Below are 57,671 nucleotides of genomic sequence, written 5' to 3' on the forward strand. Positions count from 1 at the left end.
TCGGTCGCGAAGGCCAGCGTGATCAGCGCGGAGACGGAGCTCGCCTCGTCGCGGGAGGCGGAACGGACGGCAATGGACGTCATGGCATGGTCCGGATGTTTGCGGTCGGCCCCAGCCGATATGGGATCGCCGGCCCGCTTGTGCCATGACGGCGCGCCCGCAAGCGTCAGGATGCGGACGGGTGCCGGCAGTCCGGCACCCGCGCGACAGGTCGCCTCGACCGGCTCAGTAGATCGTCAGAGCCGGCACATAGCTCACCAGCAGCAGCACGATCATCGCGACGCCGAAGAACGGCCAGAGCTCGCGCGTCGTCTCACCGAGCGTGGTCCGGGCAATCGAGGTCGAGATGAACAATGTCGTGCCGATCGGCGGCGTGTAGAGGCCGATGCCGAGGTTCAGCACCATGATGATGCCGAGCTGGACCGGGTCGAGCCCGATCGAGGCCGCGAGCGGCACGAAGATCGGCCCCAGCAGCAGGATCGCCGGCGGCAGGTCGATCGGCATGCCGACGAGCAACAGCAGGACGTTCATCGCCAGGATGACGAAATAGGGGTTCGAGATCGTCGCCGAGACCCATTCGGCGAAGCGCTGCGGCACCTGGTCGAAGGTCAGGATCCACCCGACGATGGCGCTGCCCATGATGACGAGCATGACCACGCCGGTCGCGACGCCGGCCTCGACCATGCTGGTGCGGAACCGGCTCCAGCTCATGTCGCGGTAGAGCACGACGCTGAGGACCATCGCATAGAGCACGGCGAGAACCGCGATCTCCGTCGGCGTCGCGATGCCGAAGCGCAGGCCGAGCAGGATGAAGACAGGCATCAGCAGCGCCGGCATGCTGCGCCAGGCCAGCCGCGCCAGCTCCGCCTTGGAGACCGGCGCCTCCGGCGAGACATAGCCGCGGCGCCGCGCGATCCAGCTGCAGAGCACGATGAAGCCACCGGCCATCAGCAGCCCGGGCAGGATGCCGGCGGTGAAGAGGTCGGCGATCGAGACGTTCGAGACCAGGGAATAGAGGATCAGCGGGATCGAGGGCGGGATCAGGATGTCGATGATCGCCGAGGTCGCATTGTTGGCGGCACAGAGCGGAGCCGGATAGCCCTGCCGCTTCTGCCAGGGGATCAGCACCGAGCCGAGCGCGCTGGCATTGGCGACGGCGCTGCCGGAGACGCCGCCGAACACCACCGAAGCGACCACCGTCGTCGAGAGCGGCCCGCCGCGCCAGCGCTGCATCGCCTTGGAGGCGAAGGCGAGAAGCTCGTTGCCCAAAGCCCCGCCGAGCATGAGCGAGCCCGCCAGCATGAAGAAGGGCAGCGCCAGCATCGGGAAGGACTGGGTCTGCTGGTACATCTGCTGGGCGATGATCGTCAGCGGGATCTGGCCCTGCACCAGCAGGGCCGTGCCCGCCGCGACGATCAGCGCATGGCCGACCGGGATGGCGAGCAACATCAGGACGGTGAAGGAGACGATGAGGGTGATGCTCATGCGACCTGCTCCTCTGGCGCCGGGACAGGCATGGCTTCGGGGCCCATCAGGGCGACGCGCACGGCCTGCGTCGTCGTGACGACGATGACGAGCGCGAGCCCGATGGCGAGCGTGTAGTAGCCATAGCTCGCCGGGATCCCCATCACCGGGGAACGGTCGATCCAAAGCATGTCCGCGAGGAGCAGGATGTCCCTGCTGAGCAGGATGTAGCTGCCGATCACGATCGCATGCCCGACCAGCAGCATGATCCGCGCGCCTTGCCGGCCGAGCATGGCGAGCACGGTCTCGACCGCCATGTGCCCGCCCTTCTGCACGCCGAGCACGACGCCCGCCATGATGAAGACCGGGAAGAGCCGCTCCGGCAGCTCCTGCGCGAAGCGGAAGCCGCCGGACTCGAGCGCATAGCGGGCGCCGACATTGGCGGTGAGCATGGCGAGCAGCGCCGAGCCGACAGCGATGACGACCGCCTCGCAGAACCTGGCGGCGACGCGATCCACGCCGTCCACCAGGGCGATGGCGCCTGCGCGCCACCCCGTCCCGGGCTGCTGTGCCATAGCCTTCAGCCCCTCGCCGCTTTGGCGAGCCGGTCGACGAAATCGCCGAACGGCTTGGTCTTCCAGGCGTCATAGACCTTGGCGGAGGCCTCGCGGAAGGCGGCCATGTCGGCATCGTTGACCTGCAACTTCGCATTCGCCTTGAACTCGGCCGCGAACCTGGTCTCGGCGTCGAGGAAGAGCTTGCGCTGCAACTCGCCCGCCTCCTTGGCAGTCGCCTTGACCACCTCGCGATCGGCTGGCGACAGCCGCATCCAGGTGATCTGCGACATCAGGAAGGGCGAGCACTCCCATTTATGGGCCGAGAGCGAGATGAAGCGATTGACCTCGAAGAGCTTTGACGAGGCGATGTTGACGAGCGGGTTTTCCTGGCCGTCGACGACGCCCTGCTGGAGCGCGACATAGAGCTCGCCGAAGGAGATCTGCTCGGTGCCGGCGCCAAGCGCCTGGAAGATGTCGATCGTCATCGGATCCGGCGGCGTGCGGATCTTCAGCCCCTTGAGGTCGGCCGGCTTCACGATCGGGCGCTTGCTGTTGGTTATGTGGCGGATGCCATTGTCCCACCAGCCGAGCGGCACCATCCCGATCTTGGCGAAGCGCTGGTCGAACTCGGCACCGATCGGGCCTTCGAGGACCTTGAAGGCGGCTGCGGAATTCGGGAACAGGAAGGGCAGGCCGAGCGCCGCGAGCTCCGGCAGCAGCGCCGAGGTCGAGCCCTGGCTGTTGACGGTCATGTCGACCGCACCAGTGCGCAGGCTGGTCAGGAGCGACTGCTCGTTGCCGAGCTGCTCGGCGCCGGCGACGCGCACGGCGAGCCGTCCATTGCTGCGCTCCTTGATCAGCTCGCCGAACTTGTCGGCCGCGACCCAGCGCGGATTGCCGGCAGCGGCGTTATGGCCGAGCGTCATGGTGACCTGAGCCTGCGCACCGCGCGGGAAGCTCAGCACGGCCGGCATCGCCAGCCCCGCGGTGAGCAGGCTCCGGCGGCTGAGGCCGCCGGTCGGCAGATCGGTCTTCGTCATGTCATCCTCCCATTGTCGCCGTTTTGACGGCTCTTGCTGCTTGTTCCGGATCAGGTCGCGTCACGCCCCTGCAAGGCGCGGTAGGCCGCGATCACCTGGCTGTCGTCGTGGGCGCCAAGGCCGCGCCCCGAGACCGACAGGAAGAGCTGATGGGCCAGCGCGGCCATCGGCAGCGCCGCCTTCGCGTCGCGCCCCGCTTCGAGGACGATGCCGAGATCCTTGACGAAGATGTCGACCGCGCTGGTCACGCGCGGCTCGCGCTCCAGCATGCGGGCGCCGCGATCCCTCAGCATCCAGCTCGACGCGGCCGAGCCCGAGACGATGTCGAGCATGGCCTGCGTATCGACGCCGAGCTTTTCGGCCAGCGACAGCGCCTCCGCCGCGATGGCGAGATGAGCGCCGCAGAGCAACTGGTTGACCGCCTTCGCCGTCGCCCCCTGCCCCGGCTCCTCGCCCATGAAGACGACCTTCGAGCCCATGGCGTCGAGCACCGGCTTCACCGCGTCGAAGACGGGCCGGCGCGCCGCCGCCATGATGGTCAGGCTGCCAGCCTCGGCGCCGACGACGCCGCCGGAGACCGGCGCATCGACCAGCATATGCCCGGCAGCCTCGACACGGGCGGCGAGCGCCGCGACGGCGGCCGGCGGGCAGGTCGCCATCAGGATGGCGATGCCGCCGGGAGCAAGCTGCGCCAGCGCGGCCTGACCGAACAGGATGTCCTCGGCCTGCCCGGCGTTCACGACCATGAGAACGACAGCGTCGCGGCCGGAGAATGCCTCGGCGAGCGAACCGGCCGCTTCACCGCCGGCGGCCTGCAAGGCGCCGCGGGCCTCGGCGCGCAGGTCGAAGCCCGTCACGGCAAAGCCGGCCTTGCCCAGGTTGATCGCCATGGGCAGGCCCATCGAGCCGAGCCCCACGAAACCGATCGTCTTCATCATCCCTATCCGATCCCCTGCCCGTCCCGCGCTCCCCTTGGCGGAAGCTGCAGCGTGCTCAGGCTATTTCAGCCAGTCCTTGACCTTGCCGCAGAGGGCGGTGGTCGAGATGCCGTAGCGGTCATGCAGCGTCGGCAGCGCCCCGGCTGCGAGGAACTCGTCAGGCAGGCCGATCATACGGAAAGCGGGATGCACGCCCTCGCGCATCAGCAGGCCGGCGACGGCCTCGCCCAGCCCGCCATTGACCGTGTGGTTTTCGGCCACGACGACGAGCCGTCCCGGCTTGGCGCAGGCTTCGAGAATCGTCGCGGTGTCGAGCGGCTTGATCGTCGGCACGTGCAGCACGCCGACATCGATGCGGTCCTTCTCCAGCGCCTTGGCCGCTTCGAGCGCACGCATCGTCATGATGCCGGAGGAGATGAACAGGACCTCGTAGCCGTCGCGCAGGAGCTTGGCCTTGCCGAGCTCGAAGGAATATCCGTACTCGTCGAGCACGAGCGGTACCTGCCCGCGCAGCAGGCGCATGTAGACCGGCCCCTTGTGCCGCGCCATCGCGGGCACGACCTGCTCGATCTCGTGCGCGTCGCAGGGGTCGATCACCACCATGTTCGGCATGGCGCGGAACAGCGCCAGGTCCTCGGTCGCCTGGTGCGACGGCCCATAGCCCGAGGTCAGGCCCGGCAGCGCGCAGGCGATCTTCACATTGCGGTCTTCCTCCGCGATCGTCTGGTGGATGAAGTCATAGGCGCGGCGCGAGGCGAAGACGGCATAGGTCGTCGCAAACGGCGTGAAGCCTTCTGATGCAAGCCCCGAGGCGGCGCCGAACAATAGCTGCTCGGCCATGCCCATCTGGTAATGCCGGTCGGGAAAGGCCTGCGCGAAGATGTGCAGGTCGGTGTATTTGCCAAGATCGGCGGTCATGCCGACGACCGAGGGATCCTGCTTCGCCAATTCGACCAGCGCATGGCCGAAGGGCGCGGGCTTGGTGCGCTGTCCGTCGCCGGCGATCGAGGCGATCATCGCCGAGGTGGTCAGGCGCGGCTTGCCGGAGCCGGTTTTGGCGGCGGCGGGCTTCATGACGGCTTCCTCTCGTCGAGCGCCTGGAGCGCGAGCTGCCACTCATGCGCTTCCACCCGGATGAAATGGTTCTTCTCGCGCGCCTCGAGGAAGGGCACGCCCTTGCCCATCAGCGTGTCGGCGATGATCATGCTGGGCCTGCCCACCTGAGCCTTGGCGGCATCGAAGGCGGCGCGGACGGCGGCCAGATCGTTGCCGTCGACGCGCTGGGTGAACCAGCCGAAGGCGTCGAGCTTCTCCGTCAGCGGCTCGAAGCCCATGACCTTGGTCGAGGGCCCGTCGGCCTGCTGGTTATTGACGTCGACGACGGCGATCAGGTTGTCGAGACTGTAATGGGCGGCGGACATGATCGCCTCCCAGACCGAGCCCTCGTCGAGCTCGCCATCGGAGAACAGGGTGTAGACGCTGGCGTCGGAGCCCTTGCGCTTCAGCCCGAGGCATTTGCCGACCGCGATCGAGAGGCCGAGGCCGAGCGAGCCGCCGGACATCTCCATGCCGGGGGTGTAGCTCGCCATGCCGGACATCGGCAGGCGGCTTTCATCCGAGCCATAGGTTTCGAGCTCGTCCTCGGGGATGATCCCGGCCTCGATCAGCGCCGCGTAGAGCGCGATCGCATAATGGCCGTTCGAGAGCAGGAAGCGGTCGCGCCCCTCCCAGTCCGGATCATCCGGCCGGTAACGCATCGCGTGGAAATAGGCGACGGCGAGAACATCGGCGATGTCGAGCGCCTGCGCGATATAGCCCTGGCCCTGCACCTCGCCCATCAGGATGGCGTGGCGGCGGATGTTCCAGGCGCGGCGTTCGAGCGAGACGTTATGGCCGAGTGGCGCAGTGCTCATGGCGATGCTCTTGGCTCAACCGTGGATCAGCATGCCGCCATTGACGTCGATGACGGCGCCGGTGACGTAGGCCGAGAGATCGGAGGCGAGAAACAGGTAGATGCCCGCGACATCGCTGGCGTCGCCGAGCCGGCCGAGCGGGATGCCCTTGATGATGTCCTTGCGCATCTCGTCGGTCAGCTTGCCGCCGGTGATATCGGTCTGGATCAGGCCGGGGGTGACGCAGTTGACGCGGATGCCATCCGGGCCGAATTCGCGCGCCATCGCCTTGGCGAGGCCGAGCACGCCCGCTTTGGCCGAGGAATAGTGCGGGCCGCCGAAGATGCCGCCGCCGCGCTGGGCCGAGACGGAGGACATGCAGGCGATCGCGCCCTGCTTCCTCGCCTGCATATGCGGGATGAAGACCTGGCTCAGGAACAGCACGCCCTTGCAGTTGATGTCCTGGACCCGGTCCCAGCTCGCCTCGTCGATCTCCAGAGTCTTCACCGGCTGGGTGACGCCGGCATTGTTGATCAGGATGTCGAGATGGCCGAAGGCGGCGATGACCTCATCCGCCGCCTTCTGGCAGGAGGCCTTGTCGGCAACGTCGCAACCGAGGCCGATATGCTGCGGGCCGAGCGCGGCCGCAGCCTGCTTCGCGGCGGTTTCGTCGATGTCGAGGATGGCGATGCGGGCGCCATGGGCGGCGAACAGCTTGGCGGTGGCGAGGCCGATGCCGCGCGCGCTGGCCGCACCCGAAATCGCGGCGGTCTTGTTCTGCAGGAGCATTCCATCCCTCGATCGGCAAGTTCTTGTTGCCTGAGGGTGGCTCATGCTTCCGCGCATGAAAAACGCAAAGATTGCGCTATGACATGAACTGCATTCACCTGTCCGAGATCCGGCCCAGGTGCATCCGAGGGAAAGAACCATGCGACGCTTGCCGCTTTCCGCGCTCCAGGCTTTCGAGGCCGCGGCCCGGACAGGCTCGTTTCGCGCAGCCGGCGAGGAACTCAGCATTTCCCCGAGCGCGATCAGCCACGCAGTCCGCAAGCTCGAAATCCTGATGGGCGCCGCGCTGTTCGAGCGACAGAGCCGGGCCGTCCATCTCAACGTCGCGGGCGAGGCGCTGCTGCGCCATGTCGCGGCCGGCTTCGACGAGATGCGGCAGGGCATCGAGACCGTCGGCGCCCGCTCTGGCAACCTGCTGCGGCTGCATTGCGCTCCGTCGATGGCGGCGCAATGGCTGCTGCCGCGCCTGCGCGATCTCCTCGCCAAGCAGCCCGGGCTCGAAGTGCGGCTGGCGGCGGGGGTCGACTATCCGCAATTCGAGCATGACGAGTTCGACGCCGATATCTGCTACGGGCCACCGCGGCAGGAAGGTCTGATCGTCATCCCGCTCGGCGAGGAGACCGTGACCCCGCTCTGCGCGCCGGAGCTCGCCGCCGGGATCAACTCACCCAAGGACCTCCTCGGCGCGAAGCTGATCGAGAGCGACAACAAGCGGGTGCGCTGGACCAGCTGGTTCGGCGCCAACGACATCAGCCCGCCGGCTCCGCGCGGCTCGCGTTTCGATCGCTCGTTCATGGCGATCGCTGCAGCGGTTGACGGCCTCGGTGTCGCACTTGAGTCGACGCGACTCGCCGAGCGCGAGATCGCCGACGGCCGGCTGGTGATGCCTCTCGCAGGACGGGCGCAGGACGTCCGCTATGTCGGCCACTATCTGGTCTTTCCGCGCGCGGCGAAGGCGCGCCGCTCGGTGCGCATGTTCACGCAATGGCTGACACAGGAATTGAACCTGCCGCCACCGAAGCTCTGATGCATGCTTCCGGCGTGCCGTTAGCAGTAAATGATCGCTCCACGCGCGATCACCACGTTCGGGACCTGGCGTTCGACGACGACTTGCGGAAGATGCGTCGCCTCGAAGGCGATCAGATCGGCGCGCGCGCCTTCCCTGATCGCGCCGTCGCCGAGCCCTGCGAGCCGTGCCGGGATCGTCGTCACATGATCGAGCAGGGCCGCGATGTCCTCGTCGCGCCGCAGCCCGAAGCGATAGGTCGCGAGCATGGCCCGGTCGATCATGCCGATGACGGATGACGGGTTCCAGCAGTCGCGAATATTGTCGGAGCCGAAGAACACATCCACACCCAACTCACGCAGCTTGGGGATGGGCGGGCAGCGGTCGCCACCCGGAATGCTCGACAGGATCGAGACTTTTGCCTCGCGCAAGGCTGTCGCGGTGGCATCCAGCCGGGCGGGGGCGGCATCGGCAAGGGCAAAGGCGTGGCTGATCGTCGTGCGCCCCTCAAGGCCGGCAGCGCTGGTCCGGGCCACGATATCGTCGATCTCGGCCAGGCCGATCTCTCCGCCATCGTGCAGATGGATGTCGAGGCCGCGGCCATAGCGCTCCGCCAGGCCGAAGATGATGTCCAGCTGGCCCTTCTGGTCGCCATCGATGCCGACCGGATCGAGCCCGCCGATGAAATCCGCGCCCATGCGCAGAGCTTCCTGCAGGTACTCGGCGGCGACCGGGCAGGTCACGACACCGCTCTGTGGAAAGGCGACGATCTGGATCTGAACCCTGTCGGCCCAACGCTCGCGCAGCTCCAGCAGCTCCTTCAGCGTATCGAGCTTGGTCACCTCGTCGATGTCGACATGGGTCCGAAGACTGGTCGTGCCGAGGCGGAGCGCGGTTTCGAGCAGCATCTGTGCGCCTCGCTCCTCCAGCGAAGCGGGGTTGTCGCGGCGATGTTTCTTCTCGTCATCGATGCGCGCCCGGATCGATGGGGCCGAGCGATGCGGGCGCCAGGGCATGGCCATCAGGGTCTTGTCGAGATGGACATGCCCGTCAGTCAGGCCCGGCAGCACGAGCTGGCCGTTCAGGTCCAATTCCCGGCCGCGCTGCACCGGATCGCCCGCGGGCCGCACTGCGGCGATCCGGCCGCCAAAGATATCGATGGACACCAGACGGCCATCGGCAAGCCTGGCCCGGTTGAGGGTCAGATCGGCGGTCGCGGTCATCACCGTCTCGCATTGAAGCTGCGGAAGCCCGCTTCGGGCTCGGGCATCGGCCAGTCCTGGTAGAAGGCCCGCAGATAGGGGTGGAGGGCCTTCGCGAGGAGGCGCCGTGCGGTTTCCGCCTCGGTCGGCGGACGCTGCAGTGACGTCTCGAGTTCGGCGAGCACGGCCTCCTTGTCGATGGAGGTCATCCTGCCGCTGCGAAGCACCGGCCGGCCATCGATCAGCACATCGCGGATCATGCCGCACTTGGCTCTCTGGACGAGGGCGGAGACGATGTCGGTGTCGCCGTCGAGATAGGGCCGCGTCAGCAAGGCGCCGTCGACGACGACGATGTCGGCTGCCCTGCCGAGCTCGAGACGGCCGATCAGCTGGCCGAACCCGGTCGTGGCCGCGCCGTTCTCGGTCGCCATCCTGAAGATCTGGCGCTCGGAGAGCGGTTCGAAATCATGCCCGGGCGAGCGCTGGAGGTTCCAGGCGACACGCATCTCCTGCAGCATGTCGCGGTCATCGTTGATGCCCGCCTGGTCGATCCCCAGCGCGACCCTGATACCGGCCTGATGGAACTCCTTCACCGGCGCCACGCCGCTGCGAAGGCGCAGGCCCGAACTGGCATTGTGGCAGACGCAGGTTCCCGTGCTCGCGAGCAGATCGATGTCGGATTCGGTGCACCAGATGCCGTGGCCGATCGTCATGTTCGGCCCGAGCAGGCCGAGATCGGACAGATGCCGGACCGCGGTGCCCCCGGTGTCCTTCTGGGCGAAATGCCGCTGATAGGGCGTCTCCAGCAGATGCATGTGGAGGCCGACGCCGTAGCGCTCGGCCAGCTTTCGCTGCGCGACGAGACTCTCGACCGTGCACCATTGCAGGTTCGCCGGCGCCAGCTGCACGCAGTTCAGTCCGTCTTTGGCCGCGCCGAAGCTGTCATGCAGGGCCTCGAAATGCGCGGTGAGCTCCCCGATAGAGCTGGGCGATCCGGAGATCATGCCTTCGAGAGGCTCGCGAAGCTCGGAAGGTAGCGACGCCAGAAAAGCCTCCTGCGCGCCGTAGACGAACCTGTTCCGGTCGCGCCACATGAAGGAGTAGGAGGCGCGCATGCCGATGTCGCGATAGGCGCGCATGATCGCCTCGGGCGCGGCGAGCCAGCCCTCACGCGGCCCTGTCGGTCCGCCATGGATGTGCTGGACGGTGGTGACGCCCGATTCTACCATCTCGATGGCCGAGTAGAGCGTGTCGAGATACGGGTCGACCGTCCGCCAGCCGATGAAGCGCGGCAGCCAGAGTTCGAGCGGCAGGAAAGGCGTGCCGTGCTGGAGCGGGGTGAGCCCGGTGTGGTGATGGGCGTTCACCAGCCCGGGCATGATGATGTCGCCAGCCGATCCGAAGACCTGCGCGCCGGGATGCGCCAGCGAGAGCTGCTCGAAGGAGCCGAATTCGGCAATGCGGCCGCCCGAGACCAGCAGCGCGCCGCCTGCATGCAGCTCTGCCCGATCGTCGCTGTCGACACCGCACAGGATGTGCCGCCCACGCACGATCACCGGGCTGGCGCGATCCGCCAATTCTCGCGACGGCACCGTCGTCATTCCTTCCGAAAGGCGCGGCAGTCCGCGGTTCGCCATCCCACGGTCACCGAAGCGCCACGGGCGATGCTGACCGGCACCTTCATCGGGTCGCCCTTCGCGATCAGTTCCTGGCCGCCGAGGCTGAAGACGACGCGCGTGGCTTCGCCGAGATAGACCAGCCGCTCAACCTCGAGCGTGAAGGCATTTTCCGCCGCCCCGGGAGCAAGGCTGATGCGCTCGGGCCGCAGGCAGAGTACCGCCTGATCGCCGACCGCGAGCGGGTCGATGGCTGTCGCCGTCACGGCGATGTCCGGGGCCAGGCGAACGGTGACTGCATGCGGCGCGCTCGCGACGACCTCGCCTTCGAGCGTGTTGTTCTCGCCGATGAAACCCGCCACGAAGGCGTTCGCGGGGCTTTCGTACAGCTCCTCGGGAGGCGCAAGCTGCTGGATCCGGCCCTGATCGAACACCGCGATCCTGTCGGACATGGTCAGGGCCTCTTCCTGATCATGCGTCACATAGACCATGGTGACGCCGAGACGCTCATGGATCTGCTTGAGCTCGTACTGCATGCGCTCGCGCAATTGCTTGTCGAGCGCGCCCAGAGGCTCGTCGAGCAGGATCAGCTCCGGCTCGAAGACGAGCGCGCGCGCCAGCGCGACCCGCTGCTGCTGGCCGCCGGAGAGCTGGGCCGGCATCCTCGCGCCGAACGGCCCGAGCTTGACCATGTCGAGCGCCGCGGTGACCCGTTGCGCGATCTCGGGCTCGGCCATCTTCCGCGCGCGAAGCGGATAGGCGACATTGTCGAAGACCGTCATGTGCGGGAAGAGCGCATAGTTCTGGAAGACCATGCCGATGCCCCGCTTGTAGGGCGGCAGGGCTGTGATCTCGCGTCCCTGCAAGGTGATCCGGCCGCTCGTCGGGGCTTCGAAGCCGGCGAGCATCATCAGGCTCGTGGTCTTTCCCGATCCCGACGGCCCCAGCAGCGTCAGGAATTCACCGCGGGCGATGTCGAGGTTGAGGTCCTTCACGACGAGCGACTGCCCATCATAGCTCTTCTGGACCCGCGAGAAGCGAACCAGCGGCTCGCCGGCCGGCGCGGCGTCGGCCGCCATGGCTTGAATGCTCATGAGTTACTCCGCCCAGAGGGGCAAGGAAGGGGAGAAGCGCTCGGACACGGTCCGGCCGAGGCTGTCGTGCCTGGGATGAGCGTCCCAGACCGCCTGGCTCGATGCAGCGACCTCGGCGAGAATCTCGTCCTCATCCGCGACGAGCAGGCGCCCGTCTTCGACCAGGACGTTGCCACCGACGATGACGGTGCTGACGCGATCGGGGCCTGCCAGGTGGACCAGCGCCCTGATCGGGTCCGGATTGGCCCCGAACGAAAGGGATCGGGGATCGACCAGGACGATGTCCGCCTTTGCCCCAGGCGCCAGGCGGCCGAGATCGGGACGGCCCAGCGCCGAAGCTCCGGCCAGGTTGCTGGCCCGGAAGACATCGGCGGCCGCGCCGGCCTCGAAGTTGCCGTCGGCGAGCTTGTTCATCAGCGATGCCATCCGCATCTCCGCGAACATGTCGAGCGGGTAGGTGTCGGTTGCGAGCGCGACGTTCACGCCGGCGCGGCGGAAGCGGTCGAAGCTTTCGAGCGCAATGCCGCGGCGCGCAAATGCGACCGGCGAATGCGCCACGTTCACGCCGGCCGAGCCGAGGATTTCGATGTCGTTCTCGACGGGATAGCCGATGGCGCTGTGGGTGGAGATATAGACGCAGTGCGCGAGGATCGTCTCGGCGTCGAGAACGCCCTCCTGCGCCAGGCATTGCACCGGCGTCAGGCCGGTCTGGATCATCGTCTCGTAGAATTCGCGGTGCTGTTCCACGAAATGCAAGGTGAATGGAACGCCGAGCGATCTGGCGACCGCCTTGGCCTCCCGGCGCAGCTCCGGCGTGGAGAGATAGTACTCGTCGAGCGCAATCAGCCCGGTGACCAGGCCGTCGGTCGATGCCTGGAGCCGTTCGGCAAACCGGGCAGTCGCCTCAAGCGACTGGAAGCCTGCTTTCGCATCCAGTTCGCTCGAGACCTTGCCGTCCTCCTCGAGCCAGTAGCGTCCGCCTGTGACGACGGGGCTCCAGACCAGCCGGATGCCGAATTCCCGGGCGGTTTCGAGCATCAGTTCGCCGTCGCGCGGACCTACCGGGGCGAAGGCGACCACGGTCGTCACGCCGTTGCGCAGCAGCGAGGCGAAGCCGTAGCGCAGCGAGGCCCGTGCATCCTGCGGGGCGAGGAAGCCGGGGCGGCCGGCGCGGTTCTGCGGCAGGAAGTGCAGGAAGCTCGATCTGACGAATTCCCTGCGCCCGCCATCGACCAGAAGCCGCGGACCTTCATGCGCGCCGATATGGGCGTGCGTGCTGATCTGTCCTGGTATCGCGATCAGTCCGCGTGCATCGATCCGGCGCTTGGCCTGGCCCGGGAAGTCCTTGCCGACCGCGACGATCCGATCGCCGGTGATGGCGATGGCGCCGCCTTCCAGATAGCGATGCTGCTCGCCGTCGAAGGCAATGATCAGGCCTCCGGAGATGACGAGGTCGGCGATCTGCTCGGTCATTGCTCTGCTCCTACGGGACGCCGCATCCGCTCCGAGCGTGCGCGCAGCCACTCCATCACCAGCATCAGGACGACGGACACCATCAGCAGCACGACGGCGGCGGCGGTGATCGTGGGCGAGATGTTCTCGCTCACGCCGCTGAAGATCTGCCGCGGCAAGGTGCGCTGCTGCGGACTGGTGATGAACAGGGCGATGACGAGCTCGTCGAAGGATGTGACGAAGGCGAAGACGCTGCCCGACGCCACGCCGGGCGCGATCATCGGCAAGGTGACGGTCCGGAGCGTGCGCAGCGGCGAGGCGCCCAGGCTCGCCGCGGCCCGGGGAAGGTTCGGATCGAAGCCCTGCAGCGTTGCCGAGACGGTGATCACCACGAACGGCAAGGCCAGCGCGACATGGGCCAGGATCAGGCCGATATAGGTGCCGACGAGATTGACCGCAGCGAAGAAGTAGAAGGCCGAGACCGCGATGATGACGACTGGCACGGCGATCGGCGTGACCAGCAAGGCCATGATGAAGGGCTTGAGCCGGAACCGCGCGCCGTGAAGCCCGAGCGCGGCCATCGTCCCCAGGACCGTCGCGACGATCGTCGTCACGATGCCGACGAACAGGCTGTTGAGCAGCGCTCCGGTCCATAGCGGGCTCGTGAAGAACTCCCGATACCATTGCAGCGACCAGCCCGGGAGCGGGAACACCAGGAGCTGGCCCGCCGTGAACGACAGCGGAAACACGACGAAGATCGGCGCGACCAGGAAAACGAGGACCGCGTAAGTGAACGCGCGCCCCCCGCTAAGAGCGAGCCGTTCAATGAGGGGGGTGGAAGATCCGGATCTCATCTCAACGCACCCGCAGGCGGTTGAAGCCGACGAGTTTGCCCAGGGCCAGGTAGATTGCCGCAACGACGATCAGCAGGAAGGCGCCGAGCGCCGAGGCCAGGCCCCAGTTCACCGCCGAATTGGTGAAATACGCGATGAAATAGCCGATCATTTGGTCGCCCGGGCCGCCGACGAGCGCCGGAGTGACGTAGAAGCCGACCGAGAGGACGAAGACCAGCGTCCCGCCGGCCGCCACGCCCGGCAGGGTCAGGGGGAGGTAGACCGTCCGAAAGACGCGCAGCGGCGAGGCGCCGAGCGACGCGGCCGCGCGCAGATGGTTGCCGGAGACCCCCTTCATCACGCTGTAGATCGGCAGGATCGCATAGGGGAGCAGGACGTGGACCATGGCGATGATCACGCCCGCCCGGTTGAACACCAGCGGCAAGGGCGAGCTGATGATACCCAGGGCCATCAGCGCCTTGTTCACGAGGCCCTCGTTCTGGAGGAGGATCACCCAGGCGGTGCTGCGCACCAGCAGCGATGTCCAGAACGGCACCAGGACGAGCATCAGCATCCAGCTGGCCGCCCGCTTGCCGGCCCTCGCCATCACTGCGGCGACCGGAAAGCCGATCAGCAGGCACAGGGCAGTGACGGTCAGGCTCACGGACAGGGTTCGTCCGTAGAGATCGATGAAAATGCGCTGCTCCGGCGCGACGCGGCGCAGCTCTCCCTCGGGCGATTTGTGGAGGTCCAGCGCCGTGAGGAGATAGAAGTCCGTCAGGCGCCCGGACTGCTGGTGAAGCACGCCCCAGAGGGCCGGATCCGCCCATTGCTTGTCGATCGCGATCAGTGCGTCTTTTGCGGACGCCCCTTCCGCGATCGGCAGGCGCCGCGCCGTCTTGGTGAGAAGGCCACGCGCCCCGGGCAGGGCGTAGTTGAGCCGCCTCCCGATCAGCCCAAGCGAAGGCTGGCCGCGGATCGCGTTCAGGTCCGCCGCGATCGCGGCGAAAGCCGCTTCATCGGGCTCGCCCTGGCCCGACCAGCTCTGCATGACCTCCGCGGTGCGCGGCAGGTAGGTCTGGATCTCGGGATTGTCGACGCTCCTGAACATGAAGAGAGCGAGCGGAAGGACGAAGAACAGCGCGGTGAAGATCACGCTCGGAGCAAGCAGCGCCAGCATCTTGATGAGATGCTTCCGCTCCGAAGCGCTCACCTGGGCGGCGAGGCCCGGGTTCTCGACCGCGACGGAGACCGATCGGGGTGAAGCGGATGCCATGGCCGTCATTGCGCGACGAAGGTCGCGAAGCGTTGACGGATGGCGTCGCCGTTATCGAGCCAGAAATTGATGTATTGCTGGCCCGCCTGCATCATGCCGTTGCGTGATTTCGGATCCGGGAGGCTGGCGCGGCGCGCCTCGCTGAGGAGCGGGCTGGCGTCGGCATTGGCCGGAGGATTGCCTAGCGCCTCCATGTGCCGGGCCTGTACGGGCGCCGAAAGCTGATAGGCGATCAGGCGGATCGCCGCCTCCTTCCGCGGTGAGCCCTTCATGACACCCAGGAAGATGAGGGCGTTGGTGTAGCCGGCATCCCAGACGATGCGCAGCTTGCGGTTGTTGGAACTGTTGGCTGCGTTGACACGGCCGAGCCAACCGTAACCCATCGAGACCTCGCCGGTGAGCAGCAACTGCATCGACTCGTCACCGCTCTTCCACCATTTGATGTGAGGCTTGAGCTCGGCGAGCTTCTTGAAAGCGCGGTCGACACCGCCTGGCGCCGTGAGGACCTTGACGACATCGGATGGCGGCACGCCGTCCGCCATGAGCGCGATCTCGAGCGTCTGGTCCGGCTGGTACATCAAAGCGCGCTTGCCGGGAACCTTGGCGACGTTCCAGAAATCGGCCCAGCTCTTGGGTGCCGCATCACCCTTCAACCTGTCGGAGTCGAAGACGAGAGCGCCTGGGGAGGCGAGGTAAGGCGCACCGCATTCGCCGAAGCCGCCCACGGCCTCGAACGCCTCGGGCCTGGCGTATTTCGACCAGTCGATCTTTTCGAGGAGACCTTCTTCGCAGCCGGCGACCTCGTTGATGGGATTGAGGCTCACCGCGTCCCAGACGAGATTGCCCGTCTCGACCTGCGTGCGCAGCCGCGCCAGCTCCTGATTGAACGTGTCGACCCTGATCTGGACCCCGGTCTCGGCCGTGAAGGGTTCGAAGACCGTTTTCCGCTGGACGTCGCCTGGCTGGCCGCCCTGGGTGACGATCGTCACCGTTTCGGCGCCGAGCGCTTGCTGCTGTGCGAAGGTGAGGACGATCGCAGTCGCGATCGCAGCATGAACCGGCCGCATTGGTAGCCTCCCTGGAATTGTGAGTGCTATTGCGCGGCGAAGGTGATGAAGCGCTGGAGCAGCGCGTCGCCGTTGTTGAGCCAGAAATCGAGATACACCGTCCCGCTCTGCAGCGAGGCTAGCTTCATGTGCCCGGCGGGCAGCGTGGCGCGCTCCGCTTCGGTCAGGAAGGCGTAGGCCTTCGCGTTCACCGGCGCATAGTCGATGGCGCGTGCGAAGTTCGCCTGCGGCTCCGGCGACGATGCGAGCTTGATGAAGTCGATCGCCAGATCCCTCTTCTTGGTGCCCTTCATGACCGCGATCATCTGGCTGCCGGAAACGTGCCCCGCGCCGAACTCGATCTTGAGCTGCCGGTTATTGGCGCGGTTCGCCATCCCGACCCGGCCATTCCAGGCGAAGGTCATGACGACCTCGCCTGTGAGAATGGCCTGCATGGATTCGTCGCCACTCTTCCACCATTTGATGTGCGGCTTGAGCTCAGCGAGCTTCTTGAAGGCCCGGTCGACGCCTCCTGGCGCCGAGAGAACCTTCATCACGTCAGCCGGGGGCACGCCGTCCGCCATGAGCGCGACCTCCAGGGTCTGCTCGGCGCGATAGAGGAGGCCCCGCTTGCCGGGAAACTTCTTCACATCCCAGAAATCGGCCCATGTCTTCGGTGTTTCGCCGCCACCGTAGCGCTTCGAGTCGTAGACAAGGCCGCCAGAGACGAAATTGTTCGGCAGGCCGCATTGGCCGAAGCCGCCGACATCGGCGTAGTCCTTCGGATCGAGATGTTTCGACCAGTCGATGCGTTCGAGCAGACCCTCGTCGCAGGCCGTGGCCTCGTTGATCGCCGTGACGCTGACGACGTCCCAGACGAGATTGCCGGTCTCGACCTGAGAGCGAATCTTCGCGAGTTCCTGGCTGAACTGATCGTCGACGACCGTATGCCCGGTCCTGGCGGTGAACGGCTTGTAGTAGGCCTCACGATAGCCGGCGCCGGCAGCGCCGCCATTGTTGGCGACCGTGATGGAATCCGCGGACGCGACTTGCGGCGCGATCAGCCCGATCAGCGCCACGCTCAGGCTGAGCAGCTTCCGGTTCGCCATGATGACAACCTCCGTTCCCCGTTGGATTGGTTGCATATTTGGTTGCGATTGAGCTCGCACGCTGGTTGTTGGGCATACTTCAATATCCGTTCATGTCGCATGTCAATTGCCAATTTCGACGAAATTGCTTGACTTGAGAGATAGATTTTAGGCAACTGAACTCAACCAAATCAGAAATTGGTTGCAATTATGACTCGCCAGCGCATCACGAACGAGATTAGATCGGCCCTGGAAGAGGGCATCGAGGCGATGATGAGCGAGGCGGCAGATCGGACGGAGGCAAGGCTGCCGACGGAACGGGAGCTCGCCGAGCGCTTTCAGGTCAGCCGGCACGCGATCCGACAGGCCCTGGAACGGCTTGAAGCGAAGGGATCGCTTTGGCGCCATGTCGGGCGCGGCACCTTCCGCGGCCGTCGCAGCGAGGCCGAGCCGACCACGGCCGACGTCGCGGCCTTCTGCAGTCCCCGGCACATCTACGACGCGCGCCGGATGCTCGAGCCGTCGCTCGCCTCACTCGCGGCCCTGAACGCCACCCCCGCGCAGATCGCCGAGATCCAGGCGATCTGCCGGCGCTGCGCCGCCGCGCGGAACATGGATGACTACGAGGTCTTCGACGAGGCCTTCCATCGAGCGATCGCGCAGGCCTGCGGCAACCCGCTCGCGGCGGAGCTGTTCGAGACCGTCAATCAGGCCCGCAAGAAGATCATCTGGGGGGCGATGCGCCGCGCCGTGCTTCGGCCCGAGCGCCGGGCCTTCTTCAGCGAGCAGCACCGCGAGATCGTGGACGCGATCGCCAAGCGCGATGCGCATGCCGCCTGGCAGGCGGTGATGTCCCACATGGAAACGGTCGCGCAGACCTACGAGGCCTTGCGGCCGGGTGAACCGTTCATCGTCTAGGGTAAAGAGGACTGGAAAAGTGGAGCTAGAGAACGTCGACCTCGCCGTGCGCGGTCGCATCGTCACCATGGACAAGGACAGGACCGTCATCGATGACGGCATGGTCGTCTCGCGGGCCGGCCGGATCCTGGCTGTCGGTCCGCGGCAGGAGATCGCCTCGCGCTTTCGGTGCGACCATGTCGCAGGCGACGCCCACTCGATCATCATGCCGGGCTTCATCGACGCCCATACGCATTGCACCCAGTGCTTCGTCCGCTCGCTCACCAGCGGCGAGCTGCCGATGATCCCGCGCATCTACAGCCCGGCACAGCGCTCGCTGAACCCGGAGCAGGCCGCCACGACCGTCCGGCTCATCGCCGCCCAGCTGCTGCGCTCGGGCATCACCACGATGTGCGAAGGCACGTTGAACCCGGCGCACGAGCCGGCGATCGTCCAGGCGATCGAGGAGACCGGAATCCGTTGCGTGATGGCGCGCGGTGCGGCGGATCAGGACTTCCACCATGCCGCGCTCTACAGCCAGATCACCGATCGCTCCTGGTACAAGGCGCGGGAGGGCCAGGCGGAAAAGGAACTCCTCGCGACCGAGGCGTTCCTGCAGCGGCATCCGGCGCGCGGCGACGGGCTCATCCGGGGCGCCGTCAATGTCTCGGCGCTCCTGAACTTCTCCGAAGCCTACTTCAAGGGCGGTGCCGAGCTGGCCCGCCGGCACGATACGACCATGCAGGTCCATATCGGCCGGGATCGCGAGGAGGTCGAGTTCTGTCTCTCCGCGTTCGGCCGCCGCCCGGTGGAGCGGCTCGCCGATCTCGGCGTCATCGACGAGCATCTGGTCGCGGTCCATGCCGTGCTGGCGAGCGAAAAGGAGATCGAGCTCCTGGCCCGCGGCGGAGCCGGCCTCGCGCATTCCCCGGTGGAATGCGTCGCCAATCTCAACGCCATTCCCAACCTGCCGCGCTTCAGGGCGTCCGGTATCCGCGTCGCGCTCGGATGCGACAACCAGGCCAACGACATCTTCGTGAACATGCGGGCCGCCTGGCTCATCCACGGCGCCAAATGGGGGATGTCGGCCTATGATGCGGAGTTCCTGTCCGCTGGCGAGATCATCGACATGGCGACCATCGAGGCCGCCTCGGTGCTGAGATGCGACGACCTGATCGGCTCGCTGGAAGCCGGCAAGGCGGCCGACATCGTCGTGCTCGACGGGAGCGGGCCGCACATGATGTCTTCGCAGCATCTGTCGAGCGAGCTGCTTCGCTACGCCTCGCGGGCCGAGGTCAAGACGACCATCGTCGCCGGCAGGGTCCTGTATTCCGACGGGGAGTTCGCGACGATCGACATCGAAAGGCTGCGCGAGGAAGCCACGGCCGGCGCCAGCTTCGTCAGCGATCTCGTCGCCGAGCGTCGTTATCGCCCGCTGCCAGCCTGGTAGTCCATCCGTGCGAGCCATGCGACCGTCGCCCCTCCAGTGATCGCATGGCCGGCCTCGGGAGCTGCAATGTATCTTGCGGTCGTGCTGATCGGCCTGAATCTCAGGCCCTTCCTCACCGGTGTGGCTCCCCTGGCTTCGGACATCCACGCGGCGACGGGCCTCAGCGATCAGGGCATGTCCCTGTTCGCCAGCCTGTCCATGGCCGCAATGGGCTTATGCGCCTTCCTCGGCCCCGTCATTCAAAGGCGGATCGCCGAAGATCGCTGGATCATCATCGGGGCTCTCTCCGCTCTCAGCCTCTTTTCCGGCTGGCGGATGCTGACCGACAGCGGCAGCGTCCTGATCGCCAGCACGACGCTTTGCGCCTTGTGCGTCGCACTCATCCAGGCGGTTTTTCCGCGGCGCATCAAGGCGCATTTCCTGGGCAGGACACCCTTCGCCATGGGGCTGTTCTCGGCCTGCCTGATGGGTGGCGGCGCGGTAGGCGCGCAATTGTCGCCGCTGATCGCCGAAGCGAGCGGCAACTGGCGGCTCGGTCTCGGCTGGATGGCGCCCTTTGCCGCCATGGCGGCAGCCGTGTCCGTCTTCCACCTGCCGGCCAACGGCGGAGGTCCTGGCGGCACCCTGGGACTTCGGGACCTGGTGTCGAGGCCGCGAGCCTGGTTGCTCATGGTTGGCTTCGGGATCGTCAACGGCAGCTATGCCTCGATCGTCGCCTGGCTCGCGCCCTATTATCAGCGGATGGGATGGGGCAGCACCGATAGCGGTGGCCTCCTCGCCGTCCTGGCCGCCTGCCAGGCGATCGCTGCCCTTGCGATCCCCATGCTGGCCTCCCGGGGGCTGGATCGACGGCCCTGGATCGTCCTCTCGCTCGGTCTCCAGATCCTCGGGTTCTGCGGCCTCGCATTTGCTCCCGATCTCCACCCCGCCCTCTGGGCGATCGTGATCGGCATCGGAATGGGAGGCGCGTTCGCGCTGTTCATGATCGTCGCGCTGGATCACCTGGAGAACCCGGTCGACGCGGGCGCCCTTTCGGCCTTCATGCAGGGCGGCGGCTTCCTGATCGCCGGCCTGTTTCCGTGGATCGTCGCCGCCCTGGGCGAACGGGCCGGCGATCTTTCCTCTGGCTGGCTCGTCCATGTCGGGGCGATTGGCCTGGTCGCCGTCATGGCCTGCCGCTTCCGGCCCGAGGGCTATGCGCTCGCGCTGCGCGGCATCCGCCGCCAATAGCGACCAGAACGCGGGCTGGGCCGTTTCGCGGCTCACAATAGGCGCTATCCGGATCTGGAATTCAGGCTTTCGATCCGCAGGAAGCGAATGAACTCTTCGACGAGCCTGGTGCGCTGGCTGTGCGAGGGGAACAGCACGCCGAAATTATAGGGCACGTCGGGCTCGAACCGGCGCCAAACAAGACCCTTTGCGGTGAAGGCATTGGCGGTGAAGCGGTCGGTGATCGTGACGCCCACACCATTTGCCACCAGTTCGCAAGCCACCGCGGCGATGGGCGTGTCGACGCGGATGTCCGGCACGGAGCCGGCATCGTCCAGAGCCCGCTGCAGCGGCAAGTGGGCGAAGCTGTCCCGCCCCTTGCCGACGAATGCCAACCCATGCAGGTCGCGGGGCGTTATCACCTCACGCGCCGCGAGCGGATGGTCCGGCAACATCACGCAAACCCCGATCGCAGGATCGAAAAGCTCGATGTCGACGCCCGGCTTTTCCATCGGGAGCATCGCGAAGCCGATGTCGAACTGCCGCGTCGAAACCCAGGAGGCGATCGTCTCGGAGCGCTGGACCTGGAGCGCGGCAGCGACCCCACGGTGCTCCTTCAGGAAGCGAGCGAGCGCCATCGGCAGGAACTGGTGAGCCAGCGCCGGCATGCTGACGATCCTGAGCTGCTCGACGCGCCGCTCCTTGATCTGGGCGGCCCGCTGGGCGATGCGCTCCAGCCCGACGAAGCTGCGCTCGACCTCGTCCTGCAGGGCGAGCGCCTCCGCCGTCGGCCAGCTCCGCCCGTCCGCACGCGTGAACAGCGCGAAGCCCAGGCGCTCCTGCAATTCCTTCAGCAGCCGGGAGATCGATGGCTGCGAGGTGCGCAGGAGGCGCGCGGCCTGGGTGAAGCTGCCGACATGCAGCACGGCATTGAAGGCTTCCCAGTGCTTGTGACCGATCTGCGTCAAATCAAGGCACTCCGGGACCGGAAGCTTCAGAGTTCGGGCGAAGCGTACCCCGGCGGGCAGCAATGCTCGCCGGGCGCCTGGCCATGCTCATATCAAATCCGGATCGATCAATCCATATTTCGTCAATTGACAGATACCCTCTCCGCCTGAACCCTGACGGCAATCAGAAAGAAGGAGGGGTTGCCGGCATGAAGTCTCCGCGTCACGGAATCTGTTCGATCGCGCTCGGATTGGCGCTGTCGGCCACGGGCTGGGTGTCGTCCGACGCCCTCGCCCAGGACACCATGTATGTCGCCGGTTATGGCGGCTCGTTCGAGCGCCTGATGCGGGACTCGGTGATCCCGCCCTTCGAGAAGGCCAACAACGTCAAGATCGAGTATGTCGCGGGGCAGTCGACCGCCACGCTGGCGAAGCTGCAGGCACAGCGCAGCAAGCAGGAGATCGACATCGCGATCGTCGATGACGGCCCGATGTACCAGGCGGTGCAGTTCGGCTTCTGCGCGCCGATCCAGAAGGCGCCGGTCCTGGACGACATCTATCCGATCGCGAAACTGGCCGACCAGGCGATCGCCTTCGGCATCGGCGTCACGGCGCCGGTCTACAACACCAAGATCTTCAAGGAGAAGGGCCTGCCCGTTCCGACCTCCTGGGGCGACCTCGGCAACAGCGCCTATAAGGGCCAGCTCGCCCTGCTGGGCGCCGCGAGCACGACCGGCCTGCACGGCCTGATCATGGTGGCACGCGCCAAGGGCGGCGGCGAAGCCAATATCGATCCCGGCTTCAAGACCTTCAAGGACGAGATCCGGCCGAACATCGTGACCTTCGCTCCGTCGGCACCGAAGCTGGAAGAGCTGCTGCAGAGCGGCGAAATCGCGATGACGGTGGTCGCGCGGTCGCGCGCCGTCGCGCTGAAGAAGGAAGGGCTGCCGCTGCAGGCCGTCGAACCCAAGGAAGGCGCAGCGGCGCTGATGGTGACGATGTGCCCGGTCGTCGACAGCGATATGTCCGCGCAGGCGCAGAAGTTCATCCAGCACATGCTCTCGCCCGAACTCCAGAAGGTCTTCGCCAAGGCGGGCTACGGCCCGGTCAATCGCAAGACGCAACTGACAGAGGAAGAGAAGGAGGGGCTCGCCGTCGGTGACGAGGCCGTCGGCAAGCTCGCCAAGATCGACTGGCCGGTCGTCAACCAGAACCGTGCCGCCTGGACGCAGCGCTGGAACCGCGAAGTCGAACGCTGAGCCCTCCCGGTCCGGCCGGCCCTGCCCGGCCGGACCCTTCCCGAACGAGCCTTCCAAACACATGGCCAAGATCGCGCTCGAGGCGCTGACCAAGCGCTTCGCCAATTTCACCGCGCTCGCCGGCATCGACCTGGCGATCGAGCCGGGCGAATTCGTCGGGCTGCTCGGCCCCTCCGGCTGCGGCAAGACCACGACCCTCAACATCGTCGCCGGCTTCGAAGAACCGAGCAGCGGACGCGTCCTGCTCGATGGCCGCGATCTTTCGGGCGTGCCGGCGAACCGGCGCGGCATGGGCATCGTCTTCCAGAGCTATGCGCTGTTTCCGCACATGACCGTGGCCGAAAACATCTCCTTCGGGCTGGAGATGCGGGCGATCGGCCGTGCCGACCGGGACCAGAAGATCCGCCAGGCGCTCGACCTCGTGCATCTCTCGGCCTTGAGCGAGCGCTATCCGCGCCAGCTCTCCGGCGGCCAGCAGCAACGCGTCGCCCTGGCGCGGGCGCTCGCCATCGAGCCTGCTCTGCTCCTGCTCGACGAGCCCTTGTCCAATCTCGACGCCAAGCTGCGCGAGGAGATGCAGGTCGAGATCCGCGCGATCCAGCGCCGCGTCGGCACGACAACGATCATGGTCACGCACGACCAGGCCGAAGCGCTCGCCACTTGCGACAAGATCGCAGTGATGGATGCCGGCCGCATCGTCCAGCTCGCGGACCCGCTGACGCTCTACGATGCCCCCGCAAGCCGCTTTGCCGCGTCCTTCGTCGGGCGCTCCTCGCAATTGCCGGCTACGGTCACCGCAGTCGACGGGCCGATCGCGCGCCTGCGCATCGACGGTCTGGCGGCCGAGGTCGGCGGGCGGCTGCATCACCCCGTGCTGGTGGGCGAAGCGGTGCTGATCGCACTGCGGCCGGAGAAGGTCCAGCTCGGAGCTCCCGGGGCCGGTGCGGTCGATGGCCGCCTGCAATCGCAGGTGTTCCAGGGCAGCTCCTGGCTGTTCGCGGTTCAGACCGAGGTCGGGAGCGTACTGGTCTCGGAGCCGCATCGCGGCGCCCCGCGCTTCCGCGAAGGAGATGCCGTCTCGATCGCCTGGACGCCCGAGGACGCCGCCGTGGTGCCGGAGGCGGCCCGTGACTAGCGCGAAGCCCCGCCGCGCACCCTATTGGCTGAGCCTGCCGGCACTGCTTGTCTTCGCGGCGCTGCTGGTGACGCCGCTCGCCATGATCGCGGGCCTGAGCTTCCAGGCTTTCGATCTGAATACGGGCCAAATCGGCGGCCTGACCCTCGGCAACTACGCCGATACGCTGGGCGATCCCTATTATCACACGATCTTCCTGCGCACCGTCGGCATCGCGCTGGCGACGACGGTGATCTGCATCCTGATCGGTGCGCCGGAGGCCTATTTCCTGTCGCGCATGCGCGCGCCATGGCGCTCGATCTTCCTGATCGTGACGCTGAGCCCGCTGCTGATCTCGGTGGTGGTGCGCACGCTGGGCTGGGCGCTGCTGTTCGGCCGGAACGGCGTGATCAATCAGGTCCTCGCCGCGCTCGGTCTCGCCTCCGGCCCGATCCCGATGCTCTACACCGTCCAGGGTGTGGTCATCGCGCTGGTCCATGTCGCGGTGCCGTTCATGGTGATCTCCGTCTGGGCCGCCCTCCAGCGCCTCGACCCCAAGGTGATCCGCGCCGCGAGCTCGCTCGGGGCGAGCGAGTTCACGATCTTCAGGCGGATCGTGCTGCCGCAGGTCATCCCCGGCATCCTGTCGGGCTCGCTGATCGTCTTCGCCCTCGCCGCCAGCGCCTTCGCGACGCCCGCGATCATCGGCGGGCGCCAGCTCAAGGTGGTCGCGACCGCGACCTATGACGAGTTCCTGGGCACGCTGAACTGGCCGCTGGGCGCCGCCATCGCGATCGTCCTGCTGATCGTCAACGCCACCATCATGCTGACCTACAACCGCATCGTGGAACGGCGCTATGCGAGGTTCACCCAATGAGCCGAAACGGAGCCTTCGCGGTCACGTTCCACACGCTGTTCGTCGCCTTCATGCTGGCGCCGCTCGTGGTGGTGATGTGGATGTCGCTGACGCCCTCGAACCTGCTGTCGCTGCCGACGACCTCGTTCTCGCTGCGCTGGTTCTGGGCGATCCTGCGCCACAGCCAGTTCATCGACGCCTTCTGGTTCAGCATCCTGCTCGGCTTCCTCTCGGCGAGCCTGGCGATGGTGCTGGCTGTGCCGGCCGCGCTCGCCTTGGCGCGCCATCGTTTCCCGGGGCGGGACGGCTTCGTCGCGCTTTTCCTGTCGCCGCTGATCATCCCCCATGTCGTGCTCGGCGTGGCCTTCCTGCGCTTCTTCACGCAGATCGGCACGACCGGAACCTTCATCGGGCTGCTCGGCGCCCATGTGCTGGTGATCTTCCCCTATGGGCTACGCCTGGTGCTGGCGGCGCTGACGACGAGCGACCCGGCGATCGAGCGGGCGGCGATCTCGCTCGGGGCCTCGCAATGGACGGTGTTCCGGCGGGTACTCTTCCCGCTGATGATCCCCGGCGTCGCCGGCGGCTGGGTCATCTCCTTCATCCAGAGCTTCGATGAGGTGACGATGACCGTGTTCGTCGCGACCCCGTCCTCGATGACGCTGCCGGTGCGGATGTACCACTACATCGAGGAGTCGATCGATCCGCTGGTGGCCTCGGTCTCGACCGTCGTCATCCTCCTCACCTTCCTGCTCATGGCCATCGTGGACCGCATCTACGGGCTGGACCGCATCCTGGTCGGCAAGGGCTGAGCGCCCGCCGGCCAATCCTGACCTTTCGAGGATTGGACAATGAAAGCGATCGTTGTGGGAGCCGGCGTCGTCGGCTCATCGGTGGCCTATCGCCTGGCGCAGGCCGGGGCCGACGTCACCATCATAGAGGAGCGGCGGCCAGGCGGCGGCACCTCCAGCGTCACCTATGCCTGGGTCAACGCTTGCGAGAAGCTGACCTCGGAGGCCTATTTCCGGCTGAACTTTGCCGGCCGCCAGGCGCATGAGGACATTCTCGCCGAGTTTCCGGGCGCGGACTGGTATCACCGCCCCGGCGTGCTGCAATGGCAGGATGCCGAAGCGGAAGCCGGCGGCCGCGACGGCACCGATCCGCTCGCCAAGCTGCAGCAGCTGATCGCATGGGGCTATCCGGCCGAGGTCCTCAGCCTCGATGAGGTCCGCAAGCTCGAACCGGAGATCAATCCCGATGCGATCGGGAACGCCCCGGTCATCCACTACCCCCGGGATGGCTGGCTCGACCCCGTGCCCTATTCCGGCGCCCTGGTGGCCGCCGCCCAGGAGCGTCACGATGCAACGCTCATCGAAGGCCATGTCGATCGTCTGGTTCTGACCGGCGAGCGGTGCACAGGCGTCGTGCTCGGCGATGGCCGGACCATCGAAGCCGATGTGGTGGTGAATTGCGCCGGCCGCTGGCTCAACGACATCGTCCAGACGCCCGAGCATCGCGTCCCGCTGGCGCCGACGCTCGGCATCGTCGCGTATACGCCGCCCGCCGGCACGCCGCTGAGAAGCGCGCTGCGCACGCCCCTGGTCAATATGCGCCCCGACGGCGGCGGGCGCTTCCTGCTGCGCTCGAACGAGCTCGATCGCCTGCTGGCGACCGAGGAAGGCGCCGTGCCAGCCCACCCGCAGGCGCAGGAATTGATGCGCCGTGCCATCAGGACCGTGCCGGCGCTGAAGAGCGTTGCCGTCGAGGCGGTCCGGATCGCAACGCGGCCGATTCCGCAAGACTCCTATTCGGCCGTCGGCCCGGTGCCCGGCCTGTCCAACTACTATGCGGTGGTCACCCATAGCGGCGTGACGCTCGGTGCCTTCCTGGGCGAGCTCGTCGCCGATGAACTCGTCCACGGGCACCAGCGGGACGAGCTCGCCGAGTTCCGCCCGAACCGCTTCTTCAACTGAGGACCGTCCGATGCGTGTCGCCATCCTGGGAGCGGGCGCAGCCGCTTTCGCCGCCGCAGCCTTTCTCGCCGAGCGCGGGCATGACGCCGTCCTCTGGTCGCCCTCGGGCCAGAGCACGGAAGCGCTCGCCGCGGGCCAACCGCTGATCAGCGAGGGAAAGATCGCAGGGGAGTTCCGAGCTGGCGTAGCACCAAGTTGCCAGGCCGCCCTCGATGGCGCCGATGCCGTGCTGATCGCCCTGCCGGCGAACGGGCACAAGCGCGTCATGGACGAGATGGCGCCGCTGCTGTCGCCGGGGCAGCCGGTCATCATCTCCTCGCACGCCTCGCTGGGCGCCTTCTATCTGTCGCGGCTGCTCGCCGCGCACGGCATCGAGGTGCCGATCATCGCGCTCAGCACCACGATCCTGCGCTCACGCCGCACCGGGCCGAATACGGTCAAGATCGCGACCATCCGCAGCAAGGTCGACATCGCCACCTTGCCGCGGCGGCTCGCCGAGGAAGGACTCGACCTTTGCCGCAAGCTATTCGGCGACCGCTTCCGCGCCGTCGACGGCCTGCTCGCGGTGTCGCTGAGCAACGTCAACCCGCAAAGCCACATGGCGCTGGCGCTGGCCAACTTCACCCGGATGGAGAAGGGCGAGGCCTGGGGCCAGAGCGAGAACCTGACGATGGCGGTCGGCCGTTTGCTCGAAGCCATCGATGCCGAGCGGCTCGCCTTGGCCGCTGCGTTCGGCCTGAAGGTCCGGACGATGCGCGAGCATTACTCGCTGACCTATGGCGTGCCTGACGCCCCGCTGGGCGAGACCTCCCGGATGCTGGCGACGACGCAGCCGACGACGCTCGGGCCGGCCACCGTCGACACCCGCTACACGCTGGAAGACGTCCCGTTCGGACTTCTGCCGCTCGCGGAGCTCGGACGCCTGGCCGGCGTGCCGATGCCGCTGCACCAGGCGGGCCTTGCCATCTTTTCCGCCCTCTATGGACGGGATCTCGCGCAGGACAACGATATTCTGCCCGAGCTCATGAGGAACGGCCTGTCGCGCGAGCAATTGCTGGCCTGAGCCCGGTGACGATGGGGGCGGCGGTCGATCATCCTCGGAGGAAGGTTAAGAGCGTCGCAGACCGTCCACTGTTGCAGCTCCCGCTGTCAAAGCCTCATGCCGCCATCGACCGCGATCTCCGCGCCGTTGATGTAGGCGCCTTCGGGGGAGCAGAGCAGCAGAGCCAGGCCCGCGCAGTCCTCGGCCCGGCCGAGCCTGCCGAGCGGAATGCGTGCCAGCACCTGCTCCTCCCGGCCGGGCTGAGCCAGAACGGTGCGATTGCGATCGGTCAGGATCGCGCCGGGCTGGATGATGTTGCAGGTGACGTCTGGCGCACGCAGGGTGCGCGCCAGATTGACGATCATGTTGGTCTGCGCAGCCTTGGTGGCGGCGTAATAGAAATGCGTCGGATTGGGGCGCGCCTCCTGCACGCTGCCGATCGCGATGACCCGGCCAAAGCCGCGCGCCATCATGCCCGGCAGGAAGGCCTGCAGCAGCCGCACCGTGGCGTGGAGATTGATCTGCGTCTGGGCGGCCATCGCAGCTTCGGAGACCGCATCCCAGGTCTCGAGGGTTTCGACCGAAGCGCAGAGCACGAGAATGTCGGGTTCGGTCCCGTTCGCCTTCAGCTCCGCTGCCATGGCGGCCGGGGCCGCAACCTCGGCGAGATCGGCGATCAGGGGCGATGCCACTAGGTTCGATGTTCGCAGATCCAGAGCCGCCGCAGTCGCGGCCGCTGCATCCCGATCATGAATGACCGCATGCGCGCCGGCCTCGGCGAGCCTTGTGGCGATCGCGAGTCCGATCCCGCGTGCCGCGCCGGTGACGAGCGCGGTCCGTCCAGCCAGAACGCCCGCCATCAGAGCAGCGGCTTCACGCGGGCGACGGCATCGTCCATCGCCTGCTGCGGCGGCTTGCGGCCGAGCACGGCGGCCTGCGTTTCCTCGATGAAGATGTCATGGGCGCGGGCCTGCTCGTCGAAAGCGGGCAGATGGATGCGCGAGGCTTTCAGCGCCGCAGCCTCGTCGGCGGCATAAGGCATCGCCGCCTTCAACTTGTCGTCGGCATAGGTCGAGATGCGGGTCGGCCCGTTGCCGTTGAGCGCCATCGCCGTCGTGCCTGCCTTCGAGGAGAGCGCGCGGATCAGCTCCCAGCTGAGCGGCTTTTGCTTGGCGTTCTTCGGGATCATCAGCGACCAGAACTCGACCGTCGGCGCGAACGCCATCTTGCCGGCGAGATCGGCCGCCATCGGCGGCAGCAGCGACTTGAAGCGCCCGCCATATTTGCCCTTGGCCGGATCGTTGTAGGAGACCAGCCGGGCGAAGGGATTGATCGTCATCGCCGCCCGGCCCTGCTGCATCCAGGTGGTGATCTCCTCATTGTTCACCGTGGCGAAGTTCCGCGGCAGCACGCCGGTCTTGTAGAGATCGGCGAGGATCGTCAGCGCCTTGACCATCGCCGGTTCGTTGGCGGTGAGCTTGCCATCGGCCGTCATGTAGTCGCCGCCGAGACAGCGGGAGAAGGTGAGGAAGTTCGAGGCGAAGACTGCGGTGAAGGCGAGGCCGTGGACCTGCGTGCCGTCCTCGCGCTTGAAGGTGAGCTTGCGCGCGGCCTCGATCAGATCCTCGAAGGTCGCCGGCGGTTTGCTGATACCGCGCTCTTCCAGAAGCGCCTCGTTGTAGATCAGCGCATTGGTGGCGTGGCGGACAGGGATGCCGTGCAGCGCGCCATCGACCTTGAGCGGTGCGATCAGCCCCGGTGCGAAATCGTCGAAGGCCTCGATCGGCGCCTCCTTCAGAGCTGCGTCGAGCGGCTCGAACAGCCTGAGATTGCGCGGCACGGCGCGACCGTTGACGAGATAGGCGACGTCGATCGAGGTCTCGGCCAGCGATGCCTCGCGCAAGAGCCGCTCATGCACGGCGTTGACGTCGCCAAAGGTGACCCAGTTCAGGTTCGCCCCGCTCGCCTTGCGGAAAGCCTCGGTCGCATCGCCGCCCGGTCCGGTCGTGGCTGCGGTCTGGTGGACGCGATGGCCGAGCGCGGTCAGCGCCTTCGCCTGCGCGAAGGCACCCTTCGGTAGAACTGCCGACACGGCGGTCGCGCCGGCGAGAGCGCCGAACCGGCGGCGCGAGATCGATTGTGACATGGACTTCCTCCACAAGCTTGTCGGGCGCTGTCGTGGCGCCTTGTCGTGTGGGCCTCAGGCCGGCAGCAGCGGCTGCACGCGCTTGACCAGCGAGGCCATCGCCTCCTCCGGCGTCTTCATGCCGAGCACGGCGGCCTCCGCCTCTTCCTTGAAGAGGTCGCCGGCGCGGGCCGCCTCGTCGAAGGCCGGCAGCGGCACGCGTGCCACCTTCAGCACCTTCAGCTCCTCGGCTGCATAAGGCACGGTTCCGGCGAAGCTCTGGTCGGCATAGGTCGAAGCGCGCACCGGCCCATTGCCGTTGAGCGCCGCCTTCAGCGTCGCCTCCTTCGAGGCCATCGCCTTGATGAAGTTCCAGGCGAGGTCCTTGCGCTTGGCATTCTTCGGGATGACCATGCCCCAGAACTCGACCTTGGCCGGAGCGGCATCGTACTTGCCCGCCAGCGTCTTCGAGGCCGGTACGGCGATCGTCTTGATCTTGCCGGAGAATTTCGACTTCTGCGGATCGTTGTAGATGCGGTTGCGGCCCATGCTCTGCAGGCTCATCGCCGCCCGGCCCTGCTGCATCCAGACATTGACGTCCTCGGGCGAGAGCGTCGCGAAATTGCGCGGGAAGGCATTGGCCTGGAAGAGCTCTCGCAAGGTCCTGATCGCGTTCAGCATCGGCGGCTGGTCGGCGGCGCATTTGAAGTCGGGCGTGATGAACTCGCCATCCCAGGCGCGGGCGAGGTCGATCACGTTGGGATAGGTCACGCCCGGCATGCACAGCCCGACGACCTGCGTGCCGTCGGAGCGGCGATAGCTGCAGGCCTTGGCGATCTCGATCATCTCCTCGATCGTCGCCGGCGGCTTGGAGAAGCCCTTCTCGGCCAGGATCTCCTCATTGTAGTGCAGGCCGGACGAGGCATGCCGGAACGGCACGGCGAGCTGCTTGCCGCCGACAGTCATGCCCTGCATCAACCCCGGGAAGATGTCGGCGGGGTCCTCGAGCGGATCGCGCTTGAGATAGTCGTCGAGCGCCTCGAACAGGTTTGCGGCGCGCGGCACGACCTGTGTGTTGAGGACGAAGCCGACATCGACCGAGCTCTCTCCGAGGCTCGCCTCGCGAAACAGCCGCTCCTGCAACGGGCCGGTGTCGAAGGTCGTCCACTGGACGGTTACGCCATTCTTCGCGGCCCAGTCCCTGGTGATGTCGCCGCCCTGCGCGCCGGTCGAGACCGTCTGCATGACCCGATGGGCGAAGACGTTGAACGGCCCGCTCTGCTGAGCACGGGCAGTACCGGCGCCCAGCGTCGCGAAGCTCAGCCCGAGAATGCCGGCGCCGAACTGCCTACGGTTCAGTCCTGTCTCCGTGGTCATGCCTGTCCTCCCGATGGTTCGCGAGCTCCGCGATGGCGGCTTCTGCCGCTTCGAAATGCTTGTTCATGGCGGCGAAAGCCGCGGCCGGATCGCCGACTCGGATCGCCTCGACGACGCGCACATGCCGTTCGAAGGTGCGGCGCCAGTCGTCTTTGGTGCGCTTCTCGCGCGAATTGAAGATCTCCATGACCTCGCGGATCACCGGCCGCAGGCCCCTGATCTGGAAGTCGAGCAGGCGGTTGCCTGAGGATGCCGCGATAGCCTCGTGAAAATCGAGATCGGCCTCGATCCAGCGCGGCACATGCCCGAGCGCATCCTCCATGCGGGCGAGGATCAGGTCGAGCTTCTCGACATCTTCAGGCGAACGGCGCGCAGCACTGTGGGCCGCGATCGGCGGCTCGAGGATGCGACGCAGTTCCACCGCCTCGGTCAGGCCGCTCGGGCGGCCACGCACGGCGAAGCGATAGAAGCGATCGAGCGGAGCGGCATCGAGCGCCTGAATGCGGGTCGGCTTGCCCTGCTGGATATGCACGACGCCCATCGCCGCGAGCTGGCGGATGGCCTCACGGGCGATCGGCTTGCTGACGCCGAAGGAGGCGGCGATCCGCGCTTCCGATGGCAAGGTGTCGCCCGGCTTCAGGCGGCCGTCCTGGATCGCCTGGGTGATGCGCTGGATCACGGCATCGCCCAGCCGCATGGGCACGACGTCGCCACCGGCGAATGGGTCGTCGCCGCCCAGCAGGGATGAAGCGGCATCGCTCATCGATCACCTCCGTTCGATGATCATTGACAGATGCCGCTGAGCTTGGCAACTGTTCAACCTATCAGATAAGTTAAGCACTCAAGAGGACGCCGCCGCATGCCGGCCAGCCGCATCTCAAAGGTCATCGCACATCCCTTGCGGGCGACGCTGCCCAAGGTCCAGCGCACGTCGCAGGGCGATTATCCGGCGATCGAGATCGTCGTGGTCGAGGTCGAGACCGAAGATGGCACCGTCGGCTTCGGCGAAGGCCTCTGCCGCCGCGGCGCGGCCGGCTATGCCCGCTTCATCGAGGAGGCGCTGGTGCCGCGCCTGCTCGGGCGCGATGCAGCCGACCGGCGCGCGCTCTGGAAGGTGATGCGGGCTGCCCTGTCCGGACGCCCGGGCGGCCAGATCATCGAGGCGATCGCGGCGGTCGACATCGCGCTCTGGGATATCGCGGGAAAACAGGCCGGCCAGCCGATCCACAAACTGCTCGGCGGCATGGGGCGCAAGGAGGTCGCGGCCTATGCCTCCTCGATCAACTGGCTCGACGATGCCACCGTCGAGGCCGAGGTCGCCGCCGTGCTCAAGGCCGGTTTCCGCGAGATCAAGGTCAAGCTCGGCCATCCGCTGAAGGATGCCATCGCCCGCGCGAAATTCGTCCGCAAGCTCGCGGGCGACGACATCGCGCTCTATGTCGACGCGAACTGGGCCTATGACGTCGATGATGCATTGATCGTCGGGCGGGCGCTGGCCGATCTCGGTTATGGCTTCTTCGAGGAGCCGATCGCGCCGCAGGATCGCGAAGGCTATCGCCGCCTCGCCCAGCATCTGCCGGTCAGGCTCGCGGCCGGCGAGAGCGATTTCGTCGCCTCGGACGCGCTGATCTCGCTGCAGGACCGCTCGCTCGGGCTGATCCAGCCGGATGTGACGCGCTCAGGCGGCATCAGCGAGACCTGGCGCATCTGCGAGCTCGCCGCCGCCTTCAACACCGCTTACGCCCCGCATGTCGGCTGGTCGGGCGCGATCTGCGTCGCCGCCAGCCTGCAGCTCGCCGCGGCGGCCGAAACCTTCCGCACCTTCGAGTGCATGGTCTACCAGAACCCGCTGCGCGACGCCTTCACCCAGCCGATCGTCGGCGAGGGATCGCAACTGATAGACGGCAAGCTCGCCGTACCGCAGGGGCCGGGACTCGGCATCGAGATCGACCGCGATGCGCTGGCGCGCTTCAGGATCGCCTGATGAGCGCCCGCACACCACTCTCCGCCATAGCGCTGGTCTCGCCGGTCCAATTGATGATCGGCGGCATCATCTTCCTGCCGGCGATCTATGTCTTCTGGCTCAGCCTCAACCAGTCCTCCTTCGGCCAGGCGGCGAGCTTCGTCGGCTTCGCCAATTACGCGAAGGTGCTGGGCGATGCCTATTTCTGGAAGGCGCTCCTCAACACGGTGATCGTCGTCGCCGTCGTGGTGCATGTCGAATTGCTCGTCGGCCTCGGCATGGCGCTGTTCTTCGCCTCCGGCGTGCCGTTTCGGGCGCTGCTGCTTGCGATCGTGCTCGCGCCTTATGCCGTCAGCGAAGTCTCGGCGGTGGTGATGTGGCGCTTCCTGTTCGAGCCGGATGTCGGGATGATGAGCCGGCTTCTGATGTCCCTCGACCTGCCGCCGATCGAATGGGCAGTGAACCCGAGCCACGGGCTCGCCATGGTCAGCCTGCTCTCGATCTGGCTGCATCTGCCGTTCAGCTTCATCATCCTCTACGCAGCCCGGCTCTCGATACCCAGCGATCTCTATGAGGCCGCCGCGATCGACGGCGCCTCGCCCTGGACTTCGTTTCGCCGGATCACGCTGCCGCTCTTGATGCCGGCGCTGCTGATCGCGGCCCTGTTCCGCTACATCTTCGCCTTCCGCCTGTTCTCCGAGGTCTGGCTGATGACCGGCGGCGGCCCGGCACGCTCGACCGAGGTGATGGCGGTCTATCTCTATCTCGAGGCCTTCCGTTACAACGCCTTCGGCCCGGCCGCCGCCACCGGCTGGCTGCTGGTGCTCGCCTCGCTCCTGCTCGCGCTGTTCTACCTGCGTGGGCTCTACAGGGAGATGTTCGGCAAGCATGCCTAAGCTCTCCTTGCCCAAGCTCCTGCGTTGTCTCCTCAAGCTCGTCGGCGTCGCCGCGATCGTCGCCTGGTCGCTCGTCCCGATCGGCTTGATCGCGATGTCGTCCTTCAAGGCCGACCGCGACATCTTCTCGACCGGCAGCACGTTCTCCTTTGCTCCGACCCTGGCGAACTACCAGGCGCTCTGGAGCCGCTGGGGCGATTTCTTCTTCGGCCTGTGGAACAGCTTCCTCGTCACGGTCGGTGCGACCGTTCTCGCCGTCGGCGTGTCCTTGCTCGCCGGCTTCGCCTATTCGCGCTTCGCCTCTCGCGGCCTGCAGGCCTCGGCCTTCTTCCTGATCTTCATCCGGCTGATCCCGCCGATCGTGATCACGCTGCCGCTCTTTCCGGTGGTGAACTGGCTCGGCCTCAACGACACGCATTTCGTGCTGATCGTGCTCTACGCCACCTTCTTCGTTTCGCTGGGGACGGTGGTGATGCGCACCTTCATCGATCAGATCCCGCGCGAGCTGGATGAGGCCGCGATGATGGACGGCGCCTCGCAGTTCCAGATCATCATGCGCGTGATCCTGCCGATGGCGGCGCAGGGCATGCTCGCGGTCTCGGTCTTCGTCATCGTCTACGCCTGGAACGAGTTCCTCTTCGCCTTCATCTTCACCACGACCAAGGCGAAGACCGCGCCGCTGGTGATCTCCGAGATGATCGGCGCCGTCGAAGGCGTCGAATGGGGCGTGCTCTTCGCCGCCTCGACCGTGCAGCTCGTGCCGGTGCTCGCCTTCGTCATCCTCATGCAAAAGCATCTCGTGGCGGGCCTGACCGCCGGCGCGGTGAAGGGGTAATCGCCATGACCGACATCGACGCCCTGCGCCGCGCCATCCGCGAGGCCGACCCGCAGCTCAGCCGTTTCGACCCCCTGCCCCGCATCATCTGCCTCGACGATTTCGACCGCGGCATGTGCGGTTGGACCCAGCTCGTTGGCAATTACGAGGACAGTCTCGACGCCATGCTGCCGGGCTATGCTCAGCACAGCCACGCCATGCTCTCGACCCTGCCGAACTGGGATTTCGGCTCTCATGGCGGCGTCGACGGCTCCTATGCGCTGAAGATCGCGACGCGGCCGAAGAAGGGCGCGCAGAACGTCGCGATCAAGCGCTTGACCTTCCGCAAGCCGGGTCCGATCCGGCTCGAGGCCTATTTCACCTTCAAGCCCGAGGCGACCGATCTGCAGCTCTCGGAGACCGATATCCGCTCCTTCGGCTTCCTCTACGATCTCCAGATCGGCGACAGCTCAGGACCGGGCGATCGCGTCATGCCGCATTTGCGCTTCCTCAATGCCCAGGACGGCGAGCACCTGCAGAAATGGCAGTTCAAGCGCAAGACGACGCCGATCAAGCCGATCGGCCATGCCGGCAAGACGATCACGCATTATCACCTCGCGCCCGACGACTGGGAGGACCTGCCCGGCGGTGAGCAGCGCCTCTGCTACAACGAGATCCCGACCAAGGTGAACTGGCATTATCTGCGCTTCGATTTCGACCTCGCCTCGATGCAGGCGACGCGCTTTCAGGTCAACGACCGGGTGTTCGCCATGGAGGGCTTCGAGAGCATCCGAATCCCCGCGATGAAGAACCTCTGGTGCATGCTCAACCTCGCCTTCTTCGCCGAAACCGACACCGACAAGCGCGCCTTCGCCTATCTCGATTCCGTCTGCCTGTCGGGAGAGTTCTGATGCTGCCCGAGAACCTGACCGCCGTCGTCGCCCGCAACGAGAGCTGGACCGGAACGAGCGCGACCGAGCCCTACGAGGCCGGCTGGGCCAAGGAAGCGATCGTTTTCGTGCGCGCGCTGAAGGCGCCGAAGGGACCCTTGCCGAAAGCCAGAGTCGAAATTTCCGCCGACGGCATGCACTGGTGCGCCGAGGGCTCGGAGTTTCCGCTGCCGGCAGAGAAAGACGCCGTCACGTTCCAGCGCATCAGCCATTTCGGCAATTTCCTGCGCGTCGCCGCATCGCTGCCGAACGATTCAGAGATCACGGTGCTCGTGACGTTTCATCTGAAGGCTTGAAGAAGGGCCGGCGCCTGGCCGGCAAACGCCTGATTGCGGCTGGCCGGGAAATCGAGGCAAGAAGGGGAGCCGAATCGTCGGAGCGTGTTCGCCCGCCGTGCTGACGACAAGGCGGGCAACCGGACGGACGTAAATGGTGACACGGGCCGAGCTCACCTCACGACTGGAACGGGCGTTCCTCGACCATGGCTACGAGCAGCTGACCATGACCGGCCTCGCCAAGGCCGTCGATGTCACCCGGCGCACGCTCTACAACTACTTCAGCAGCAAGGAAGCAGCGTTTCGCTTTCTGATCGAGAACGTGAACGCGCAGGCGGTCGAGATCGGCATGGCCGCGGGGCGGGCCGCTTTGGCCGCCGGGCGTGATCCGACCGAGATCCTGGCGACCATACTCGATACGCGCTACGGCAATACGCGCCGGCGCCTGGCGACCTCGCCCCATGCCATTGAGCTCAACGACCAGGCCTTCCGGCGCTGCCGCGACATCATGATCGCATCCGCGGTCGGCTTTCAGTCCAAGCTCGCCGGCTTCATCGCCGAGCTGGAGTCGGACCGTGTCCTGCGGGTCAAGGCGGATCTCGGCCCCGCTGCCCTGGCGCAACTGCTCGCCGATGGCGCACGCGGCACCAATCAGAGCCTGCCTCCGGTCGATCCGGCCAAGCTTCACCTGCGCTATCGCAGCATGGTCGGCGCTCTGCTTCATGGTGCGACGGAGCGCCCGATCTGACGGGTTGGGCCGACCGGCGACCCGTTGCGGCAAAGACACGCTTGCGCGTGAAACGGCCGTCACCCCACCGTTTGTGAACGGCTGTTCAAAACCAGCGGGGCGGCAAGGCATTCCGAGCCGTCCGCCCGGCTGTACCGCGATGCGCCGGGCGAACGATAATCACCGGGCGCGTGTGAACGCTGCTGGCGGGGGGCCGGATGCAGAGGCTGGAAGCGGAGATCGAGCGGCTGCTCGCCCATCCGCATTTCGATCACGCCGCGCATCGCTTGGCTCAAGGTTTCCTGGCGGTGCAGGCGGTCGCGCCCCGGCTCGCCTCGCAATTCTCGACGCAGCAACGCTGGCTGATGTCGCACGCGGCGCTGTCTCTCTATTTCCGCGCGCTCGCCGTCGGTCGGCCGGGATTGTCCCGGCGGGAGTTCGTCGAAGAGGTGCTCGCGCATGGGCTGGCGAGCCGCAACACGGCTGCCGCCTTCTTTGCAGAGACGCTGCAATACGGCCTGACCCAGCCGACGACGGTGCATGCCGGTCTGGTGCGGCCCGCTCCGGCCACGCTGCAGGCGCTGATGCAATGGTATGCCATCCATCTGGCCGCACGCGATTCACTCGATGGCGGCGCCAGCGCGGCGCGCCTGCAGGACACCGGCGAGTCCATCCTGCTCCGGCTGGAACCAGCCACGGCGGACGCGCTCTTGTCCTGCGAGACGATCCGCGTCCCGCCGCCGAGCTATGCGGTGTTCGCCTCGGTGGATGAGGGCGGCAGCCTGATGGACCACCTGATCGCCGGCATCGACCTCTCCACGGCACGCGAAGCGGAGAGAACGCTGACGAACGTCACTTCGATCTCGGCGCTGGCCCGTCCGCTCAATCTCTCCCGGACGCATGCCGGCCGGACGCTGGCAGAGGCCGAGGCGATGGGCGGCATCGGCTGGAGCGGGGCGCGTGGACGTTCGCCGATCTGGCTGTCGCGCCGCTTCCGCGACGAATACGCACGTTTCCAGGCCGCGAAGCTCGCCATCATCGGCGCTGCTTTCGCGCAAGCCATGGTCGCCATCGAGCCGGATGGTCCCGGCAAGACCACCGCCATTCGAGCCGTTCGCGAGATTGCGGAGAGCCCGGCGTGCTGAGCAGGACGGAACCTGCCAGCGCTCCGGTCAGCACGATCGCCGAGCGCCTCGATGCCTTGCCGCTCTGCCGCCTGCGGCTCGCGCTGTTTTGCGTCCTGACGCTGGCGCTCTTTGCCGATATCGCCGAGGTCGCGCTCGGCAACGCGCTCGGGGCGGTGTTCCAGGCGCCGCCGCGCACCATGACGCAGACCGAGCTGTCGCTGTTCCTCGCGGCGATCTTCGCCGGCGGCGCCGTCGGGGCTCCGATCTTCGGCATGCTCGGCGACCGGCTCGGTCGTCGCCTCGCGCTGCAGGCGGCGCTGGCCGTGATCGCTTTCGGCTCGCTCGGCGCTGCGGCGAGCCATGATCCTGTCGCCCTGATCGGCTTCCGCTTCCTGTCGGGTCTCGGCATAGGGGCCTGCCCGCCGCTGATCGCGGCCTATATGGCCGATGTCATGCCGCCGCGCTGGCGCGGGACGCTGTCCTGCCTCTGCGCCGGCCTCGCCTTCCTGGGGGCGCCGGCGATCATCTTCCTGATGCGCGCCACCTCGCCTACAGCTTGGGGCCTTGAAGGCTGGCGTTGGGCGCTCGGATCCGGAGCGCTCCTCGCCATCGTCGCCGCGGCCCTGCTCGGCCTTCTGCCTGAATCGCCACGCTGGCTCGCTGCCGCCGGCCGTCTTGCCGAAGCCGAAACGGCCTTGCGACGCATCGGTGGGCAAGGCCACCACCCGGCCGAGCCCCTTGCGCCTACGTTTGACAGGGCCGGGCAGGCAGCGCCGGCATCGCTCGATATGGGGCGCCGGCTGCTCCTGCTCTGCTGTCTCTATGCGCTCGCTCCCTGGGCGACGATCGGCTTTCCGCTGATGAGCGGCGCCGTGATGGTGGCGAAGCAGTTCAGCATCGGAGATTCCGTAGTGGCGGCCGGCCTGATCATGTTCGGCCCGGCGCTCGGCAACCTGCTCGTCGCGCCGGTGATCGACAGGATCGGCCGCAAGGCCAGCCTGGTCTGCGCCGCAGGGGCCATGGCCGCCCTCGGCCTGACCTTCGCGGCCGCCACCGCTTTCCTGCCCCTGGTCTGCATCGGCATCGCCTTCGCATTGGCCAGCGCCGTCTATGCCAGCGTCCTCGCCATCTACGCCGCCGAGATCATCCCGACGGAGCTGCGGGCGTCGCGGACAGCCATGGCGTGGGGGCTGGGCCGCTTCGTCTCGATCTTCGTGCCGTTGGTCTTCTTCGCGCTCATCCAGCAGGTCGGGGTCTGGAGCATGTTCGGACTGATCGCCGCCGCCTTGAGTCTCAGCGCGCTCCTGGTCGCTATCGCCGGACCGCAGGGTCGATCGCGGCAGGCGGTCGCCTGAGCGGGCGAATGTCGGCTGCGATGCGGCGCGGACGTGAACGGCTGTTCGCATCCGGCCTGAAGGGCCTTGATCAAAAGGGTTAATCCAGCAGGATCAATGTGACCATTTTTGACTCTCATATTGCGCAGTTACGAGCAATTTGAGAAATTTCAGCATTCCAAGCGCGGCGATCTCTCGCCGGGCGGTGGATTGTCGTAGGTGCGAGACGCCGGCGACGTGATTGGACTGGGGGCGTAACGGCAGTGCGAACGATACTCGGCCCAGTAGTCCTGGGCGCAGCTCTTGCCATGGGCGCGGCGTCCGCCGCCGCGCAGCCGGCGGCCCCGAAGCCCGCCAACCCATCCGCCCCGGCGGCCACGCCTGCCATCCAGCCGGTCTCGACCGAGCCCAGCAGCACCACCGCGAGCTTCGCCGACTGGGTGCTGCGTTGCCAGCGTGTTTCCGAAAACGCGAAAGCGGGCCGCGTCTGCGAGGTCGCGCAGATCCTGCAGAGCCAGGGTCAGCAGGCGCCGATCGCCCAGATCGCCATCGGGCGCGCTACCGCGGGCGAACCGCTGCGCGTCACCGCCGTGATGCCGGTCAGCGTCACCTTCCCCAGCGTCGTGCAGATCACCATCGGCGAGAAGGATGCAAAGCCGCTCGAGCTCGGCTGGCGGCGCTGCATTCCGAGCGGCTGCTTCGCCGACGCGCCGCTCGGCGACGATCTCGTCAAGCAGTGGCGCAAGGCGGCCGAAGCCGGCCGGATCGTCTTCAGGGACGCCGCAGGGCGCGACCTCGCCTTGCCATTGTCCGTCCGTGGCCTTGACCAGGCCATCGAAGCGCTCGCCAAGGAACGGCTCTGACCATGGCCCGGCGCCGCACAGCCCGCTCGCAGATCGCCACACAAGCCGGTGGATCGGTGCTGCGTTACGTGGCGGCGCCGAGCGAGCGTCGCTCCGTTCTCGCATCCCTGCGCCAGCGTTGCCTCGTCGGACAGGCGATGGCGCTCGCGCTCTGGAACGCGCCGGCCTTCGCGCAGAACGTCATCACGCCGGACGGGCGCACGCAGACCAATGTCGCGGTCAGCGGCAGCACGACGACGATCACGACCAAGACGATTTCCGGCGGGGCGGGCTACAACTCGTTCTCGCGCTTCGAGCAAGGCGCCGGCTCGACCGTCAACATGCATCTGCCGCAAGGCACCGGCGCGCTGGTCAACATCGTCCGCGACGGGCCGGTGGTCATCAACGGCATCCTGAATTCCTACCGGAACGGCCAAATCGGCGGCCATGTCTACTTCTCGGATTCAGCTGGCTTCATGGTGGGGCCGAGCGGCGTCATCAACACCGGGCGGCTGACGGTCAACACGCCGACACGCGAATTCCTCGATCAGGTGATCGGCCCGGACGGCACCATCAACGAGACGATGGCCGCAAGGCTCAGGGCGAACGACGTGCCGATCTCGCCCGACGGCAAGATCACCATCGACGGCACGATCAATGCGCGACGCGGCGTTTCGCTAAACGGCCATTCCGTCAGCGTCGCCGGGCAAATCAAGGCGAATGCCGCCCCCATCGACATCGCCGAGCGCCGCGAGCGGCATCGCACAGCCTTCTCGCAGAGCGTCAACACAGCCGGCATCCGGCACGGCGCCGCCATGATCGCCCGCAAGGGCGGCGGCATCGAAATCCTCGCGTCCGGGACCGTCAGCGTGTCCGGCCAGCTCAGTGCCAACGCCACGGCACGGCGCGCCGCCGGGACCGTCACTGTCCGCTCGGGCAAGGGGACCACGATCGCGTCCACGGCGAAGATCACCGCCACGGGCACGGCACCGGCACCTCTTCCGGCCGGTACGGCTCCATCGGCCGTTGTAAACACGGCGGATGGCGGCAAGGTCTCGATCACCTCCGACGCCGCGATCACGATCGCCCGCGGCGCGTCGATCGATGTCAGCGCCGCCCGCGACGTGGCCGGCAAGGCCGGTTCGGCGATCGTTTTTGCCGGCACCAATCTCGATGTCGCGTCTGGCGCCGTTTTCCGCGGCAAAGCGGGCACGAGCGGCGATGGTGGCTTCCTCGAGCTCAGCGCCAGGCAGACCGTCACGCTCGGTGCCGTCGATGTCGACCTCTCGGCTCGAAACGGCAAGGCCGGGCTGCTCTTTATCGATCCGACCGACATCGTGATCGGGAACGGCGGCAGCGCCAACATGATCACCAACGGCACGAACGTGTCGTTGCAGGCGACCAACAGCATCAGCATCCTCGGCGACGGGATCATCGATACCCGCAACTTCAACCGCTCCGCCAATGGCGGTGTGCTTGCGGCTGGAAATCCCAGCCTCGGGAACTCCGGCAGCATCACGCTGGAGGCGCGGGAGATCACCGTCGCCGGTCAGTTGCTCGCCGGCGTCAGCGCCGGCAGCGGTTACACGGCCGGCGACGTCACGCTGACCGCGAGCGCCACCGACAGGCGAAATTCCGGCAAGGCGACGGCCGAGGCGACGATCGATGTCAGCGGCACGATCACCGGCCGCGACGTCAAGCTCATGGCGGACGCGACCGGCGTTTCCTCCTTCCTCAACCCCGGCGCCGGCATTGCGCTCTTCGCCGGGTTGACCAACCTCTCCATCTTGACCGGCCTCAACGGCGGCTATGTCGCCGGCGACATCACTGCCCGCGTCTCGGTCAAGAACGGGGCGTCGATCACCGCGACGCGCGACATCGTCATCAGCGCGACCGGGACGCAGGAAGCGACCCTGCCGTCACTTGCGGTCACGGCGCTGTCCCCGGTGGCGATGGCGGTGACCTATGCCGAGCTGAAGGCGCGGGTGACCGCTGAAGTCGAGTCGGGGGCGTCGCTGACGATCGGGCGCAACCTGACGGTCGAGGCGAAGAACGAGGCGACGCTGGGCGCGACGGCGCTAGCGATGTCTGCCGGGCAGACCCTTGCCGATCTGGCGCTGGCAGTCGGCACCGCGGATATCGAAACCAAGGCGATCGTCAGCTCCGGAGCGACTGTCACCGTCTCCTCTTCGACGAGCAATGTCCGGGTCTCGGCGATCAACGAGAACGCGTTCTCGACCTCGGCCACGGCAATGTCGGTCAGCGGCGGCGTGGTCGGCCTGTCTCTCGCCTATTCCGACATCAAGTCGAGCGCCGAGGCGAGGCTTGGGGCCTCGCTCGGCGGCAGCGGCAGCCGTATCGGCACCGTCACGGTCGAAGCCCTGTCGGACACCAGCAAGAACTCGACCTCTTCGGCGGTGACGCTCGGCGAAAACCTCCTGCTCAACACCATTGGCGTCGCCGGCGGTGCCGAAGAGGTGTTCGGGCCCCTGATGTCCCGCCTCGGCTCGAAGCAGGTCGGCAAGTTCGGCAGCACCATCACCCTGGCGAACAGCGATCTCTCGGCGGTCGCCTCGATCGCGGCCGATGCCGGCGGCACCGCCCCGACGATCTATGCGACCAAGACGGCGGTGGTCAGCGACGTCCGCGACTTTGCCGTACGCGTCGCCGCCGATGCCGGCCTCAGCTCGAATTCGAAGGATCCGAGCTCCGTCAGTCCGGAAGCGCTGGTCGCGATATCCGCCGCCGTGGTCTATGGCGATTTCCGCCACACCTCGCGCGCCTTCATCGGCGCCGGCGTCACCGTCGACTCCGATCGCATCGGCGTCTCCGCGACGAGCGCCTTGCCGATCGCCAACACCTGGACCAACTGGGCCGGCTTCGGCGAGACGCTCTCGCATCTGAACGGCACCTTCGGCGTCGCCTCCAACATCCTGACGAGCTACGCCAGCGCAACCTCGGAATCGAGCCAGCTCGGCCTTGCCGGCGCGGTCAACTATTACAAGGTCGCCAACGAGACCGAGGCTTATGTCGGCCCCGGCGCGCGGCTGCGCCAGAACAACGGGCTCGGCTCCTGGAACGTCGCGCTCGGCACCGGTGCGTTGCAGAGCTTCGACAAGGTCGTCACCATCGCGGCCAGCACCAAAACGGAAACGATCGACGTCGCCGGCAACTACGCCATCTTCTCGGGCACCGGCACCTCCGGCGGCGCCGGCTCGGCGGTCGGTGGCTCCTATATGGACCTGCAGCGGGAGAGCCGTACCGTTGCCGCGGTCGGCGCGGGGGTCACGATCACCGCGCTTGAACTCGCGGTCACGGCGAAGACCGAGGACAAGATCTTCGCGCTGGCCCCGACCTCGGGCAAGGCCGCCGGCGCCTTTGCCGCGAACGGCATGGTCGCGCTGGTCGGCATCGACAATCACACGCTCGCTTCGATCAGCAACCAGGCGACGATCGACGTCACCTCGATCGATGTCACCGCCCGCCAGTTCGTCTCGCTCTTCGCGCTGACCGGCGCCGTCACCTATGGCGGCGCCAACTCCATCGGCATTTCGGTTGCCGCACTCGATACGGCCGCCGTCACGCGGGCCTATATCGGCGACAATTCCGCCGATCTGTCGGATAACCGACTCGGCAGCGGCTACGCACGCGGGCTGATCACGGTCCGCTCGCTCGATGTCGAGGCCGTGACGGACGGGCGGATGCTGGTCGCCTCGATCGCTGCGGCGATCTCCGATCCCAACGCCTCGAAGCTCAGCTTCTTCAAGGGCATTGCCGCAGAAGGCAAGGCCGATGCGGCGGTGTTGCGCTCCGGCGCGGGCAGCAGCATCAGCCTCACTGCGGCGGGCAGCGCCGCCGTCGCCACGACGACGCTGGGCACCTCCACCTGGGTCGATGGCGCGGTCGTCGTCGCCAAGGCTGGCGGCACCGTCAACACCGATGTCGCGGCGACGAACGCCACCATCGCCGACGTCGCTTCCGGTTCGGCAGCGCTCAACCTGACCGGCGCCTCGAGCCCGCTCAGCGGCGCGCTCTCGGGCGCGATTTCGGTCGGCGTCTTCGACAACAGCACTGATGCCCGCGTCACCGGCACGACGATTACCGGCGCGGGCGATACCACCGTCCAGGCGCTTGCCGGCGGGCGCCAGACCGTGATCGGCGTCAGCATCGCCGCCGCTCGGGCCAATAGTGGCGCTGCCGCCGTTTCGGCCGCGATCGGCATCATCACCGACAGCGTCACCGCCCAGATCCGCAATTCGGCGATCAACGGCATCTCCGGCGCCTCCTCCGGCAACGACGTGCTGGTCAACGCCTACCGGACGACCGATATCGGCATCGGCGGCGGCGCTGCTTATGCCGGCGCGCAGGCCGGCCTCGGCGTGGCACTTACCTATGTCTCGATCGCCGACCCTTCCGGCCGCGACGCGGTTTCCGCGCTGATCACGGATACATCCCTTACGGCGGTCGACAAGCTGACCGTGGCGGCCCGAACCTCGAGCCGCATCGTGTCGGGCGCCATCGCCGGCGGCGGCGGGCCGGATTCGAACGGGCTCGCCGGCGCCATCGTCATCACCGAGATCGGCCCGACGACGCGGGCGGCCATCACGGATAGTTCGGGCGCCCCGTCGCGCATCGCGATGGACGGCGATGTCCTCGTCATCGCCGATAGCGGCAAGGACGGCACCCTCGATGCCGCGCTTGATAGCCGGCTCGCCAATACCGATCCGGGGCAGATCGACTTCACCGGCAGCGCCACCAACGCGAACCAGGCCGCCAATCCCGTCGGCGCCTCGATCATCGCCGTCGCTGGCGCGATCCAGGCCGGCAAGAACAACATCGGCTCCTCATTCCTCAGCAACACGATCAGCCAGTCGCACATCGCGCTGATCGAGAACGTCGACCTGACGAGCTCGACCGGCGTCACCGTGCGCGCGCAGGACGGTTCGCTGATCACGGCCGTCGCGGTCGGCATCGGCGTCGCGACCGGCCAGTTCGCCGGCGTCGCCTCGGTCGCGCAGCAGACGATCGACAGCGTCGTTAGCGCGCGGATCAGCGGCGGCAGCATCGCGAGCCGCGACGTTGCCGTCCAGGCGCAGGCCTCCTCGACGATCCGCGGCAGCGCCGGCTCGCTCGGCATCGGCCTCGGCGCCGCCGCCGTCGGCCTTTCGATCGTCGAGAGCAGCATCGCCAACGATGTCGCCGCGGAGATCGACGGGACGCAGATCCGAGCCACCCGCGACGTCGTGCTGACTGCCGGCTCGACCGCGACGATCGACACGATCGCCATCGGCGTTGCCATGTCGCGCAGTGTCGGCCTCGCCGGCTCGGTCGCCAACAACAGCGTCGCCACCGATGTCGGTGCGACGATCACCGGCGCCGACATCATCGCGGGCAACAATCTCGGCGTCTTCGCCGCCAACACCGACCGGATCACGGTTTCGGCCGGCGCGCTCGGCGCCACGGTGGCGGCGCCCAGCGTTGCGGGCGGTGTCTCCGTCGTCAACAACACGATCGGTGGCGAAACCACGGCCAAAATCGAAGGCAGCAGCGTCGATGCGCGTGCCGGCGGCACCGGGTCGCTGAGCTATGACGCCGGACAGCTTCTCACGGCCTTCGATTTGAGCACGGCCAACGGCCCGAGCGCGGCGCAGCCGTCGCTGGCGATGACGGCGCGCAGTATCCATGGGCTTGGCGTCATCGCGACCTCGCAGCAATCCGTGCTGGCGAATGCGGTCACCGGCGGCGTCGCCGCCTACCCGCTCAGCGGCGCGGTCGCGATCGTGCCGATCCGTAACGTGCTCGGCGGTAGCACGAGCGCCACGATCGACTCGAGCCAGGTCGACACCCGCCTGACCGGCACGGGCAGCACTGCGGTCGCGATCGAGGCCGCCAGCCACTCCTATGCCGCGACCTTCATCACGGTCGGTGCGATCGGCGGCATCGCCGCCAGCGGCGCCAATGCCGGCACTGTGATGGAGCGCAGCACGAAGGCCGCGCTGACGCGTTCGACCACCGGCACGACCACCCCCGGCTACACCGGCCCCGGCATCAGCGCGCTCGACATCGCCGCGGCCTCCTCGCAATCGGCGGCGAGCAATGTGATCGGCTTCGCGCTTGGCCTCGGCGGCGCCGCGGCGATGGGCGTCGTCAACAGCTTCGAGGCGCTGACGAGCGCTTCGCTGGATCAGGGCCTGGTCACGGCCGGACGGGTCGGCGTCACCGCCGATAGCCGCAACGGCTTCTACGCCCGGACGGTCGCCGCCGTGGCCGGCGGTGTCGGTGTCGGCAGCGCCTTCATCGTCGGCACCAGCCGCAACGCGACGCTGGCGACGATCGGCGGCGGCTCCGGCCAGACCGTGCTCAACCTTGCTGGCAGCCTCGCTGTCGCCGCGACGAGCCGCAATGCCTTTACGACGCTCGCTTCGGGCGGCGCGGCGGGCGGCTTCGCCGGTGTCGCCGGCATGGTCAGCTTCGTCGACATCGACAACCAGACGCGCGCAGGACTTTACGGTGCGCGGGTCACGATTCAGCCGGGCGCGACTCAGACCGTCGGCGGCGTCACCAGCGCGGCCGGCGTCAGCGTCACCGCTTTTGAGGCGACCAGCATCACGCCGACGACGGCCGCGGGTGCAACCGGCAGCATCGGTGCCGGCGCCGGCGCCAATATCGCAAGCCTCGACGGCCTCGTTCAGGCCGATATCCAGGGCTCGACCCTGGTTGCGCCGGGTGCGGTTTCGGCCTCCGCCACCTCCGAGCGCGATGTCAGCGCGCTGACCGTGACCTATGGTGTCGGCGGTTCGGCCGGCATCGGCGCGGCAGTCGCGCTGATCTCGGTGGGTACTGGCGCGCCCTCGGGCGCGTCAGGCGAGCTCACTGCCGGCGGCAACGGCACGCTCTCCCGCATCGGCCAGCTCACCGCCGGCAATGCCGATCTCGTCCTGAGCGCTGCCGGGCTCGCCAGCTATCGAAGCTATCGCGGCGCCGCCGGCGTGGCGATGAGCGAGGGCGAGCTGCGCGAAGCCGCGCGGTCAGATTACAATCTGCTGCTGGCCAATGGCACGGTCTCCGGCGGCGCGTATACGTTGACCGATGCGGGCGTTGTTGCGCTGCGCAGCAACGCGGCGACTGCGCTCGGCATCGCCACTCCCTCGGACGCCCAGGTTCGCAGCTGGGCCGCGACGCGTTATGCGGCCTTCAGCAGCGGTGCGGTCAGCTATCTCCTCAGCGACACCGGGCTCAGCACGTACCGCGCGAGCGTGACCGCGACGACGCCGGGCGCCAGCGACGACCAGGTCCGCAGCGCCGCCAACGACGCCTATGCCCGCCTGCTCGCCAACGGTACCGTCAGCGGCGGTGTCCTGACCTTGTCCACGGCCGGTCTCGAAACCTATCGGGCCCAAGCCAACGCCAGCCTTGGCCGTACGGCGACCGATGCAGAGATACGGAACTACGCCGCGCAGCAATACGGCTTCTTCACCGGCAATCGCAGCCGCATCGTCGCTCCGGCGGCGCAGAGCGCTGCCGCCCTGCTCGAAAGTGCCGGCTCCGCGACCACCGCCAGCGTCAGCGGCGGCAGCATCACGAGCGGCGCCGTCGCCGTTTCGGCGCTATCGAGGACGACGACGAGCAACACCGCAAGCGGTGTTGGTGTAGGCGGCGGCGGCGTCGGCGCGGCGACCGCCTATACCGATATCGGCGACAAGGTCTCGGCGCGTCTCGACCAGATCAGCGTGAGCACCGGCTCGATCGCCGTGACCGCGAACTCGACCGACGGGACGGGCGCCGCCGCCCGGGTCGAAGCGACTGCGGGGGCCGGCGGTCTTGCCGCTGCGGCCGGCGCCGCCGTGGCTGACGGTGCGATCTCCAATCAGGTCACGGCGACGCTCGGCGGCACGCTGACGGTGACCGGCGCGACGAGCGTCAACGCGAACAACAGCCAGACCAGCCGGTCGGACGCATTCGGCGCCACGGTGGCGGGCGGCCTGGCGCTCGGTGTCTCGCTCGCGACGAGCAGCGCCGAGAGCACTGTCGCGGCGCGGTACGCCGGCGGCTCGAGCCTGACCGGAACCGGCCTCACCATCGGCGCGCAAAGCACCGGCGCGGCCCACGCCGCGGCCGTTGCCGGCGTCGGCGGCCTGCTCGTCGCCGGCTCGGGCGCGGCGGCGAATGCAACCGACAGCTCCAATGTCTCCGCAGTGATCGGCGCCGGGGCCAGGGCGAATGTCGGAACAGGCACGATCAGCGTCACGGCGACGGCATCGCCCGATGCCAAGGCAGCAGCCTTCGGCGTCGCGGTCGCCGGCGGCCTTGCGGTCGGCGTCGCTGTCGCCAACGCCACCGTCGGCACGCAGGTGCTCGCTGCGATCGAGGGCAATGCCAGCCTGATCGCGAACCAGTTCGCCGCGGGCCTCCTCTCGGTCACAGCGACCGGCTCGGTGTTCGGTACGGCTGCAGGCGATGCCGTCAGGCTGGCGGATGAGACCTCCGGCTTCGCGCGCGGCGGCTATTCGGCCGCGGCCTCGGCGGTTGCCGGCTCGGGCTCCTATTATGTCAGCGCCACCGGCACCGATGCGCGGGCGCGCAACACCAGCTCGGTGACGGCTTCGGTCGGCGACTATGTTCGCCTGCCGTCCGGCACGGTGACCATCACCGCGACGAACACCACGCTCCAGGCGGCCAAGGCGACTGGCATCACCGTCGGCGGGACGGGGGCCGTCGGCGCCGTCAACGCCCAGGCCGATGCCGCAACGACGACGACGGCCTCGCTTGGCGCCTCGTCCACCATGGCCGGGAGCGGCACCGGCAGGTTCACCCTGACAGCAGCCGGCGAGGATACGCAGATCGTGCATACGGAGGCCGCCACCGGCGGCGGGCTCTATGCGGGCTCCGGCGCGACCGGCTCGACCTCAAACACCTCGGATGTGACCGCCTCGATCGGCGCCAATGCGGTGATCCAGACCGGGATCGCGACGATCGGCGCCAGCCACGTCACGCAATATGCCGCGCTCGTCGACAGCCTGCAGGCCACGGCGCTGGGCGCCAGCGCTGCGCTCGCACGCAACAGCGCCAATGTCGATGTGCTGGTTTCGCTGGGCGCCAGCAGCCGGATCACCGCTGCGGGGCCAGGCACGGCCGGTTGCTATCTGACGAGCTGCCTGCAGGCGATCTCGCTGACGAGCCGCAACGCGTACACCCAGCTCGACCTTGGCGATTCCGTGCGCGCTGCGGCCGGTGGCGGCATCAACGGTGCCGGCGCGACCGCGCGAACGGAGATCGACGGCACCTCGCAGGTGACGCTCGGCAACAGCACGACCCTGCTCGCCGGCACGAGCCCGACCGGGGCGCCCGGGCCGATCCTAGTGCAGGCCTGGAGCGAGTTGGTCGGTGACGACACCGCGACGCTGACGACCGGCGGCCTGCTGCAGGGCGCCGGTGTGTCGGCGCGCTATCGCGCCGATGTCGACAACTCTGTTACGCTCGGCAACAACGTCGTCCTGAACTCCTTCGGCGTCATCAATCTCGGCACCTATACGATCGCCGATGTCACGGCGAACGCCTATGTCAGCACATACGGGCTCGCCAGCGTCGGCCTCGCCGATGCCGACGTCACCATCCGCACCGACAACACGATAAAGATCGGCACGAACTCCGAGCTGCTCGGCCTCTACGACGTCAATGTCACCGCCGGCCGCGACGGCGCGGGCCTGCGCACGAACAGGCTGTCGGGTACGGCGAATGCGCTGGGCTATGTCCGCGGCCTGATCGCCGTGCCCGATGCCGACGCCTCGACCAATCTGCAGCATCATGCCCGCGTCGAGGTCGGCAGTGGCACGAATATCTCCAGCGCCCAGAACGTCACGCTCGGCGCCTATGACGGCGTGCTCGACGCCGATGCCGACGGCACCGGCCATGGCTATCAGCTCTATTTCATCCCGGTCACGTCCGGTTCGAGCAGCCCGGGCAGGTCGTCGTCCTCGACCCTGGTGATGAACGGCACCGCGACGGCCGGCATCTACAACACCCAGCGCATCGAGATCGGCTGCGGCGTCAATGCCTCGGTCCAGTGCGAGCTGAACGAGACCCCGACGATCCGCTTCATCAGCGGCGCGCCGGTGACCGGAAGCTACACGACAGCCTTCGATCCCGTCGCCTACATCAATGCGCGCTACGATGCCGCGGTCGCTAACACGCTGCTCTCCGGCGTCAGCACGAGCCCGGTCAAGGCGGTGCGGCTCAGTCAGCTCTATGCTGCGGGCGGCAACGTCTTCGTCAATGCCAGCACCGTCCAGGGCAATGGTTCGCTCGTCGCCAATGGCGGTCCGTCGATCACCGTGATCAACCGCAGCGCCGCCTATCTCGTGCTCGACGGCGGCGCCTATATCCCGGAATCGACCGGCGGCCAGATCGTCGGCTCCACCGGCTCCCTGACACGCCACAGCAATCCGGACGCGACGCCGAGGATCATCATCGACAATGCCTATGCTGGCGAGCTCGATGCCAGCGGCAACGGGCCGGCGCTGCTGATCGCGAGCGATCTCACCAATCTCGGCGGCCTCGTCTCGATCAACAACACGCTGGGCTCGTTCGGCTTCTCCGGTCAGCGCATCGACGCGCTGCAGTTCAATGCCACCGTGCCGAACGGCGCGGTCGCGGTCTCGTCGAACGGGCCGAACGGCATGTACACGCCCGGCGCCTCGCCGCAGGCGGAGTATGGCCATGCGATCTACTATCCCGGTGGCCGGCCAGGCTCGAGCAGCTTCAACGCCGACGAGGCGGTCATTGCCGCCGCCAACGCGCTCGCTGCGGGACAGGGCGCGACTGACCTGAACTACTTCCTCTATGGCAGGCAGGACGAGGGGACGGTCCGCAACTTCTCGATGCAGTTCTACGGCAACTGCGTTGGATACATCGGCGACGCTGGCTACAACTGTACCGGCGGCTATGACATGGGCAACAACATCCGCTTCATGGTCATCCCGACGGTTCCGACCTACCGGCAGAGCAATCCGGTCGCGCAGGGCGGCGGCACGCAGATCTACGGCGCCCAGGTCGCGATCAAGGCGACCACGATCAATGTCAACGCCTCGATCGAAGCGGGGCGCGTCACCGACTGGTCCGGCAATATCGGCGGGAACGTCGCCGGCATCCTGCGCAATAGCCGCCAGGACTGGCTCAGGGACGGCCATACGGAGGTGAGCTTCGCCAGCGTCTTCGGCGGAGGCTGGGAAGCTGCGGGCGCCGCGCCGATCTCCTATGACGTCGTCAATGACCGGCTGATCATGGCCGACGTCAACGCCTCTTCGGGCGGTGGCTCGGTGCTGCTCGACGGCCAGATCATCAGCACCAACACGCTCGGCCGCATCAAGATCAATGGCGGTTTTGGCGATGTCAGCGTCAACAACCAGTCCGGGCTCGATCTCATCGTCAACCGGATCAATACCGGCACGCAGGCCGGGGTGAACGCCAGCGTCAGCAAGATCACCATCGTCGACCGGCTCGTCACCTCCGGCCCGAACACGACGGTCTACGCCTACACGCCCGGCTCCGGCATCGCGGTCTACAAGACCCATAATGGCGCGCAGCCGACCCTGAGCGGCACCGGCGCCTCGACCCCTGTCGCCTTCATCTCCGGTGACGCGACGAGCTACAACCCCGTCGCCGGCACCCGCTATGAGTGGACACAGCAGGCCCTGCTGCAGAAGGAAGGCCTGACCGAGGCGAACCGCAACCAGCGGGACGTCCAGGGCGTCTACTGGCGCTTCGATTCAGGCACGTCGAGCAATCCCTGGGTCTATGTCGATGCCCAGTCGCCGAGCACCAATCCGGGTCAGAACTGGATGAACTGGTGGTCACGCAACGCACAGGCCCCAAGCGCAACGGCCGTGTCGGGCCGCGTGACGAACAACACCAACCTGACCAATGTCGGTATGACGGAGGAGATCACCGGCGGTCAGCTCGACTTCATCTACAACGAGGCACGCTACGGCGGTTGCAACGGCCAGGCGATCAACCATTGCGATCGCGACTTCGTCGCCCAGCCAGGCGCGACACAGGCGGTGTGGGCCTATAACTATGTGACCCGCGCCTTCATTCAGGTCACGACATCGGTGAAGGCCGACAATCCGTTCGCCATCAGCTTCGCCGGCAATGCGGCGGGCCGCGTCAACATCACCTCGAACAGCTCGGTCATCCAGCAGGGCAACATCGTCAACCCCAGCGGCACGACGACGATCATCGCCTCGGGCGGCAGCTTCACCCAGACGCCGAACGCCACGATCCTCAGCAACAACCTGACGCTGACCACGCGCGATTCGATCGGCACGGCGACGGCGGCGATCAAGGCGACGCTCACCTCGGGCGCCCAACTCAACGCCACGACCGGCAGCGGCGGCATCAATCTCAACATCACCGGCAGTGCCCGCGTGATCGCGCTGCGCGCCGACCAGACTGCGGGCGCCTACGGCAACATCAATGTGCGCGCCACCGGCAGCCTCGAGGCCGTCGCCACCGGTTCGACGAATGTCGTCGGCCGCAACATCACGCTGGTGAGCGACGAGGGCAGCATCGGCTCGCTCTCGAACCTCATGACGATGCGTGCGGTCGCGACGCAATTGCCGAACGGCAGTCAGGTCGACGGCGTCGTCAATCTCACGGCCCGCGGCGACATCGGCGTCGCGCAGGTCGCCGGTGATCTGCGCGTCGGGCAGATCGAGAGCAAGACCGGCGATGTCCGCATCGATGTCGCCGCCGGTCGGCTCGTCTCGGCCTCCGGGCAAACCGCGGCGCAGGCGCTGAGCGCCGAGCAGCTCTCGCAGGTCTCGCGCGCCTTGAAGCTCACGGCGGCGGACGGCGCCGACGCCGCGGCCCTGGCCAGCATCACCACGTTCGAGAAACAGGTCACGCAGAGCTATGCGCAGTATTCCTCGCTGATCCGCAACGGCAGCGTCGTCCTTGAAGACACCAACAATGACGGCGTCATGGAGCGCGTCTTCAAGCTCGATACCGCCGCCATTGCGCTTTACCAGATTTTTGCCGATCAGGAGCTCAAGAGCATGGCGGCGCCCGGCGCAACCGTGCCCGCGGCTACTACGGATCAAGTCAAAGCCTACGCTGCCAGGCGCTATGCCGCTTACAGCAGCGTCTTCGAATCCGCCTATGGCAGCGGCTGGACCGATCAGACCCGCTTCAAGCCGGCAACGCTCGAGAGCAATTACAGCTTCAGCGTGAACGGCGCGGGCGTCGCTCCCGGCCTTGCCAACCGCATCGCGGGCGATGCGGTCTGGACCGAGCGCCAGCTCGTCTCGGCGATCAACACCTCCGCGCTGCAGCCGGATCCCGGCGTCGTCGGCAATGGCCGAGCGCTGGTCATCGGCCACGACGTCACGCTCAACACCGCCGGCAGCATCGGCTCGCTCGCCCCGGATGTGCAGGTCGCGCTGGGGGACATCCGCAGCGGTGCGGTCTCCAACACCCAGCTCGCCGCGCTCGCGGTCGCGACCACTCCGGGAACGGTCAAGCTCGTCGGGCAAAGGCAGGACGGCAGCCTCGTCGAGGTCGCCGATCTCGACCATGTCCCGAACGGGGTCACGCTCACCCGCGTCGACGTCAAGCAGACGGCACCGCTCTTCATCAACGCCACCGGAACCTTCTCCGCCTCGGCGCAGGGCGACGTCTATGTCCAGGCGACCGGAGCGCCGAACTCAGCCGGCGGCACGCTGACGATCGGCCGCATCGCGGCGACGGGCACTGTCAGCCTGCAGGCACCGCAGGGGATCGTCGTCGGCACGCAACCGGACGGGACAACGCCGCGCAGCCCGGTGCAGATCCAGACCAATGGCGACCTCATCCTGGTCGCGGGCGGCGGCGGCATCGGCTCTGCGGCAACAGCTCTGACCTACCAGATCGGCGGCAGGCTGGTCTCGGCCTCGGCGGCAGCCGGCGATGCCTATCTCGTCGCCAACGCCGGCAATGCCGAGATCGGCCGCATCTTCGCCTCGGGTACGGCATCGTTGACCGCGCGAGCGGGCGGCATCCAGGGCTACCTGCCGGGCGTCGCGATCTCGGCGACCTCGATCCGGCTCAATGCGACCGGCAATGTCGGTTCCGCCTCGGCCGCGCTCGGCCTGCGGGTCGGCTCCACCGGCGATATCTCCGCCACTGTCGGCGGGTCCGCCTGGCTCTCGGGCCCGACCGTGCCAGGTCAGACGCCGACCGCCTTCCGCATCGGCGAGCTTGCGGCCAATAACGGGCTCGATGTCGTCGCCGACGGTGAGATCGATATCCTGCGCAGTGTTCGCTCCAGCGCCGGGGCAGCCTCCCTCATCGGCGCCAAGATCACCATGGCTGCTGGCGCGGACGTCAGTGCGGCGGGGCGCGTCAGCCTTGCCTCCGACAGTGCCATCGTGCTCGGGCGGGTCGCCAACTCGCTCGCCGCATCGGCTGGCAGCGCCTCGATCGTCTTGACCGCGACCGGTGCGATCACCGGCAATGGCGACAGCGGCGCGCTGCTCGATGCCTCCCAGGTCGGCGGTGCAATCTCGCTCTACGCCGGAGCCGGCATCGGCACGGAGAGTGCAGCACTGGCCTTCGCCGCGCCCACGCTCTCCGCGCGCAGCCTTCGCGGTAATGTTCATCTTTCGACGGCTGGCGCTACTCATGCCACCAGCCTCGCCGCGGATGCCGGCGCGCTCACTCTGAGTTCCGGCGGCAACCTCGTCCTCGACACCGTCACGAGCAGCGCAGGTGCGCAGCTCTCGACCAGCAATGGCAGCCTGACGCTCGGAACGCTGACCGCGGGCGGCGACAGCACGATCGCGGCGAGCGGAACCATCACGATTGCGTCCGCCACGACGACGGTGGGCGACCTCTCGGTCACCTCGACCGGGGCCGGCATCGGCGCTGCCAGTCTCAACGCGGCCGAGGACGTGACGCTGACCGCCGCAACCTCGATCGCCGTGACGAACGCCTTGGCCGCCGGTGGCGCAGCGAATGTCGTGGCAAATGGCGGCACGCTCGACCTCGGCAGCCTGAGCGCCGGTGCGAGCTCCTCGCTGACGGCTTCCGGCGAAGTCACGCTCGGCAGCGCCACGACGACGGCTGGCGATCTCTCGGTCACCTCGACTGGTGCCGGCATCGCCGCCACCAGCATCGACGCGGCCACCGACGCGACGCTGACCGCTGCGACCTCGATCGCGGTGACGACCAATGTCACGGCCGGTGGTGCCGCCACCCTCATCGCCAGTGGCGGGACGCTCGGCCTGGGCAGTCTGAGCGCCGGGGCGAGCTCCTCGCTGACGGCTTCCGGCGCGGTCACACTCGGCGGCGCCACGACGACGGCTGGCGATCTCTCGGTCACCTCGACTGGAGCCGGCATCGGCGCCACCAGCATCGATGCGGCTGGCAGTGCAACGCTGACCGCCGCGACCTCGATCGCAGTGACGAATGCCTTGACCGCCGGTGGCGCGGCAAGTGTCGCGGCCAGTGGCGGGACGCTCGGCCTCGGCAGTTTGAGCGCCGGCGCGAACTCCTCGCTGACGGCTTCGGGCGCGGTCACGCTCGGTGCTGCAACGACCACCGGGGGCGATCTCGCCATCACCTCGACCGCCGCCGGCATCAGCGCCACAAGTGTCGATGCCGCCGGCAACGCGATGCTGACCGCCGCGACCTCGATCGCCGTGACCAACGGTGTGACAGCCGGCGGCGCAGCAACCCTCACGGCCAGCGGCGGAGCACTTGACCTCGCCAGCCTGAGCGCCGGTGCAAGCTCGTCGCTCACCGCCTCGGGAGCGGTCACGCTCGGCAGCGCCGTGACGACCGCAGGCGACCTCTCTGTCCGTTCGACGGGGGCGGAGATCATCGCCGCCACCGTCAATGGCGCCGGTGGCGTCCTCCTCACAGCTGCGACGTCGCTCTCGGTCACCAATGGCCTGACCGCGGGCCGCGGCGCCAGTCTCTCGGCCACGGGCGGAACGCTCGCGGTCGATTATCTGACCGCCGGCGCGACATCGACGCTGACGGCTTCGGGGACGATCACGCTCGGAACCGCCACGACGACGGCAGGCAGTCTCGCGATCGCCTCGACCGGCGCCGGCATCAGCGCCAACAGCATCGATACCGCGGGCGGCGCAATGCTGACTGCCGCGACCTCGATCTCGGTGACGAACGGCCTGACGACAGGCGGCGCGGCCAATCTCAGCGCCCATGGCGGGAGCTTGACGATCGACGCGCTGACCGCCGCGAGCGCGGTCCTGTCGGCTTCCAATGCGATCACGCTGGGCAACGCCAGGACCATGGTTGGCGAATTTTCGGCCGAATCGATCCGCGCCGGCATCACCGCGCTTGCCATCGATGCGGCCGGAACTGCGACACTACGAGGCGCGACCGACCTGTCGATCACGCGGCTCGCTTCGGGCGCGTCGGCGCAGCTCGCGGCGGGAGGTCGGGTGGCGCTCGGCAGCCTCGGCGCGGCGCACGATCTGTCTGTCACGACCGGTGGTCGGATCGAGATCCGCGAGGGCTCAGCGCGTTCCGGCGCGATCTCCCTCGTCTCCCGAAACGCTACGGTCCAGGCCGAGACACTTGCGGCAGCCGGTTCGATCACCGGCTCGGCGGCTGGCGATCTCTCCTTCGGAACGGTGCGCAGCGGTGCGGACATCCTGCTTGCCTCCTCGGCGGGCATGATCCGCGGGGGAACGCTGACCAGCGGGCGCGATGTCGGCCTGCAGGCGCGCGGCATCGTCTTCGACCTCGTCGACGCGGCACGCTCCGCCTCGCTCGTCGCCGAAGGGGACATCGTCGGCTCGCGCATCGTCGCCGGCGATGCGCTGGCCTTGCTGGCGGGCCGCAGCGGCCATGGCTCGATCACGATCGATACCGGCGCGGCGCGCAGCACCAATGCCAGCGCCGACGAGATCAAGCTCGGACGGTTCGGCGCGGGCGACAGCATCGTCATCCTGGGCACGCGGATCGCCGCCGACATCGTCCAGCTTCCGGGCGGGGCGGGACTGCCGCTGATGCTCGACATCGCCGGCTTGCGCGAGCGCACCGCCCAGAATGTCGACCTGCGCATCGACACGGATCGTTTCCAGATGGGCCGCTTCGAGAGCGTCGATGGTGTGCTGACGACGACATCGAACGAGTTCTCGATCGCCGAAGCCTTCGTTCCCGGCGCCTTGCGGGTGACGACGCCGATCATGACGATC

General features: G+C 67.4%; 41 protein-coding genes (2 of these 41 only partly in view). 20 read left to right on the forward strand and 21 right to left on the reverse strand.

Annotation, left to right across the window (positions count from 1 at the left end):
- From ASE66_RS04260 to ASE66_RS04295, 8 genes are all read right to left on the reverse strand, one after another.
- Positions 1-83, reverse strand: partial view of a GNAT family N-acetyltransferase gene (locus tag ASE66_RS04260; protein WP_057188285.1) — the beginning only. 514 nt of this gene lie to the left of the window's left edge; 83 of the gene's 597 nt are visible here — the first part of the coding sequence; its start codon is at positions 81-83; its stop codon lies off the left edge, out of view.
- A gap of 142 nt (positions 84-225) precedes the next feature.
- Complete coding sequence (locus tag ASE66_RS04265; RefSeq protein ID WP_057188286.1) at positions 226-1,485, reverse strand: TRAP transporter large permease; 1,260 nt, start codon at positions 1,483-1,485, stop codon at positions 226-228.
- A complete protein-coding gene (locus tag ASE66_RS04270) occupies positions 1,482-2,039 on the reverse strand; it encodes a TRAP transporter small permease (RefSeq protein WP_057188287.1) in 558 nt (185 codons plus the stop codon). The genes ASE66_RS04265 and ASE66_RS04270 overlap by 4 nt, the downstream gene beginning before the upstream one ends.
- A gap of 5 nt (positions 2,040-2,044) precedes the next feature.
- Positions 2,045-3,061 (reverse strand): TRAP transporter substrate-binding protein, encoded by a 1,017-nt coding sequence (locus ASE66_RS04275; RefSeq protein ID WP_057188288.1) that lies wholly within the window; start codon positions 3,059-3,061, stop codon positions 2,045-2,047.
- A 50-nt stretch (positions 3,062-3,111) separates the two neighbouring features.
- A complete protein-coding gene (locus ASE66_RS04280) occupies positions 3,112-3,996 on the reverse strand; it encodes an NAD(P)-dependent oxidoreductase (RefSeq protein ID WP_057188289.1) in 885 nt (294 codons plus the stop codon).
- Between the two features lie 63 nt (positions 3,997-4,059).
- The gene (locus tag ASE66_RS04285; protein ID WP_057188290.1) at positions 4,060-5,073 is read right to left on the reverse strand and encodes a transketolase family protein; all 1,014 of its coding nucleotides are present in this window, start codon (positions 5,071-5,073) and stop codon (positions 4,060-4,062) included.
- Positions 5,070-5,912, reverse strand: coding sequence for a transketolase (locus ASE66_RS04290; protein WP_057188291.1), 843 nt, complete (start codon positions 5,910-5,912; stop codon positions 5,070-5,072). Before ASE66_RS04290 ends, ASE66_RS04285 begins: the two co-directional genes overlap by 4 nt.
- A 15-nt stretch (positions 5,913-5,927) precedes the next feature.
- Positions 5,928-6,680, reverse strand: a complete 753-nt coding sequence (locus tag ASE66_RS04295; RefSeq protein ID WP_057188292.1) for an SDR family NAD(P)-dependent oxidoreductase — start codon at positions 6,678-6,680, stop codon at positions 5,928-5,930.
- Between the two features lie 139 nt (positions 6,681-6,819).
- On the opposite strand from ASE66_RS04295, the gene ASE66_RS04300 reads away from it, so the two are divergent.
- Positions 6,820-7,707 (forward strand): LysR substrate-binding domain-containing protein, encoded by an 888-nt coding sequence (locus ASE66_RS04300; RefSeq protein ID WP_057188293.1) that lies wholly within the window; start codon positions 6,820-6,822, stop codon positions 7,705-7,707.
- Between the two features lie 20 nt (positions 7,708-7,727).
- Here ASE66_RS04300 and ASE66_RS04305 read toward each other — a convergent pair whose 3' ends face one another.
- The 8 genes from ASE66_RS04305 to ASE66_RS04340 are packed head-to-tail and all read right to left on the reverse strand — an operon-like array spanning position 7,728 to position 17,314.
- Positions 7,728-8,909: an amidohydrolase gene (locus tag ASE66_RS04305; RefSeq protein WP_057188294.1), complete on the reverse strand. Its 1,182-nt coding sequence runs from the start codon at positions 8,907-8,909 to the stop codon at positions 7,728-7,730.
- Positions 8,909-10,480, reverse strand: a complete 1,572-nt coding sequence (locus ASE66_RS04310) for an amidohydrolase family protein (RefSeq protein ID WP_162262439.1) — start codon at positions 10,478-10,480, stop codon at positions 8,909-8,911. The genes ASE66_RS04305 and ASE66_RS04310 overlap by 1 nt, the downstream gene beginning before the upstream one ends.
- Positions 10,481-10,485: 5 nt before the next feature.
- Positions 10,486-11,598: an ABC transporter ATP-binding protein gene (locus ASE66_RS04315; RefSeq protein WP_244494790.1), complete on the reverse strand. Its 1,113-nt coding sequence runs from the start codon at positions 11,596-11,598 to the stop codon at positions 10,486-10,488.
- A 3-nt stretch (positions 11,599-11,601) separates the two neighbouring features.
- Positions 11,602-13,071: an amidohydrolase family protein gene (locus ASE66_RS04320; RefSeq protein WP_057188297.1), complete on the reverse strand. Its 1,470-nt coding sequence runs from the start codon at positions 13,069-13,071 to the stop codon at positions 11,602-11,604.
- Complete coding sequence (locus ASE66_RS04325) at positions 13,068-13,904, reverse strand: ABC transporter permease (RefSeq protein ID WP_057188298.1); 837 nt, start codon at positions 13,902-13,904, stop codon at positions 13,068-13,070. The genes ASE66_RS04320 and ASE66_RS04325 overlap by 4 nt, the downstream gene beginning before the upstream one ends.
- A gap of 1 nt (position 13,905) precedes the next feature.
- Positions 13,906-15,159: an ABC transporter permease gene (locus ASE66_RS04330; protein WP_244494791.1), complete on the reverse strand. Its 1,254-nt coding sequence runs from the start codon at positions 15,157-15,159 to the stop codon at positions 13,906-13,908.
- A 5-nt stretch (positions 15,160-15,164) separates the two neighbouring features.
- Entirely contained in the window at positions 15,165-16,226 is a 1,062-nt protein-coding gene (locus ASE66_RS04335; RefSeq protein WP_057188300.1) for an ABC transporter substrate-binding protein, read from the reverse strand.
- Positions 16,227-16,252: 26 nt separating this feature from the next.
- Positions 16,253-17,314 carry an ABC transporter substrate-binding protein gene (locus ASE66_RS04340; RefSeq protein ID WP_057188301.1) on the reverse strand — a complete coding sequence of 354 codons (1,062 nt, stop codon included), beginning with the start codon at positions 17,312-17,314 and terminating at the stop codon, positions 16,253-16,255.
- Positions 17,315-17,503: 189 nt separating this feature from the next.
- Between ASE66_RS04340 and ASE66_RS04345 the strand changes: the two genes are divergently transcribed.
- From ASE66_RS04345 to ASE66_RS04355, 3 genes are all read left to right on the forward strand, one after another.
- Entirely contained in the window at positions 17,504-18,211 is a 708-nt protein-coding gene (locus ASE66_RS04345) for a FadR/GntR family transcriptional regulator (protein WP_057188302.1), read from the forward strand.
- A 19-nt stretch (positions 18,212-18,230) separates the two neighbouring features.
- The gene (locus tag ASE66_RS04350; protein ID WP_057188303.1) at positions 18,231-19,640 is read left to right on the forward strand and encodes an amidohydrolase family protein; all 1,410 of its coding nucleotides are present in this window, start codon (positions 18,231-18,233) and stop codon (positions 19,638-19,640) included.
- Between the two features lie 66 nt (positions 19,641-19,706).
- On the forward strand, positions 19,707-20,870 hold the full coding sequence (locus tag ASE66_RS04355; protein WP_057188304.1) for an MFS transporter: 1,164 nt from the start codon (positions 19,707-19,709) through the stop codon (positions 20,868-20,870).
- A gap of 44 nt (positions 20,871-20,914) precedes the next feature.
- Here the strand turns inward: ASE66_RS04355 and ASE66_RS04360 are convergent, their stop codons facing one another.
- Positions 20,915-21,817, reverse strand: a complete 903-nt coding sequence (locus ASE66_RS04360; protein WP_057188305.1) for a LysR substrate-binding domain-containing protein — start codon at positions 21,815-21,817, stop codon at positions 20,915-20,917.
- 188 nt (positions 21,818-22,005) lie between these two features.
- On the opposite strand from ASE66_RS04360, the gene ASE66_RS04365 reads away from it, so the two are divergent.
- The 6 genes from ASE66_RS04365 to ASE66_RS04390 all read left to right on the forward strand — a co-directional run bounded on the left by ASE66_RS04365 (position 22,006) and on the right by ASE66_RS04390 (position 28,061).
- Positions 22,006-23,055, forward strand: coding sequence for an ABC transporter substrate-binding protein (locus ASE66_RS04365; RefSeq protein WP_057188306.1), 1,050 nt, complete (start codon positions 22,006-22,008; stop codon positions 23,053-23,055).
- Positions 23,056-23,116: 61 nt separating this feature from the next.
- Entirely contained in the window at positions 23,117-24,190 is a 1,074-nt protein-coding gene (locus ASE66_RS04370; RefSeq protein WP_057188307.1) for an ABC transporter ATP-binding protein, read from the forward strand.
- Complete coding sequence (locus ASE66_RS04375) at positions 24,183-25,046, forward strand: ABC transporter permease (RefSeq protein ID WP_057188308.1); 864 nt, start codon at positions 24,183-24,185, stop codon at positions 25,044-25,046. Before ASE66_RS04370 ends, ASE66_RS04375 begins: the two co-directional genes overlap by 8 nt.
- Positions 25,043-25,837, forward strand: coding sequence for an ABC transporter permease (locus ASE66_RS04380; protein ID WP_057188309.1), 795 nt, complete (start codon positions 25,043-25,045; stop codon positions 25,835-25,837). Before ASE66_RS04375 ends, ASE66_RS04380 begins: the two co-directional genes overlap by 4 nt.
- Positions 25,838-25,876: 39 nt before the next feature.
- Complete coding sequence (locus ASE66_RS04385) at positions 25,877-26,998, forward strand: NAD(P)/FAD-dependent oxidoreductase (protein ID WP_057188310.1); 1,122 nt, start codon at positions 25,877-25,879, stop codon at positions 26,996-26,998.
- 10 nt (positions 26,999-27,008) lie between these two features.
- Positions 27,009-28,061, forward strand: coding sequence for an NAD/NADP-dependent octopine/nopaline dehydrogenase family protein (locus ASE66_RS04390; protein ID WP_057188311.1), 1,053 nt, complete (start codon positions 27,009-27,011; stop codon positions 28,059-28,061).
- Positions 28,062-28,147: 86 nt separating this feature from the next.
- Here ASE66_RS04390 and ASE66_RS04395 read toward each other — a convergent pair whose 3' ends face one another.
- From ASE66_RS04395 to ASE66_RS04410, 4 genes are read right to left on the reverse strand one after another with little or no spacing between them, the layout of a single operon-like run.
- Positions 28,148-28,900, reverse strand: coding sequence for an SDR family NAD(P)-dependent oxidoreductase (locus ASE66_RS04395; RefSeq protein WP_057188312.1), 753 nt, complete (start codon positions 28,898-28,900; stop codon positions 28,148-28,150).
- On the reverse strand, positions 28,900-30,186 hold the full coding sequence (locus ASE66_RS04400) for an ABC transporter substrate-binding protein (protein WP_057188313.1): 1,287 nt from the start codon (positions 30,184-30,186) through the stop codon (positions 28,900-28,902). The genes ASE66_RS04395 and ASE66_RS04400 overlap by 1 nt, the downstream gene beginning before the upstream one ends.
- Positions 30,187-30,240: 54 nt before the next feature.
- Positions 30,241-31,542 carry an ABC transporter substrate-binding protein gene (locus ASE66_RS04405; RefSeq protein ID WP_082613188.1) on the reverse strand — a complete coding sequence of 434 codons (1,302 nt, stop codon included), beginning with the start codon at positions 31,540-31,542 and terminating at the stop codon, positions 30,241-30,243.
- Positions 31,514-32,305, reverse strand: a complete 792-nt coding sequence (locus tag ASE66_RS04410; protein WP_057188314.1) for a FadR/GntR family transcriptional regulator — start codon at positions 32,303-32,305, stop codon at positions 31,514-31,516. The genes ASE66_RS04405 and ASE66_RS04410 overlap by 29 nt, the downstream gene beginning before the upstream one ends.
- Positions 32,306-32,401: 96 nt before the next feature.
- Here ASE66_RS04410 and ASE66_RS04415 point away from each other — a divergent pair, with 96 nt between their 5' ends.
- The 10 genes from ASE66_RS04415 to ASE66_RS04460 all read left to right on the forward strand — a co-directional run.
- A complete protein-coding gene (locus ASE66_RS04415; RefSeq protein WP_057188315.1) occupies positions 32,402-33,526 on the forward strand; it encodes a mandelate racemase/muconate lactonizing enzyme family protein in 1,125 nt (374 codons plus the stop codon).
- Positions 33,526-34,401, forward strand: a complete 876-nt coding sequence (locus ASE66_RS04420) for a carbohydrate ABC transporter permease (protein ID WP_057188316.1) — start codon at positions 33,526-33,528, stop codon at positions 34,399-34,401. Before ASE66_RS04415 ends, ASE66_RS04420 begins: the two co-directional genes overlap by 1 nt.
- Positions 34,394-35,236 carry a carbohydrate ABC transporter permease gene (locus tag ASE66_RS04425; RefSeq protein ID WP_057188317.1) on the forward strand — a complete coding sequence of 281 codons (843 nt, stop codon included), beginning with the start codon at positions 34,394-34,396 and terminating at the stop codon, positions 35,234-35,236. Before ASE66_RS04420 ends, ASE66_RS04425 begins: the two co-directional genes overlap by 8 nt.
- A gap of 5 nt (positions 35,237-35,241) precedes the next feature.
- A complete protein-coding gene (locus tag ASE66_RS04430) occupies positions 35,242-36,126 on the forward strand; it encodes a DUF6772 family protein (protein ID WP_244494792.1) in 885 nt (294 codons plus the stop codon).
- Positions 36,126-36,461, forward strand: coding sequence for a hypothetical protein (locus tag ASE66_RS04435; protein WP_057188318.1), 336 nt, complete (start codon positions 36,126-36,128; stop codon positions 36,459-36,461). The genes ASE66_RS04430 and ASE66_RS04435 overlap by 1 nt, the downstream gene beginning before the upstream one ends.
- Positions 36,462-36,594: 133 nt before the next feature.
- Entirely contained in the window at positions 36,595-37,188 is a 594-nt protein-coding gene (locus tag ASE66_RS04440; protein ID WP_057188319.1) for a TetR/AcrR family transcriptional regulator, read from the forward strand.
- Between the two features lie 197 nt (positions 37,189-37,385).
- Positions 37,386-38,312, forward strand: coding sequence for a hypothetical protein (locus ASE66_RS32440; protein ID WP_057188320.1), 927 nt, complete (start codon positions 37,386-37,388; stop codon positions 38,310-38,312).
- Entirely contained in the window at positions 38,306-39,649 is a 1,344-nt protein-coding gene (locus ASE66_RS04450) for an MFS transporter (protein WP_057188321.1), read from the forward strand. Before ASE66_RS32440 ends, ASE66_RS04450 begins: the two co-directional genes overlap by 7 nt.
- 287 nt (positions 39,650-39,936) lie before the next feature.
- Positions 39,937-40,491 carry an invasion associated locus B family protein gene (locus ASE66_RS04455; protein WP_057188322.1) on the forward strand — a complete coding sequence of 185 codons (555 nt, stop codon included), beginning with the start codon at positions 39,937-39,939 and terminating at the stop codon, positions 40,489-40,491.
- A 2-nt stretch (positions 40,492-40,493) separates the two neighbouring features.
- A protein-coding gene (locus tag ASE66_RS04460; protein WP_057188323.1) for a leukotoxin LktA family filamentous adhesin crosses the window boundary here: on the forward strand, positions 40,494-57,671 show its 5' portion. The gene runs 360 nt beyond the window's last position; only the first 17,178 of its 17,538 coding nucleotides appear in the window; it begins with the start codon at positions 40,494-40,496; its stop codon lies off the right edge, out of view.

The sequence above is a fragment of the Allobosea sp. Root483D1 genome (genome assembly GCF_001429505.1).
GTDB lineage: Bacteria > Pseudomonadota > Alphaproteobacteria > Rhizobiales > Beijerinckiaceae > Allobosea.

Excerpts from the sequence above, each read along its gene's own strand:
- ASE66_RS04380 (WP_057188309.1), top strand. The coding sequence starts at position 25,043 with ATGAGCCGAAACGGAGCCTTCGCGGTCACGTTCCACACGCTGTTCGTC.
- ASE66_RS04435 (WP_057188318.1), top strand. The coding sequence starts at position 36,126 with ATGCTGCCCGAGAACCTGACCGCCGTCGTCGCCCGCAACGAGAGCTGG.
- ASE66_RS04325 (WP_057188298.1), bottom strand. The coding sequence starts at position 13,904 with ATGAGATCCGGATCTTCCACCCCCCTCATTGAACGGCTCGCTCTTAGC.
- ASE66_RS04390 (WP_057188311.1), top strand. The coding sequence starts at position 27,009 with ATGCGTGTCGCCATCCTGGGAGCGGGCGCAGCCGCTTTCGCCGCCGCA.
- ASE66_RS04295 (WP_057188292.1), bottom strand. The coding sequence starts at position 6,680 with ATGCTCCTGCAGAACAAGACCGCCGCGATTTCGGGTGCGGCCAGCGCG.
- ASE66_RS04285 (WP_057188290.1), bottom strand. The coding sequence starts at position 5,073 with ATGAAGCCCGCCGCCGCCAAAACCGGCTCCGGCAAGCCGCGCCTGACC.
- ASE66_RS04370 (WP_057188307.1), top strand. The coding sequence starts at position 23,117 with ATGGCCAAGATCGCGCTCGAGGCGCTGACCAAGCGCTTCGCCAATTTC.
- ASE66_RS04420 (WP_057188316.1), top strand. The coding sequence starts at position 33,526 with ATGAGCGCCCGCACACCACTCTCCGCCATAGCGCTGGTCTCGCCGGTC.
- ASE66_RS04410 (WP_057188314.1), bottom strand. The coding sequence starts at position 32,305 with ATGAGCGATGCCGCTTCATCCCTGCTGGGCGGCGACGACCCATTCGCC.
- ASE66_RS04355 (WP_057188304.1), top strand. The coding sequence starts at position 19,707 with ATGTATCTTGCGGTCGTGCTGATCGGCCTGAATCTCAGGCCCTTCCTC.
- ASE66_RS04270 (WP_057188287.1), bottom strand. The coding sequence starts at position 2,039 with ATGGCACAGCAGCCCGGGACGGGGTGGCGCGCAGGCGCCATCGCCCTG.
- ASE66_RS04330 (WP_244494791.1), bottom strand. The coding sequence starts at position 15,159 with ATGGCATCCGCTTCACCCCGATCGGTCTCCGTCGCGGTCGAGAACCCG.
- ASE66_RS04335 (WP_057188300.1), bottom strand. The coding sequence starts at position 16,226 with ATGCGGCCGGTTCATGCTGCGATCGCGACTGCGATCGTCCTCACCTTC.
- ASE66_RS32440 (WP_057188320.1), top strand. The coding sequence starts at position 37,386 with ATGCAGAGGCTGGAAGCGGAGATCGAGCGGCTGCTCGCCCATCCGCAT.
- ASE66_RS04395 (WP_057188312.1), bottom strand. The coding sequence starts at position 28,900 with ATGGCGGGCGTTCTGGCTGGACGGACCGCGCTCGTCACCGGCGCGGCA.
- ASE66_RS04405 (WP_082613188.1), bottom strand. The coding sequence starts at position 31,542 with ATGACCACGGAGACAGGACTGAACCGTAGGCAGTTCGGCGCCGGCATT.
- ASE66_RS04280 (WP_057188289.1), bottom strand. The coding sequence starts at position 3,996 with ATGAAGACGATCGGTTTCGTGGGGCTCGGCTCGATGGGCCTGCCCATG.
- ASE66_RS04430 (WP_244494792.1), top strand. The coding sequence starts at position 35,242 with ATGACCGACATCGACGCCCTGCGCCGCGCCATCCGCGAGGCCGACCCG.
- ASE66_RS04320 (WP_057188297.1), bottom strand. The coding sequence starts at position 13,071 with ATGACCGAGCAGATCGCCGACCTCGTCATCTCCGGAGGCCTGATCATT.
- ASE66_RS04385 (WP_057188310.1), top strand. The coding sequence starts at position 25,877 with ATGAAAGCGATCGTTGTGGGAGCCGGCGTCGTCGGCTCATCGGTGGCC.
- ASE66_RS04425 (WP_057188317.1), top strand. The coding sequence starts at position 34,394 with ATGCCTAAGCTCTCCTTGCCCAAGCTCCTGCGTTGTCTCCTCAAGCTC.
- ASE66_RS04340 (WP_057188301.1), bottom strand. The coding sequence starts at position 17,314 with ATGGCGAACCGGAAGCTGCTCAGCCTGAGCGTGGCGCTGATCGGGCTG.
- ASE66_RS04300 (WP_057188293.1), top strand. The coding sequence starts at position 6,820 with ATGCGACGCTTGCCGCTTTCCGCGCTCCAGGCTTTCGAGGCCGCGGCC.
- ASE66_RS04345 (WP_057188302.1), top strand. The coding sequence starts at position 17,504 with ATGACTCGCCAGCGCATCACGAACGAGATTAGATCGGCCCTGGAAGAG.
- ASE66_RS04455 (WP_057188322.1), top strand. The coding sequence starts at position 39,937 with ATGGGCGCGGCGTCCGCCGCCGCGCAGCCGGCGGCCCCGAAGCCCGCC.
- ASE66_RS04275 (WP_057188288.1), bottom strand. The coding sequence starts at position 3,061 with ATGACGAAGACCGATCTGCCGACCGGCGGCCTCAGCCGCCGGAGCCTG.
- ASE66_RS04365 (WP_057188306.1), top strand. The coding sequence starts at position 22,006 with ATGAAGTCTCCGCGTCACGGAATCTGTTCGATCGCGCTCGGATTGGCG.
- ASE66_RS04305 (WP_057188294.1), bottom strand. The coding sequence starts at position 8,909 with ATGACCGCGACCGCCGATCTGACCCTCAACCGGGCCAGGCTTGCCGAT.
- ASE66_RS04315 (WP_244494790.1), bottom strand. The coding sequence starts at position 11,598 with ATGAGCATTCAAGCCATGGCGGCCGACGCCGCGCCGGCCGGCGAGCCG.
- ASE66_RS04400 (WP_057188313.1), bottom strand. The coding sequence starts at position 30,186 with ATGTCACAATCGATCTCGCGCCGCCGGTTCGGCGCTCTCGCCGGCGCG.
- ASE66_RS04415 (WP_057188315.1), top strand. The coding sequence starts at position 32,402 with ATGCCGGCCAGCCGCATCTCAAAGGTCATCGCACATCCCTTGCGGGCG.
- ASE66_RS04265 (WP_057188286.1), bottom strand. The coding sequence starts at position 1,485 with ATGAGCATCACCCTCATCGTCTCCTTCACCGTCCTGATGTTGCTCGCC.
- ASE66_RS04440 (WP_057188319.1), top strand. The coding sequence starts at position 36,595 with ATGGTGACACGGGCCGAGCTCACCTCACGACTGGAACGGGCGTTCCTC.
- ASE66_RS04290 (WP_057188291.1), bottom strand. The coding sequence starts at position 5,912 with ATGAGCACTGCGCCACTCGGCCATAACGTCTCGCTCGAACGCCGCGCC.